The organism is Haloarcula salinisoli, from assembly GCF_019599405.1.
In the GTDB taxonomy this organism is placed as follows: Archaea; Halobacteriota; Halobacteria; order Halobacteriales; family Haloarculaceae; genus Haloarcula; species Haloarcula salinisoli.
The window spans coordinates 1,113,219-1,168,535 of sequence record NZ_RKLQ01000002.1 but is presented as its reverse complement, the minus strand read 5'-3'; the positions used below and the strand labels follow the sequence as shown (position 1 = coordinate 1,168,535).

Annotated in this window: 52 protein-coding genes, 2 tRNA genes and 2 pseudogenes (2 of these 56 running past the window's edge); 26 read left to right on the top strand and 30 right to left on the bottom strand. The window is 64.8% G+C overall.

Translation table 11 applies throughout. The annotated features are described in order from the left end of the window. Nucleotides 1–1,087, bottom strand: the 5' portion of a protein-coding gene (locus EGD98_RS15250; RefSeq protein ID WP_220589217.1) for a CapA family protein. 266 nt of this gene lie to the left of the window's left edge; only the first 1,087 of its 1,353 coding nucleotides appear in the window; the start codon lies at nucleotides 1,085–1,087; the stop codon falls past the left edge of the window. A gap of 264 nt (nucleotides 1,088–1,351) precedes the next feature. On the opposite strand from EGD98_RS15250, the gene EGD98_RS15245 reads away from it, so the two are divergent. The 3 genes from EGD98_RS15245 (at nucleotide 1,352) to EGD98_RS15235 (ending at nucleotide 5,759) form a co-directional block, all read left to right on the top strand. Beyond that, the gene (locus tag EGD98_RS15245; protein WP_220589216.1) at nucleotides 1,352–4,030 is read left to right on the top strand and encodes a valine--tRNA ligase; all 2,679 of its coding nucleotides are present in this window, start codon (nucleotides 1,352–1,354) and stop codon (nucleotides 4,028–4,030) included. A 67-nt stretch (nucleotides 4,031–4,097) separates the two neighbouring features. Next, nucleotides 4,098–4,910 carry a hypothetical protein gene (locus tag EGD98_RS15240; RefSeq protein WP_220589215.1) on the top strand — a complete coding sequence of 271 codons (813 nt, stop codon included), beginning with the start codon at nucleotides 4,098–4,100 and terminating at the stop codon, nucleotides 4,908–4,910. Nucleotides 4,911–4,967: 57 nt separating this feature from the next. Then, complete coding sequence (locus EGD98_RS15235; RefSeq protein WP_220589214.1) at nucleotides 4,968–5,759, top strand: hypothetical protein; 792 nt, start codon at nucleotides 4,968–4,970, stop codon at nucleotides 5,757–5,759. A gap of 3 nt (nucleotides 5,760–5,762) precedes the next feature. Here EGD98_RS15235 and EGD98_RS15230 read toward each other — a convergent pair whose 3' ends face one another. Beyond that, on the bottom strand, nucleotides 5,763–6,536 hold the full coding sequence (locus EGD98_RS15230; protein WP_220589213.1) for a DUF1405 domain-containing protein: 774 nt from the start codon (nucleotides 6,534–6,536) through the stop codon (nucleotides 5,763–5,765). A gap of 178 nt (nucleotides 6,537–6,714) precedes the next feature. Between EGD98_RS15230 and pdxS the strand changes: the two genes are divergently transcribed. Further along, nucleotides 6,715–7,623, top strand: coding sequence for a pyridoxal 5'-phosphate synthase lyase subunit PdxS (gene pdxS / locus EGD98_RS15225; RefSeq protein ID WP_220589212.1), 909 nt, complete (start codon nucleotides 6,715–6,717; stop codon nucleotides 7,621–7,623). A 64-nt stretch (nucleotides 7,624–7,687) separates the two neighbouring features. Beyond that, nucleotides 7,688–8,893 (top strand): mechanosensitive ion channel family protein, encoded by a 1,206-nt coding sequence (locus EGD98_RS15220; protein WP_328763100.1) that lies wholly within the window; start codon nucleotides 7,688–7,690, stop codon nucleotides 8,891–8,893. Here the strand turns inward: EGD98_RS15220 and EGD98_RS15215 are convergent. Next, the gene (locus EGD98_RS15215) at nucleotides 8,890–9,198 is read right to left on the bottom strand and encodes a hypothetical protein (protein ID WP_220589210.1); all 309 of its coding nucleotides are present in this window, start codon (nucleotides 9,196–9,198) and stop codon (nucleotides 8,890–8,892) included. The two genes, EGD98_RS15220 and EGD98_RS15215, sit on opposite strands and share 4 nt — an antisense overlap. Before the next feature lie 153 nt (nucleotides 9,199–9,351). Between EGD98_RS15215 and EGD98_RS15210 the strand changes: the two genes are divergently transcribed. The 3 genes from EGD98_RS15210 (at nucleotide 9,352) to hmgB (ending at nucleotide 13,723) form a co-directional block, all read left to right on the top strand. Further along, entirely contained in the window at nucleotides 9,352–9,933 is a 582-nt protein-coding gene (locus EGD98_RS15210; RefSeq protein ID WP_220589209.1) for a DUF2150 family protein, read from the top strand. Nucleotides 9,934–10,033: 100 nt separating this feature from the next. Beyond that, on the top strand, nucleotides 10,034–12,259 hold the full coding sequence (locus EGD98_RS20835) for a PKD domain-containing protein (RefSeq protein WP_236039489.1): 2,226 nt from the start codon (nucleotides 10,034–10,036) through the stop codon (nucleotides 12,257–12,259). Between the two features lie 126 nt (nucleotides 12,260–12,385). Then, nucleotides 12,386–13,723: a hydroxymethylglutaryl-CoA synthase gene (hmgB, locus tag EGD98_RS15200; protein WP_220589208.1), complete on the top strand. Its 1,338-nt coding sequence runs from the start codon at nucleotides 12,386–12,388 to the stop codon at nucleotides 13,721–13,723. 304 nt (nucleotides 13,724–14,027) lie between these two features. Here the strand turns inward: hmgB and EGD98_RS15195 are convergent, their stop codons facing one another. Continuing rightward, a complete protein-coding gene (locus EGD98_RS15195; RefSeq protein WP_220589207.1) occupies nucleotides 14,028–14,735 on the bottom strand; it encodes a helix-turn-helix domain-containing protein in 708 nt (235 codons plus the stop codon). Between the two features lie 60 nt (nucleotides 14,736–14,795). Further along, nucleotides 14,796–15,365 carry a type IV pilin domain-containing protein gene (locus EGD98_RS15190; RefSeq protein ID WP_220589206.1) on the bottom strand — a complete coding sequence of 190 codons (570 nt, stop codon included), beginning with the start codon at nucleotides 15,363–15,365 and terminating at the stop codon, nucleotides 14,796–14,798. Between the two features lie 158 nt (nucleotides 15,366–15,523). On the opposite strand from EGD98_RS15190, the gene EGD98_RS15185 reads away from it, so the two are divergent. From EGD98_RS15185 to EGD98_RS15175, 3 genes are read left to right on the top strand one after another with little or no spacing between them, the layout of a single operon-like run. Beyond that, entirely contained in the window at nucleotides 15,524–15,754 is a 231-nt protein-coding gene (locus EGD98_RS15185; RefSeq protein WP_220589205.1) for an AbrB/MazE/SpoVT family DNA-binding domain-containing protein, read from the top strand. Continuing rightward, nucleotides 15,755–16,126, top strand: a complete 372-nt coding sequence (locus EGD98_RS15180; RefSeq protein WP_220589204.1) for a PIN domain-containing protein — start codon at nucleotides 15,755–15,757, stop codon at nucleotides 16,124–16,126. A gap of 43 nt (nucleotides 16,127–16,169) precedes the next feature. Next, nucleotides 16,170–17,669: a replication factor C large subunit gene (locus EGD98_RS15175; RefSeq protein ID WP_220589203.1), complete on the top strand. Its 1,500-nt coding sequence runs from the start codon at nucleotides 16,170–16,172 to the stop codon at nucleotides 17,667–17,669. 97 nt (nucleotides 17,670–17,766) lie between these two features. Here EGD98_RS15175 and EGD98_RS15170 read toward each other — a convergent pair whose 3' ends face one another. Both EGD98_RS15170 and EGD98_RS15165 read right to left on the bottom strand, forming a co-directional pair. Further along, nucleotides 17,767–18,138, bottom strand: a complete 372-nt coding sequence (locus tag EGD98_RS15170; RefSeq protein ID WP_220589202.1) for a hypothetical protein — start codon at nucleotides 18,136–18,138, stop codon at nucleotides 17,767–17,769. A gap of 107 nt (nucleotides 18,139–18,245) precedes the next feature. After that, nucleotides 18,246–18,746, bottom strand: coding sequence for a COX15/CtaA family protein (locus EGD98_RS15165; RefSeq protein ID WP_220589201.1), 501 nt, complete (start codon nucleotides 18,744–18,746; stop codon nucleotides 18,246–18,248). A gap of 118 nt (nucleotides 18,747–18,864) precedes the next feature. Between EGD98_RS15165 and EGD98_RS15160 the strand changes: the two genes are divergently transcribed. Further along, nucleotides 18,865–21,120: an NADP-dependent malic enzyme gene (locus EGD98_RS15160; protein ID WP_220589200.1), complete on the top strand. Its 2,256-nt coding sequence runs from the start codon at nucleotides 18,865–18,867 to the stop codon at nucleotides 21,118–21,120. 287 nt (nucleotides 21,121–21,407) lie between these two features. On the opposite strand, the gene EGD98_RS15155 is transcribed toward EGD98_RS15160, so the two are convergent. From EGD98_RS15155 to EGD98_RS15135, 5 genes are all read right to left on the bottom strand, one after another. After that, nucleotides 21,408–21,659, bottom strand: a complete 252-nt coding sequence (locus EGD98_RS15155; RefSeq protein WP_220589199.1) for a DUF8015 family protein — start codon at nucleotides 21,657–21,659, stop codon at nucleotides 21,408–21,410. A 192-nt stretch (nucleotides 21,660–21,851) separates the two neighbouring features. After that, on the bottom strand, nucleotides 21,852–22,514 hold the full coding sequence (locus EGD98_RS15150; protein WP_220589198.1) for a ribonuclease H family protein: 663 nt from the start codon (nucleotides 22,512–22,514) through the stop codon (nucleotides 21,852–21,854). A 98-nt stretch (nucleotides 22,515–22,612) separates the two neighbouring features. Beyond that, nucleotides 22,613–22,855, bottom strand: a complete 243-nt coding sequence (locus tag EGD98_RS15145) for a DUF8028 family protein (protein WP_220589197.1) — start codon at nucleotides 22,853–22,855, stop codon at nucleotides 22,613–22,615. A gap of 203 nt (nucleotides 22,856–23,058) precedes the next feature. Then, nucleotides 23,059–23,472 (bottom strand): DUF8009 family protein, encoded by a 414-nt coding sequence (locus tag EGD98_RS15140; RefSeq protein ID WP_220589196.1) that lies wholly within the window; start codon nucleotides 23,470–23,472, stop codon nucleotides 23,059–23,061. A gap of 45 nt (nucleotides 23,473–23,517) precedes the next feature. Then, nucleotides 23,518–23,955 carry a pyridoxamine 5'-phosphate oxidase family protein gene (locus EGD98_RS15135; protein WP_220589195.1) on the bottom strand — a complete coding sequence of 146 codons (438 nt, stop codon included), beginning with the start codon at nucleotides 23,953–23,955 and terminating at the stop codon, nucleotides 23,518–23,520. A gap of 146 nt (nucleotides 23,956–24,101) precedes the next feature. Between EGD98_RS15135 and EGD98_RS15130 the strand changes: the two genes are divergently transcribed. After that, the gene (locus EGD98_RS15130; protein ID WP_220589194.1) at nucleotides 24,102–24,671 is read left to right on the top strand and encodes a response regulator transcription factor; all 570 of its coding nucleotides are present in this window, start codon (nucleotides 24,102–24,104) and stop codon (nucleotides 24,669–24,671) included. A gap of 74 nt (nucleotides 24,672–24,745) precedes the next feature. On the opposite strand, the gene EGD98_RS15125 is transcribed toward EGD98_RS15130, so the two are convergent. Both EGD98_RS15125 and EGD98_RS15120 read right to left on the bottom strand, forming a co-directional pair. Then, on the bottom strand, nucleotides 24,746–25,972 hold the full coding sequence (locus EGD98_RS15125) for an FAD-dependent oxidoreductase (RefSeq protein WP_220589193.1): 1,227 nt from the start codon (nucleotides 25,970–25,972) through the stop codon (nucleotides 24,746–24,748). Between the two features lie 42 nt (nucleotides 25,973–26,014). Then, nucleotides 26,015–27,055: a zinc-dependent alcohol dehydrogenase family protein gene (locus EGD98_RS15120; protein ID WP_220589192.1), complete on the bottom strand. Its 1,041-nt coding sequence runs from the start codon at nucleotides 27,053–27,055 to the stop codon at nucleotides 26,015–26,017. A 167-nt stretch (nucleotides 27,056–27,222) separates the two neighbouring features. Between EGD98_RS15120 and EGD98_RS15115 the strand changes: the two genes are divergently transcribed. The 3 genes and pseudogenes from EGD98_RS15115 to EGD98_RS21310 form a co-directional block, all read left to right on the top strand. Continuing rightward, complete coding sequence (locus tag EGD98_RS15115; RefSeq protein WP_220589191.1) at nucleotides 27,223–27,603, top strand: nuclear transport factor 2 family protein; 381 nt, start codon at nucleotides 27,223–27,225, stop codon at nucleotides 27,601–27,603. Nucleotides 27,604–27,827: 224 nt separating this feature from the next. After that, nucleotides 27,828–29,564: an FG-GAP repeat protein gene (locus EGD98_RS15110; protein WP_220589190.1), complete on the top strand. Its 1,737-nt coding sequence runs from the start codon at nucleotides 27,828–27,830 to the stop codon at nucleotides 29,562–29,564. Between the two features lie 457 nt (nucleotides 29,565–30,021). Continuing rightward, nucleotides 30,022–30,387, top strand: a pseudogene (locus EGD98_RS21310) (halocyanin domain-containing protein); the annotation flags it as partial. 27 nt (nucleotides 30,388–30,414) lie between these two features. Here EGD98_RS21310 and EGD98_RS15100 read toward each other — a convergent pair. Continuing rightward, nucleotides 30,415–30,559, bottom strand: a tRNA-Met gene (locus EGD98_RS15100). A gap of 109 nt (nucleotides 30,560–30,668) precedes the next feature. Here EGD98_RS15100 and EGD98_RS15095 point away from each other — a divergent pair. Continuing rightward, the gene (locus EGD98_RS15095) at nucleotides 30,669–31,616 is read left to right on the top strand and encodes a DUF7115 domain-containing protein (RefSeq protein WP_220589188.1); all 948 of its coding nucleotides are present in this window, start codon (nucleotides 30,669–30,671) and stop codon (nucleotides 31,614–31,616) included. Here EGD98_RS15095 and EGD98_RS15090 read toward each other — a convergent pair. Further along, the gene (locus EGD98_RS15090; RefSeq protein WP_220589187.1) at nucleotides 31,613–31,765 is read right to left on the bottom strand and encodes a hypothetical protein; all 153 of its coding nucleotides are present in this window, start codon (nucleotides 31,763–31,765) and stop codon (nucleotides 31,613–31,615) included. The genes EGD98_RS15095 and EGD98_RS15090 overlap by 4 nt on opposite strands. Before the next feature lie 32 nt (nucleotides 31,766–31,797). Then, the gene (locus tag EGD98_RS15085; RefSeq protein WP_413229588.1) at nucleotides 31,798–32,175 is read right to left on the bottom strand and encodes a DUF5830 family protein; all 378 of its coding nucleotides are present in this window, start codon (nucleotides 32,173–32,175) and stop codon (nucleotides 31,798–31,800) included. A 204-nt stretch (nucleotides 32,176–32,379) separates the two neighbouring features. Here EGD98_RS15085 and EGD98_RS15080 point away from each other — a divergent pair, with 204 nt between their 5' ends. Beyond that, nucleotides 32,380–32,559, top strand: a complete 180-nt coding sequence (locus EGD98_RS15080) for a DUF7317 family protein (RefSeq protein ID WP_220589185.1) — start codon at nucleotides 32,380–32,382, stop codon at nucleotides 32,557–32,559. 91 nt (nucleotides 32,560–32,650) lie between these two features. Beyond that, nucleotides 32,651–33,313, top strand: coding sequence for a TVP38/TMEM64 family protein (locus EGD98_RS15075; RefSeq protein ID WP_220589184.1), 663 nt, complete (start codon nucleotides 32,651–32,653; stop codon nucleotides 33,311–33,313). On the opposite strand, the gene EGD98_RS15070 is transcribed toward EGD98_RS15075, so the two are convergent. Together EGD98_RS15070 and EGD98_RS21195 are read right to left on the bottom strand one after the other, a co-directional pair. Further along, on the bottom strand, nucleotides 33,288–36,137 hold the full coding sequence (locus EGD98_RS15070; RefSeq protein ID WP_220589183.1) for a PAS domain S-box protein: 2,850 nt from the start codon (nucleotides 36,135–36,137) through the stop codon (nucleotides 33,288–33,290). The genes EGD98_RS15075 and EGD98_RS15070 overlap by 26 nt on opposite strands. Before the next feature lie 156 nt (nucleotides 36,138–36,293). After that, on the bottom strand, nucleotides 36,294–36,413 hold the full coding sequence (locus EGD98_RS21195) for an HVO_2523 family zinc finger protein (protein ID WP_328763090.1): 120 nt from the start codon (nucleotides 36,411–36,413) through the stop codon (nucleotides 36,294–36,296). A 96-nt stretch (nucleotides 36,414–36,509) separates the two neighbouring features. Here EGD98_RS21195 and EGD98_RS15065 point away from each other — a divergent pair, with 96 nt between their 5' ends. Beyond that, nucleotides 36,510–38,027 carry a molybdopterin-dependent oxidoreductase gene (locus EGD98_RS15065; RefSeq protein ID WP_220589182.1) on the top strand — a complete coding sequence of 506 codons (1,518 nt, stop codon included), beginning with the start codon at nucleotides 36,510–36,512 and terminating at the stop codon, nucleotides 38,025–38,027. Nucleotides 38,028–38,363: 336 nt separating this feature from the next. Continuing rightward, nucleotides 38,364–38,654 carry a DUF7526 family protein gene (locus tag EGD98_RS15060; protein WP_220589181.1) on the top strand — a complete coding sequence of 97 codons (291 nt, stop codon included), beginning with the start codon at nucleotides 38,364–38,366 and terminating at the stop codon, nucleotides 38,652–38,654. Between the two features lie 76 nt (nucleotides 38,655–38,730). Here EGD98_RS15060 and EGD98_RS15055 read toward each other — a convergent pair whose 3' ends face one another. Further along, nucleotides 38,731–41,874 (bottom strand): adenosylcobalamin-dependent ribonucleoside-diphosphate reductase, encoded by a 3,144-nt coding sequence (locus EGD98_RS15055; protein WP_220589180.1) that lies wholly within the window; start codon nucleotides 41,872–41,874, stop codon nucleotides 38,731–38,733. A gap of 589 nt (nucleotides 41,875–42,463) precedes the next feature. Here EGD98_RS15055 and EGD98_RS15050 point away from each other — a divergent pair. Continuing rightward, nucleotides 42,464–42,652 (top strand): DUF8029 family protein, encoded by a 189-nt coding sequence (locus EGD98_RS15050; RefSeq protein ID WP_220589179.1) that lies wholly within the window; start codon nucleotides 42,464–42,466, stop codon nucleotides 42,650–42,652. Here the strand turns inward: EGD98_RS15050 and trpG are convergent. From trpG to trpD, 4 genes are read right to left on the bottom strand one after another with little or no spacing between them, the layout of a single operon-like run. Beyond that, entirely contained in the window at nucleotides 42,649–43,266 is a 618-nt protein-coding gene (trpG, locus tag EGD98_RS15045) for an anthranilate synthase component II (RefSeq protein ID WP_220589178.1), read from the bottom strand. The two genes, EGD98_RS15050 and trpG, sit on opposite strands and share 4 nt — an antisense overlap. Continuing rightward, entirely contained in the window at nucleotides 43,263–44,897 is a 1,635-nt protein-coding gene (gene trpE / locus EGD98_RS15040; RefSeq protein WP_220589177.1) for an anthranilate synthase component I, read from the bottom strand. Before trpE ends, trpG begins: the two co-directional genes overlap by 4 nt. Further along, nucleotides 44,894–45,547 carry a phosphoribosylanthranilate isomerase gene (locus EGD98_RS15035; protein WP_220589176.1) on the bottom strand — a complete coding sequence of 218 codons (654 nt, stop codon included), beginning with the start codon at nucleotides 45,545–45,547 and terminating at the stop codon, nucleotides 44,894–44,896. The genes trpE and EGD98_RS15035 overlap by 4 nt, the downstream gene beginning before the upstream one ends. Beyond that, nucleotides 45,544–46,539: an anthranilate phosphoribosyltransferase gene (trpD, locus tag EGD98_RS15030; protein ID WP_220589175.1), complete on the bottom strand. Its 996-nt coding sequence runs from the start codon at nucleotides 46,537–46,539 to the stop codon at nucleotides 45,544–45,546. Before trpD ends, EGD98_RS15035 begins: the two co-directional genes overlap by 4 nt. Before the next feature lie 700 nt (nucleotides 46,540–47,239). On the opposite strand from trpD, the gene EGD98_RS15025 reads away from it, so the two are divergent. After that, a tRNA-Val gene (locus EGD98_RS15025) sits at nucleotides 47,240–47,314 on the top strand. A 177-nt stretch (nucleotides 47,315–47,491) separates the two neighbouring features. Here EGD98_RS15025 and EGD98_RS15020 read toward each other — a convergent pair. After that, nucleotides 47,492–49,120: an amidase gene (locus EGD98_RS15020; protein ID WP_220589174.1), complete on the bottom strand. Its 1,629-nt coding sequence runs from the start codon at nucleotides 49,118–49,120 to the stop codon at nucleotides 47,492–47,494. A gap of 770 nt (nucleotides 49,121–49,890) precedes the next feature. Between EGD98_RS15020 and EGD98_RS15015 the strand changes: the two genes are divergently transcribed. After that, the gene (locus EGD98_RS15015; protein ID WP_220589173.1) at nucleotides 49,891–50,241 is read left to right on the top strand and encodes a hypothetical protein; all 351 of its coding nucleotides are present in this window, start codon (nucleotides 49,891–49,893) and stop codon (nucleotides 50,239–50,241) included. Here the strand turns inward: EGD98_RS15015 and EGD98_RS15010 are convergent. From EGD98_RS15010 to EGD98_RS15000, 3 genes and pseudogenes are all read right to left on the bottom strand, one after another. Continuing rightward, nucleotides 50,238–50,726, bottom strand: a complete 489-nt coding sequence (locus EGD98_RS15010; protein WP_236039486.1) for a minor capsid protein — start codon at nucleotides 50,724–50,726, stop codon at nucleotides 50,238–50,240. The genes EGD98_RS15015 and EGD98_RS15010 overlap by 4 nt on opposite strands. Nucleotides 50,727–50,840: 114 nt before the next feature. Then, nucleotides 50,841–51,140 carry a lycopene cyclase domain-containing protein gene (locus tag EGD98_RS15005; protein ID WP_220589172.1) on the bottom strand — a complete coding sequence of 100 codons (300 nt, stop codon included), beginning with the start codon at nucleotides 51,138–51,140 and terminating at the stop codon, nucleotides 50,841–50,843. A gap of 119 nt (nucleotides 51,141–51,259) precedes the next feature. Beyond that, nucleotides 51,260–52,515 (bottom strand): annotated as a pseudogene (locus EGD98_RS15000) (RNA-guided endonuclease InsQ/TnpB family protein). 185 nt (nucleotides 52,516–52,700) lie between these two features. Here EGD98_RS15000 and EGD98_RS14995 point away from each other — a divergent pair. Continuing rightward, nucleotides 52,701–53,837, top strand: a complete 1,137-nt coding sequence (locus EGD98_RS14995) for a CBS domain-containing protein (RefSeq protein ID WP_220589171.1) — start codon at nucleotides 52,701–52,703, stop codon at nucleotides 53,835–53,837. Between the two features lie 20 nt (nucleotides 53,838–53,857). Here the strand turns inward: EGD98_RS14995 and EGD98_RS14990 are convergent, their stop codons facing one another. After that, a complete protein-coding gene (locus EGD98_RS14990) occupies nucleotides 53,858–54,130 on the bottom strand; it encodes a phage terminase large subunit family protein (RefSeq protein ID WP_220589170.1) in 273 nt (90 codons plus the stop codon). 295 nt (nucleotides 54,131–54,425) lie between these two features. On the opposite strand from EGD98_RS14990, the gene EGD98_RS14985 reads away from it, so the two are divergent. Further along, the gene (locus EGD98_RS14985; protein WP_220589169.1) at nucleotides 54,426–54,743 is read left to right on the top strand and encodes a hypothetical protein; all 318 of its coding nucleotides are present in this window, start codon (nucleotides 54,426–54,428) and stop codon (nucleotides 54,741–54,743) included. A gap of 46 nt (nucleotides 54,744–54,789) precedes the next feature. On the opposite strand, the gene EGD98_RS14980 is transcribed toward EGD98_RS14985, so the two are convergent. Continuing rightward, nucleotides 54,790–55,317, bottom strand: partial view of a twin-arginine translocation signal domain-containing protein gene (locus tag EGD98_RS14980; RefSeq protein WP_220589168.1) — the 3' portion only. The gene runs 60 nt beyond the window's last position; only the last 528 of its 588 coding nucleotides appear in the window; the start codon falls outside the window, past its right edge; it ends in the stop codon at nucleotides 54,790–54,792.

Genomic DNA, 55,317 nt, shown 5'->3' with positions numbered 1-55,317 from the left:
CGCTGTCGCCGCGGACGTCCGGCACACCGTCGTCGGTGACATCTTCTGGGGCGTCGGGTACGCGATAGACGGTCTCTTCGTGGAAACAGAAGTTCCCGAGGGAGTAGCAGATAGGACGCCCCTCGTGTATCTCGACGCCGCGGAGGGTGTGGGGGCCGGTGACGACGACGGCGTCGGCCCCGATGTCGACGGCCTTCCGGGCGAACCGTCTGAGAAACGGCGGCGGCGCGCTCGTGTTCCGGTTCCCGTCGGCCGACTGGTGGGCATGGAGCGCGAGGACGACCCGGTCGGCGTTCGCGGCCGCCTCGCGAACGCCCGCCAGCACCGCGTCCCGGTCGCGGCGGACGAGCGTCTGGTAGATGCCCGGCGGCTGCGCTTCAGTCGCGGGTGCAAAGCGCATCTGCATGAAGTAGTAGGCGTCGTCGTCGGCCCAGTCGGGGTTCGTCCGGCGGAGCCACTCCCCTTTGACCGCCTCGATTCCGGCCTCCGCAGCTATCTCGCGTAGCTGGGCCAGACGCGCCTCGGGGACGCGGTAGGTCCACTCGACGTGGAGCGGGTTGACGCCGGCCTGCCCGTCGAAAGCGGGCGTCGAGACACCGGCTTCGCCGCCGGGCGGGACGCTCGTCGTCGCGTCGACGAGCCCCACCCGACCGCCGGGCGTCTCCAGATACGACGGCGACCGCGCCACAGTCAGGTCTTCGCCGAGGCCCGCCACCGTCTGCTCGCGGTCCCGCATCGACGAGAGCGTACACCGGACCCCGCCCGGACCGAAGTCGTAGGCGTGGTTCGACGCGGCAGTGAAGAGATTGCACCCCATCGCCGAAAGTTCGTCCAGACAGGCCGGCGACGTGCCCATGATGGCCCCCGGAAACGGCGAGGGAGAGTGGTACTGGTCGGTGACCTGTGGCAGCGAGGCGTGGAGACAGTCGTCGTCGACCACGACGGGTTCGACCTGGGTGAGCGCCGCGTCGGCAGCCGAGAGCACCGAGCAAAGCTCGTCGAACCGCTCGTCACCGACTCGGTCGGTCACCGGGCGACCGATGATGGCGTCCCCTGTCGCCGCGAGCGTGAACGGCTCGGCTGTCATGCCCCCGCTTCCGGAGGGTAGTAATTAGTCGTTTCCCTGCCACGGGAACCAGCCACACGGTAGACGCCGGAGCGGCGAACCCCGGTGCCGAGCCCGGTGAAAACCGAAGTCGTTTAGCCCCCGGTTGGCCCATAGGCAGATAATGGCGCGTCGAGCAGACCGTCCGACCCTTCTCGTACCCGTCGTAGGGGTCCCCACGCCCCACTAACTCCACCCCTCGACGCCGGCACCGTTTTTCGACTACCCGCAGACTGCAGATTCGACATGAGTGACACACAGGACCCACCGACCGACGAACCGCCAGCCGACGACCAGCTAACCGGGGAGTACGACCCCGAAGACATCGAGTCCAAGTGGCAGGACCACTGGGTGACCGAAGACACGTACGCCTACGACGGCGACGCCGACACCCGATTCTCCATCGACACGCCCCCACCCACGGTGTCGGGCAACCTCCACATGGGCCACCTCTACCAGTTCACCCTCCAGGACTTCGTCGCCCGCTACCACCGGATGGCCGACGACACGGTCTACTTCCCCTTCGGCTACGACGACAACGGTATCGCCTCCGAGCGCCTGACCGAGCGGGAACTGGACATCCGCCACCAGGACTTCGAGCGACGGGCGTTCCAGGAGAAATGCCGCGAGGTCTGTGCGACCTACGAGGAGGAGTTCACCGAGGACGTCCAGTCCCTGGCCATCTCCGTGGACTGGGACAACACGTACAAGACCATCGCACCGGAGGTCCAGCGCACCTCGCAACTGTCCTTCCTCGACCTCTACGAGAAGGGCCGGGAGTACCGCCAGCGCGCGCCGACCATCTGGTGTCCCGACTGCGAGACCGCCATCTCACAGGTCGAACAGGAAGACGAGGACAAGGCGACGAAGTTCAACGACATCGCCTTCGACCTCGTGGCCGACGGCGACGGCCCCATCACGTGGGACGAGACCTTCACAATCTCGACGACCCGGCCCGAACTGCTCCCGGCGTGTGTCTCCGTCTTCGTCCACCCGGACGACGACGAGAACCAGCACCTCGTCGGCGGCACCGCTCGGGTCCCGCTGTTCGGCCAGGAGGTCCCCATCATCGCCGACGAGCGCGTCGACATGGAGACCGGCTCCGGGCTGGTGATGTGCTGTACCTTCGGCGACCAGAACGACATCGAGTGGTACCAGGCCCACGACCTCGACCTGCGGCTGGCCATCGACGAGTCCGCGACGATGACCGAGGTCGCCGGCGACTACGAGGGGATGAGTACCCACGAGGCCCGCGAGGCCATCGTCGAGGACTTAGACGAGGAAGGGTACCTGCTGGAATCGCGCGACCACGACCACACCGTCCAGGTCCACGAGCGCTGTGGCGTCGAGGTCGAGTATCTCGTCACCGAGCAGTGGTACATCCAGATGCTCGACAAGAAAGACGAGTACCTCGAAGCGGGCCGGGAGATGGACTGGTTCCCGGAGAAGATGCTCAGCCGCTACCAGCACTGGATAGAGGGGCTCGAATGGGACTGGTGTATCTCCCGCCAGCGCGATTCCGGTATCCCCATCCCAGTCTGGTACTGCGAGGACTGCGGCGAACCGGTCATGGCCGAGAAGGCCGACCTGCCGGTCGACCCGCTCTCGGACGACCCACCGGTGAGTAGCTGTCCGGAGTGTGGCCACGACGAGCTAACCCCCGAAGAGGACGTCTTCGACACGTGGGCGACCTCCTCGCTGACGCCGCTGGTCAACGCCGGCTGGGACTGGGATAGCGAGGCCGAGGACTTCGCCTGGGAGAACCCCGAACTCTACCCCTTCGACCTCCGCCCGCAGGGCCACGACATCATCTCGTTCTGGCTGTTCCACACCGTCGTGAAGTGTTACGAACACACCGGCGAGGTCCCCTTCGACAGCGTCATGATAAACGGGATGGTGCTGGACGAGAACCGCGAGGCGATGTCCAAATCCAAGGGCAACGTCATCCCGCCCAGCGAGGTGCTCGAGAACTTCCCCGTCGACGCCGCCCGCTACTGGGCCGCCGGCACCTCCATCGGCGACGACTTCCCGTACAAAGAGGGCGACCTCGAAGCCGGGGAGCGCCTGCTCCAGAAACTCTGGAACGCCTCCCGTCTGGTCGACCACCTCACTCCCGCGGAGCGCCCAGCCGAACCCGACGAGCTCTCGGCCGTCGACCGGTGGCTGCTTGCCGAGCTGGACGCGACCATCGACTCCATCACCGCGAAGTTCGAGGACTACGCCTTCTCGAAGGCCCGCAACGAACTGCGGTCGTTCTTCTGGAACACGTTCTGTGACGACTACCTCGAAATCGCGAAACAGCGCCTGAGCGACGGTGGCGATGCCAGTACCGAGTACACGCTGCTGACCGCTCACCGTACGTTCCTGAAGCTCTTTGCCCCGTTCCTCCCGCACATCACGGAGGAGCTGTGGGAGCGACTGGACTACAGCGCCCCGGACGCCGACGACTCCATCCACACCACCGACTGGCCGGTCGCGGGCGGCTACGAGGCCGACCTCGCGGCCGGCGAGACGGCCATGGAGGTCGTCTCCGCGCTGCGCCGATACAAGACCGAGAACGGCCTGCCGCTGAACGCCGACCTCGAACACGTCGAGGTGTACGGCCACGTCGACGGGTTCGAAGCCGCCGTCGCCGAGGCGATGCACGTCGAGACGCTCGACGTCTTCGAGGACGCCCCCGACATCACGACCGAGATAAGCGGCATCGACCTCGACTACTCCGTCGTCGGGCCGGAGTTCGGCAGCGACGTGGGCGCCATCGACGCCGGCATCGAGTCCGGAGACTACGAGATAGACGGCGAACGGCTGGTCGTCGCAGACGAGTTCGAACTCGGCCCCGACCTCTTCGAGGTCGAGGAGACCCGGACCTACTCCGGCGAGGGCGAGATGACCGAGACCGAAAGCGCCGTCGTCGTCGTTCGGTAGAGAGAGCCGAATTCGGGGCTGGCGCCGAACCTGACGTTTTTTTATCACGTGGCAACAGCAGCCGAACATGACCGATAGACGGATCGTTGTCCTGGGGAGTGCCGTCTTCGTCGGATCGACAGCGGCCGTCGTCGCCGTGCTCGCGGGTGCTGCCGCGGCGCCGGTGGCTGGGACGGCGGTCGTGGGCCTGGCGGCTGGCGCTGCAGTCGGATACAGGCTCCTGCCCGTCGAGCAAGTCGCCGGCCACCTCGAACACCGTCTCCGGACTGTCGGGACCATCCTGCCGATGTTCGTCCTCATCGCCTGGGCGGCGTGGACGTTTGTCGAAGGCAGTTCAGGAGGGCGCTTCTGGCCGGCTATGGCCGGGATATTCCTCGCACTCCTCGGCTGGGTTAGCGTCGTGCAGGTCGGCCAGAACGCACAGAGCGCCGCGGCCGACAGCCGAGGGGAGACACTAGCGGTGCTTCCAGAGACAGACAGCATCAGTATCTTCGGCCTTGAGCGGTATCGGCGGCCGCTGAAACTGTTCGGCGCTGTCAGCACACTGGCTGCGGTGGGCCTGTTCGGCTGGCTGGCCTACACCGGTTCGAACCCGTTCCTCGTCGTCTACGCCCTCCCGGTCTTGCTCCTGACGGTTACCGACACGACCTACAGAGTCCGCATCACCGAATCGGGACTGCTCTCCGAGAACTACATCAGTTCGCGCCAGGTCGGCACCAAGTTTACCGCCTGGGAGGAGGTTTCTGGCTACAGCGTGCGTGACGGAACCCTCACTATCGCCATCGACAAGGGCATCAACTTCAGCTACGACACCGGCGACATCGACGACCTGCCACGCGTCCGCAGCGCGCTGGAAGAGTACGTTCCCGAGCAACGATGAGACGCCGACGACCGCCGACCGCGCACCTTTATTTTCCGCCCCAGTGAGCCACCAGCCATGCAGGGTCGACCACCGGCCGCGCTCGGGGGTGGCGCATACGTCGCCGGAGCCGCCGCGGCCGTTACGTTGCTGGCCGCGGTCCCACTGGACGCGGCCGCTGCCGCCGCAGTCGGTGGGTTTTGTCTTGGTATCGTCGCGGGTGGGCTGTTGGTGACACGCACCCGGCTACTGGGCCGCGAGGGGACGGCAGGGGTCCTGGGGTTCCCAGTGGGGCTGCTCGTGGCCTGGGTGACCTGGACCGGGATACAGAGCGGGGCCGGCGGGCGCTACCAGTTCGCCATCGGCAGTGCGTTTCTCGCTATCGTCGGCTGGGCCGTGCTGATCCGGGGCGACCAGCCAGGCGAACCCACCGACAGCGATGAGACGCTGGCGGTGCTTCCTCGGACGACAGACAGCGGGCGCGTCGCCGACGGCCGCTGGCGGTGGCTCAAGCTGCTCGCCGACGTGGGCGTACTCGCGGTCACCGGCTACGCGTTTTACCGCGGCGCCGTCCAGTCTGACCCCTCCAGCTGGCTCTTCGGCGGCCTCTTTCTGGCCGTGTTCCTCCCCGGGACCCGGTCAGTGGTCCGACTGACAGCAGACGGGCTGGCTACCACACGGTACGTCTGCTGGGTGGTCCCGTTCGACCGCTCCCGGACGCCCTGGGTGGAGATATACGGCTACGAGGCGACCGACGAGCGGCTCAGAATCGCGACGGAGTTCGGCCGCGACCTCGTCTACGACGGGGGCCGAATCGACGACCGTGACCGCGTCGTCGGGGTGCTCGACGACCACGTCCCGCGGCTCTGACAGTCAGGCCCGCTTTGCCTTCTCGACCCGCGTCGCGAGCGCCAGAAACGTCGCCAGAATCGTCAGCGACACGGCCCACCCCGCCGCGAGGTCGTGAGCCAGGACGGTGTGGTCGAACTGGATACCTGGCCCCGGTAGCAACGGCTCACCTCGGAGCCACGTGTGGTGTGGGCCGCCCAGCACCGGCACGAAGTAGTCAACCACGTCGTTGAAGCCGTACCAGAAGGCGGCGACGGCGACCGCCGGGACGGAAAACCGTGCGTAGCGGTGGATGAGGAAGGCCTCGACGGCCATCGCCAGGTGCGAGAGAATCAGGAACCAGTAGAGCCACGGCGCGATGCCCTCGCTGCCGTTGATGACCAGCTGGACGTAGGGGGTCCAGAGTCCGAGCTTGATACAGCCGAAGAAAGCCAGCGCGTGGAGCCACTGGAGGTCCCAGTCGAGCTTCCACGCCGCGAACGAAAGGCCGATGAATAGCGTCGCGACCGGCGAGTCCGGGATGAGCGGATAGGCCAGTGGCGTGGCCGCACCCAGTTGCCCGCCCAGCAGCGGCGGCGAGAGATTCAGCGGCTGGCCGGCGTAGTACCAGAAGCCAAACAGCGTCCCGACGAGGTTGACGATGGCGATGGGCCAGGCGAGTCGCAGGCCGACGTTCTCGAGCCACTCGGGCAGCGGCGCGACGTAGCGGGGCAGCCCCTCAGGCTCGGGGAGCGGCGCGTCGAAGTACCGGGCGACGACCGACTCGATTCGCTCGCCAGTCCGGCGTACGACCGACATACCTCCCCGTGTGGGTTCCGATGATAAACGCCTAGCGGTTGTGGTGGTTGCAGTAGTGTGTACCGCAACAGCAATTGCTTCCGAGAGCCAGAAAGCCCCGGCTCGAAATTACAGCCAGAACCGACCGCAAGCGGTGGAAGGACACGCGTTAAGTAAATCCAGTCCTAAGCCCGGCGTAATGCCTGAAGCTACCGATTTGGAGGAACTCCGCCGCGGTACTGACCTGGTCAAGCGCGGCTTCGCGAAGATGCAGAAGGGCGGCGTCATCATGGACGTCGTCACGGCCGAACAGGCCCGTATCGCCGAGGACGTCGGCGCGGTGGCCGTGATGAACCTCGAAGCCGTCCCGGCGGACATCCGCAAGCGCGGTGGCGTCGCGCGGATGGCCGACCCCGCCTCGCTGCAGTCGGTCATCGACGAGGTCTCTATCCCGGTGATGGGCAAGGCCCGTATCGGCCACACGAAGGAGGCCGAGATTCTGGAGGCCGCGGGCGCGGACATGCTCGACGAGAGCGAGGTCCTGACGCCGGCGGACGACCGCTACCACATCGACAAGCGGGACTTCACTGCCCCGTTCGTCTGTGGCGCGCGCAACCTCCAGGAAGCCCTGCGTCGCATCGACGAGGGTGCGGCGATGATTCGAACCAAGGGCGAGGCCGGCACCGGCGACGTGAACCAGGCCGTCCACCACCAGCGCAACATCAAGGGGTCGATTCGCAAGCTCGAAGGGATGAGCCACGAGGAGCGAGAGAAGTGGGCCCGCGAGCACGAGGCGCCCGCTGACCTCGTCCACGAGACCGCCGAGATGGGCCGGCTGCCGGTCGTGAACTTCGCCGCCGGCGGCATCGCGACGCCGGCCGACGCGGCGCTGATGATGCACCACGGCTGTGACGGCATCTTCGTCGGCTCGGGTATCTTCGGTGCCGAGGACCCCGAGGCGATGGGCACGGCAATCGTCGAAGCGGTGAACAACTGGGACGACCCCGAGAAACTGACCGAAATCAGCAAGAACGTCGGCAAGGGGATGAAAGGCGACGCGAACGCCGACCTCCCCGAAGAAGAGAAGCTGCAGGGCCGCGGCGTCTGAGCCGGGTTTTCGACCGCCCTCTCGAAAGACGAAGAACCAAGTCCGTCGGTGAGTGACTGAGAGTGTGCAGCAGACGGAGACCGCGGCGACCGACGCGAACGAGGGGCTGCTGGACCTCATCAGAGCGTTTCAGGAGACACTCGAAGGGCTGGCCACAAGCCAGGGCCGGGTCGTCGCGACGGCGCTGCTTCTTGCCGTCCTGCTCGTCACCGTCGTCGTGATTCCGGCGGTGCTCTCGCGGCTTCGAACGGTTGCAATCGAGCGGATGGGAGCGGGGTCGGGCAGCTGGCTCCAGACGATGGCGGCGTACACGCCGACGACGTTCCGCGGACTCCTGCTCCGGATGGCGCAGTTCACGGTGGTGTCGGTCGTCGTCGTCTCGTTTCTGGTCGTCTGGGGAATCACGGACGTGGCAGCGGCGCTCCGGCCGTTTCTGGCCGATCGGGACCCGACGCTCGTCCCGACGATACAGACGATCGTACTCATCATGCTGGCCTTCGTCGCGTCGGACCAGCTCCAGCGGTGGATAGACCGCTTTAGCACCGCGCTCTCGGATTTCACCGAGCACCAGGAGGAAATTCTCCTGCGGGTCGGGCAGGTCACTATCTTCGTCGTCGTCGGCGCGACCATCTTCGCGGTCTGGAGCATCAATATCGGGGGCCTGCTGGTCGGGGCCGGCTTCCTCGGTATCGTCGTCGGCTTTGCCGCCCGCCAGACGTTGGGGTCGCTCATCGCCGGCTTCGTCCTGATGTTCTCGCGACCCTTCACCATCGGTGACTGGGTCGCCATCGGCGACGAGGAGGGTATCGTCACCGACATCACCATCTTCAACACGCGCCTGGAGAACTTCGACGGTGAGTTCGTCGTCCTCCCCAACGACCGGGTGAGCGACAGCGCCATCACCAACCGGAGCCGGAAGGGGCTGCTTCGCCTGACGCTGGATATCGGCGTCGACTACGACACCGACGTCGACGCGGCCAGGGAGCTGGCCCGCGAGACGATGGTCGGCGTCAGCGACGTCGTCGACTCACCGCCGCCACAGGTCGTCCCCAAATCCTTCGGCGACTCCGCAGTGGTGCTGGAGCTGCGGTTCTGGATCGACCACCCGACGCCGCCCAGGAAGTGGCGGGCCGTCTCCGCCGTGGTGCGAGCGGTGAAGTCGTCGTTCGACGAGGAGGACATCGATATCCCATTCCCACAGCGCACGCTCACCGTGCGCGACGAGTCGTCGGCGACCGAGCGACCTCGCGGCGTGCATTCGGAGGACTAGTCGTACAGTCCCGAAAGCAGGAGTCCGGCACCGAGCACCCAGCAACCACAGAGCCCCGCGAGGGTCGCGACGTGAAACAGCCAGGCCAGCCCGAAGCCACCGAGCAGCGAGCCGTCCATCGCTTGCAGCGCGAGCGCGACCCCGACCGCGGGCGAACCGGCGGTCAGGAGCACTCCGGCGAATGCTCCCGTAGCCACTGGCAGAGTGAGCGCGATGATGCCAGCGCCCAGCCGCGTCAGGACGAGACCGACGAACGCGGGGTCGAGCCGGCCGGCCTGGCGGGTGGTGGAACCGCTGTGTGCCATACACCACCATACTGTTTGTGGGCTGATAAATATCCGCATCGACCCCGGGGAGCCTGAACGGGAAAGCCCCAGTCCCGTCGTGCGGTTACGACCCTGATTGCGGGCGCAATTGGCTGTCGAAGCTATTATCCCCAGGCGCACGTACGGGGTGATATGAGCACGCCGCCGGGGGAGTACTACACAGACGAACGCTGGCAGAACTGGCTCGACCGCATCGAAAACGAGGGGATCGACCCCGAAGACGAGGACTCGGCTCGACTCCTGTTGAACCTGCAGGACGACGCCGCCATCGCGGTCGCGAAGATACTCACCGACTACGACGACGGTGAGCTCGACGAGGAGACCGCGCTGTCGGAGCTAGCGGGGGTTCGGGAGATTGTCCTCGACGAGATAGAGATAGACGACGAGGAGACGCTGATGCTCATCGACGGCGTCCAGACCTCGCTGGTCTGTGTCTTCTACGCCGCCGAGGAGTACACCGCCGAGGGCGTCGCGAGCGACGCGACGGTCACCGACTACGTCGGTGCGGCCGCCGACGCCGAGGCCGAGGAAGACCTCGATGCCGCCCTGGGCTACTGTGTCCAGGCGGGCACGCGAATCATCGACGGCGACGAACTGCCGATGGAGGTCGTCGAGGACCTCGAATACGGCCTCGTCTCGGAGTGGGTCAACGGACTGGACAGCCTCCAGACGGCGCTTTCGGACCCGGAAGTCGTCGAAGAAGACGAAGACTGACCGCGTTGTCGCTGCCAGCGCTGGTCGGACTGGCACCGGTCGTTTTCGCGTCCACTAGCTGGCGGGTAGGTTTTTACGTACCACCACGTAAGTAGTCGGCATGGATTTGGTCGGGGACCGGCGAGGGCAGTCTATCCAGATCGGTGCCGTGTTGCTGTTTGCCGTCCTCATCATCGCCTTCGCGAGCTATCAGGCCTTCGTCGTCCCCAACCAGAACCGCGGGGTGGAGTTCAACCACAACCAGCAGGTCCAATCGGATATGCAGGACCTCCGTAACGCCATCGTCTCGGCCGGCGAGGACCGGAGCGTCTCCGTCCAACTGGGCACTCGCTATCCCAGTCGGCTGGTGGCCCGCAATCCCAGCCCGCCGTCGGGGTCGCTGAACACCGTCGGGACGACGGATGAGAGTGTGGCGCTGCGGATAACGAACGCCCAGGCGGCAGGCGAGACGGGCGACTTCTGGAACGAGAGCCAGCGCTACAACACCGGCGCTATCAGGTACCGACCCAACTACAACGTCTACGCCAACTCGCCGACCACAACGTACGAACAGACCGTTCTCTACAACCAGTTCCCGACAGGCAACATCACGCTCGCGGACCAGTCCTTCATCGACGGGACCGACATCTCGCTCGTGGTCATCAACGGCAGTGTCTCGGCATCCTCGACGCAGTCCACGTCCGTCGATGTTCGGTCGGTGAGTAGCTCGACCGAGCGGGTCAGGCTGACCAACGATAGCACCGGGCCAGTCAACATAACCTTCAGTTCCCAGCGGTCGGCGGCGTACTGGGACGTCCTGGAGACCTCCCAGTCGACCGTCAGGAGCGTGACGAGCACCCCCGGTGGGAACGGGTTCTATAACGTCAACGTCGAACTCGAGCCAAAGCGGACCTACAGCCTCAAGCTGACGAAAGTCGGCGTCGGGGCGGGCGTCACCGGCGAAAACGCCGCCTACCTGACCGACGTCGACGGCGACGGGACAACCGTCACCCAGGGCGAGACCACCGAACTGACGCTCGAAGTGCGCGACCGGTTCAACAACCCGCCGGCCGACGCCGCCGAGTTGACCGTCAACGGGTCGGTCGCCGGGAGCGGGTCGCTCCGGTCGAACGCGAAGACGCCGGATCAGGACGGACAGGTGACGTTCGTCTACGAGGCGCCCACGAGTGCGACCGGCGCCCAGGAAATCGAGTTCAGCTACACCGACAGCGGGACCGGCCTGAACGGCTCGACGCCCCAGAACGTCTCGATGAACGTGACCGTCGAGGCGCCGGCAAGGGGCGGCGGTGGCGGTGGGGGCGGCGGCGCGTACACTCTGTCGTGGGCTGACCCGAGCGACTACACCACCAGCGAGGCCCTCGCGGACTGCTCGGCGGCCGGGTGTACCTGGGATGTCGGGGGAAGTAGCGACTCGACGCTGACGCTCCGGGCTGGAACGACGCCGGCTCTCAGCGGCTTCGACGTGGAGTTCGCTGTGAACGACACAGCTATCGGGAGCCTCTTGCCGACCGACACGTCGACTGACTCGAACGGGCAGGCGACGACCGACATCACTGCCAGCGAGAACGGTACCGTCGGCGTCTACACGGCCAGCGGTGGCGCGAGCGACGTGTTCAATCTGACTGTCCAGAACGTGAGTTCTGGTGGTGGCAACGGCGCTCCGACTGCCAGCTTCACCTACTCGCCGTCGAGTCCGAACCCGGGCGAATCGGCGACGTTCGACGCGAGCGGCTCCAGCGACCCCGACGGTGATTCGCTCACCTATAGCTGGGACTGGGACGATGGGAGCACCGACACCACGACATCCGAGACTATCAGTCACACCTACTCAGCCAGCGGGAGCTACACCGTCTCACTGACTGTCAGTGACGGGAACGGAGCATCAGACACGACGACGCAGACGGTGACGGTGGGATCACAGGCAAGTCAGGTGTCCGTCGCGCCGAACTCGAACGGAACGGCCGGACCCGATGGGGCAAAAATCCAGTTCAGTCTGACCAACTCCGGAAGCAGCAGTGTGAGTATTACTAACATTTCGGTAGACAGTACCACCGCCAACGCAGATTACGTCGAGGACCGCGACGATGGAACCGAATTCGAGGGTGCTGGCGGTTCACTTGATACTCGTCTCAATATCGGCGGAGCGACGGAACCCCTTGACACTGATGCGACAATCAGCGGAACCAGCACCGAACAGTTCAGCCTGGGACAGTTCAGACGTGACGCTGGCGTGAATAGCCAGACAGTCTCAATGAGCGGTGATCAGGTGACTATCACACTGACATTCGGTGATGGAAGTACAGCGCAGTTTGTGCTTAGTCCGTGATAATGTTCAGAATGGCTGAAAATTAAGGCTGGCAAGCGCCGAGGTGCGACTAGCTCGCAGTACGATACCACAATCGTCGAACTAGTGGTCGACAGCCATTTATACGTACACGCTGACCTTCCGGCAATGACTGCAGTCGGCATCGACGCGATGGAGATCTGGACAGGAAAGCTGAAACTGGACCTCGCGGAGACGTTCGCGCCCGCACAGGGCGACGACCCCGGTAAGTACACGAAAGGGCTGGGCCTGCACGCCTCGTCGTTCCCAGATGTCCACGAGGACATCGTGACGATGGCGGCCAACGCCGCCCACCGACTGATGGACCGCAAGGGCCTCGAACCCGAGGATATCGGCCGCATCGACGTGGCGACGGAGTCCTCTTTCGACAACTCCAAGCCCGTCTCCACCTACGTCGCGGGCTGTCTGGAGAAGGTGTACGACGGCGACTTCCACCACGCCAACAAGGGCGAGCGGAAGTTCGCCTGTATCTCGGGCACCCAGAGCTTAGACGACGCGTACAACTGGATTCGCGCCGACCGGCACCGTGGCCGCGCGGCCATCGTCATCGCCACCGACACGGCACTGTATGCCCGCGACGACCCCGGCGAGGCCACCCAGGGTGCCGGGGCCGTGGCGATGCTGGTCGCCGAGGACCCCGACCTCCTGGAACTCTCGCCCGAGCAGGGCTTTGGCAGCGCCGACGAGACGGACTTCCTCAAACCGAACCAGCAGTTCCCCTCCGTCGACGGGAAACGGTCGGTAAACGTCTACCTGGCGCGGATGCGCGAGGCGCTCGACGACTTCGCCTCGGTCTCCGGCGACATCCACCCCGAGGACTACCCGCTCATCCCGTTTCACACCCCGTTCCCAGGGATGGTCCGGAAGGCCGCCGCGCTGGGCTACCGGCACATCATCCGCGACACGGAAATCGAGGACGAACTCGCCGAGGAGATCGGCTACCAGCCGGTCCCCGAAGCCTTCGACAGCGACGACGAGTTCTACGAGGCCATCCGTGAGTACACCGACTCGCTGACCGAGACCGAACGCTACCAGGCGTGGTACGGCGAGACCATCGACCCGACACTCGAGATATCCCGACACGTCGGGAACTGGTACACCGGGTCGGTCCACATCGCCCGCGCCGCCGGGCTGAAACACGCCCGCGAGAACGGTCGCGACCTCGACGGCACGGAGCTGCTGGTGGCCTCCTACGGCTCCGGCGCCCAGGCCGAAGTCCACGCCGAGAAAGTGGTCGAGGGCTGGGAGGACGAAATCGCCCAGCTCAACATCGACGAACAGATTCGGACCCGCTACGAGATGTCTTTCGAAGAGTACGAGCAGATTCACGACGTCCACAACCACGACACCGAGGCCGACGCCGAGGCCTTCACCGACCCCAGCGAGGAGTTCGTCTTCGACGGCTGGGGGCGGATGGGCGAGCGGACGTACAAGTACGTGGAGTAGTCCGGTTTTGAGCTGTCTCTCGTGACGAGAACAGGACTCGTGACAGCCAAAAAGCTCCGCTAGCAACTGCACTAAACCACCTAGCGAACAGCCAGAAAGGGGCGGCTGCGTGGCGGCTACGCCGCCACGTTTAACGAGGTCGGCGGAGCCGACCTCGCTTGCTACACGAAGGCGGGCGAAGCAAGCACCGCAGGCCGAAGGCTGAGGAGCGCAGCGAGCCCCCCGAGTGTAGCCCGTCGGGGCTTTCTGGCTCTCAGAACAAACCGCTGCTAAACACTTCCAAACGCGCTCTCGCGACTGTTTTTCAGGGCAGCCCACGGAGCCCGGAAAGCACCGTCTCCAGGTCGGCGTCGGTGACGGCCAGCGAGACGTCGTCGATGCGGGCCAGATCCGGGGCGTGTTCCCAGATGTCGTCGCTGTCGAGGCCGTGCAGGACGACGGCGCTGGGCGTCGGCGAGAGGACCCGCATCGCCACCAACGGCGACTCGCCGCGGGTGACGCCTGTAAACACCAGGGCCCGGTTGGTCGACTGGCCGTAGAGCTGGTGGAACTGGTCCGAGGAGAGCCGGGTGATGGCGGCCAGGGAGTTGATGACGGTGTGGCCGGCGACGGTGTCGGCTCCGCCGCGGTGGAGTTCCTCGGCGTCGATGGCGTCGTACACCCGGTCGACGCCGACGGTCGCCGGATACTCCCTGAGGTCGTGGACAACGTCGCTGTCGAAGCCCGAGGAGAGGACGCGGGCGTACTGGCGGATGTGGTCGCCGCCGCGGTCCTCGTCGATGTCGAGTAAGGCGGCGACGAGCCGCCGGACGACGCCGATGCCGGGGTTGTCGCGGCGGCCGCTCTCGTAGTCCGAGACGACCGACGGCGAGACGTCCAGCCGCCCGGCGAGTTCGGTCTGGGCGACGTCGAAGTCCGTCCGCCACTTCCGGAGTGTCGCCCCCGGGTCGTCGCTGAGTGCGACCTCGCCGGCTATCTTCTCGGCGAGCTCGTCGCGGACACCCCGTACCATTAGCTGACGGGAGGGCAGTCGCGGACAAAAGCGTACCGGAGCAGGGGCGGAGCCAGCGGTTCACGCCCTGATGGGCTGGTCGACGACGACGGCGTCCGTGGGCGTGTGGACGATGCGGACGACGAGACGGTCGCCGTCGTCGACGCGACAGGCCCGTATCGCCAGGCGGAACTGGGCGGTCTCGCCAGCCGACCACTCGCCGTCGTCGGTGCCGATGGGGCCCTCCACCGAGTTCGCCGAGTTGTCGAAGATGTCGTCGCCGCGGACGTATTTGCTGGCGGGTCGCGGGTCGTCGCCCTCCGCCGGGAGGTTCACCAGCCGGCCGGTCTTCCCGCAGGCGTCGCTCGCGTCGACGACGATAGCGATGTCAGTCACGGTGAGCGTGTCCCCACCCTCGTGCGTGATACGGACGACCTGTTCAGTGTAGCGCCCGCCACCGCTGGCGTAACGGTCGTAGGTCCCGCTGGACTGGGAGACGGTCGGAGCGGTCCCGGTCAGTTCGTCGGTGAATCCGAGCGCGGTGACCGACACGGTGGCGGCGAGCAGGAGCGTGATGCCGACGAGCAGGACGACGCCGACGACGGGCGAGAGCGCGCGGTCGCTCGACTGGGGGACGCGGCGAGGTGTCACGGGCGGTCTGGGCGCGCTATCCGACAAGAACTCTTGCCGTCGCTCTGCAGCCCCCAGACAGCTACTCGACACGCGATTCCGAAAGTACGAGGTGTCACTGATGGGTAGAGTGAAGATTCCGGGGAAATCTTTTCAGGATACCCATCGTAGGAACGCGTATGTCCGATGCGACGCTCGACGACCGGGGACGGCTTACGCTTCCGAAGGAGATTCGAGAGCGGTACGGCGACAGCTATCACGTCGTCGACGTTCAGGACGGCATCAAGCTGATTCCGGTCGCCGACGACCCCCTCGAAGCACTCCGAGCGGAGTTCGCTGACGTGGACAAGACCGTGGACGAACTTCGAGACCAGGCCCGCGACGCGTCACTGGACGAGGCCGGGCGCTGAATGTACGCCGAAACGGATTTTCTCCTCGCGCTCATCAAGGACGAGGACTGGCTCGGCGAGGCGGCCGAAACGGTGTATCGGGACCACGAAGACGAACTCTGGACGTCCCAGTTTACCCTCATCGAACTCCTGATGGTCGCCTACCGGGAAGACCGCGATACCGAACGAGTCGTCACGAACGCCGCAAAACTCCTCGATGTTCGCGGCGACGTGGACACAGTGGTCGCAGCGGCGACGTACGTCGACGACCACGGGTTCACACCGTTCGACGCGCTCCACCTCGTCGAGTCCGACGGCGACACCATCGTCTCCAGCGACGGCACGTACAATGGATTCGCGAAGCGGCTGGATTTGCGCTCGGCCGACGAGTGACGCTCCGCAACCCCTAAACGACCCTCGCGCCAACCACGGACCAATGGACTGGACCGAGAAGTACCGCCCGAGCACGCTCTCGGAGGTACGGGGGAACAACAAGGCCCGCGACAGCCTGAAAGAGTGGGCCGACACGTGGGACGACCACCGCGAAGCCGTCATCCTCCATGGCACGCCCGGCGTGGGCAAGACCTCCGCGGCACACGCGCTCGCCGGCGACATGGGCTGGCCGACCATCGAACTCAACGCCAGTGACACCCGGACGAAAGACGTCATCAATCAGGTGGCCGGCGAGGCCGCCAAGTCGGGCACCCTCACTGCCGGCGGGGCGGGTCGCCGGCTGGTCATCATGGACGAGGCCGACAACATCCACGGCAACTCGGACCGCGGCGGCGCGCGTGCCATCGGGTCGCTGGTCAAGGAGGCCGGCCAGCCGATGATACTCATCGCCAACGAGTACTACGAGATGTCGAACAGCCTCCGGAACAGCTGTCAGGACATCGAGTTCTCCCCGGTCCAGAAACGCTCTATCGTGCCGGTCCTGCGTGACATCTGCCGGAAAGAGAGCATCGAGTACACCGACGCAGCCATCGAGGACATCGCCGAGCAGAACAGCGGCGACCTACGGGGAGCTATCAAGGACCTCCAGGCGACAGCCGAGGGCAGAGACCGCATCGAGGCCGACGACTACGTCTCGGGCGAACGGGACACCTCCTCGGGCATCTTCGAGTACCTCGATGTCGTGCTGAAGGAGGGCGACGCCGAGACGGCGCTGAAGGACAGTTACGACGTCGACGAGACGCCCGACGACCTCATCAACTGGATCGAGGACAACATGCCAAAGGATTACGAAGGCGCGGAGCTCGCGCGGGCCTACCGCTCGCTGTCGGACGCCGACCGCTGGCTCGGGCGGGTGCGTGCGACCCAGAACTACTCCTTCTGGCGCTACGCGGGCGACGCGATGACGGCCGGGGTGGCCGCCGCTCGCGACGGGGAGAAGGGCGGGTGGACCCGCTATGGCCCGCCCAGCTACTGGTCGAAACTCGGTCGCTCGAAAGGGACGCGCAACACCAGAGACTACGTCGCCCAGAAGATAGCGGCCACCGACGGCGTCTCCATGCGGACGGCCCGCCGCGAGATTATGCCGTTCCTCGCGACGATGACTCACCACTGCAAGAACCGCGAACTGACCGTGGCGATGGCCGCGACCTACGAGCTAGAGGCCGACCACGTCTCCTTCATCACGGGCTCGGGCGAGTCCACGAACAAGGTCCAGTCCGTCGTCGAGGACGCCGAGCGACTGCGGGAGGAAGCGGCCGTCGAACACTCCGGGGGCGCCTTCGAGGGCGCCGTCGCGAACGGGGCGGGTGACGAAGGCGACGAAGACGACGGTGACGCCGACTCCGGCGACGACGAGGCCGACGCCCAGGCGACGCTGGGCGGCGCAGAAACTGAAGAGACGGACGACGGGACAGCGGAGACGCCCGACAGCGACGACGCCGACGAGGACGACCAGCAGTCGGGCCTCTCCGATTTCATGTGAGGGCTCGGAACGCGAGAATTTGACCTCGTCGAAACCCTCAATCGACGATATCTTTCAGCAGTCGTGCTGAATACACAGCGCGAATCTTGCAAGGTGGTTAGCTGAGGATTACCCATGCGATATACAAAGCGAGTCCAAACAGTGCGATCAGGAAAGAAAGTAGGAATTGCTGGGCAATGATCAACCCGTAGAAGAGGACGAAAATGACGAAGACACCTGTGAGACCGAGAGCTATCGCGTGAACTATCCATTTATACGTCTCATCGGAGGGCATTTCCCGTGTATTTTCTGTAGAGCTGAGGGCTATCCATGCGATATACACAGCGATTCCAAACAGCGCGACCAAGAAAGAAAGTAGTAATTGCTGGGCAATGATCAACCCGTAGAGGATAACGAAAATGACGAAGACACCTGTGAGACCGGGAGCTATCGCGTGAACTACCCAGTTATACGTCTCATCGGAGGGCATTTCCTCTGTATTTTCTGTAGAAGGAAAAAGAAGTTTTGATACACACACCCTCTGTATTCAGCACGCGATTCCTTTCAGATGCTGTGAGTTTCAGCGGAGCCGCGTTCTCAGTCCGAACTCGGCGTCGCGTCGGTATCAGTTCCCGACTCGGCAGCCGTGTCGGCAGTGGCAGTGGTCGCGGGCGCGTCGAACGACCACGCGGTCGCGGCGACCATCGCGGTCAGGATTGCCAGCGCGGCGGTGTGGTGGAGCACCTGTGCGAGGGCGCCGAAGTTGACGATGGTGTTCGCACCGAGGAATATCTGGACCGGCAGCACCACGGTGGCGACCGCGGTGGCGTACTTGATGCGCGAGGAGTAGTCACCGCGCCAGGCGGCGACGGTCGAGCCGATGATGGCGAAGCCGGTAATCATCGCGACCAGTCGGTGGAACCACTCGACGAAGCTCGCCCAGTTGGCCGGGAACAGACCCATCCAGCCGTCACACAGCGGCCAGCGCGCGCCACAGGTCAGGCCGGCGCCGATGGCCCCGGTGTACACCCCGAGCAGGATGAGACCGAAGGTCAGCGCCGTCGTCGCCGTGAGCAACTGGCGGAAACGGGTGGTCATAGTTGCCACTGAGGACTCGACGTACTTAGGAATCGCTCTTTGCGCTCGCGGGGAGCCAGCCGACGACACCGCCCATGGCCCAGCGTACATTTATACCGTCGCCTGACTGGCATTCCCTATGGGACTCGACGAGGACGCACTGGAGTATCACAGCCAGGACCCGCCCGGGAAGATAGAGATAGCGACGACCAAACCGACCAACACCCAGCGGGACCTCTCGCTGGCGTACTCGCCCGGCGTGGCCGCCCCCTGCGAGGAGATCGCCACCGACAGCGAGAAGGCATTCCGGTACACCGCCAAGGGGAATCTCGTCGGCGTGGTCTCCGACGGGACGGCCGTGCTCGGGCTCGGTGACATCGGCCCGGAAGCGTCGAAGCCGGTGATGGAGGGCAAGGGCGTGCTGTTCAAGCGCTTCGCCGACATCGACGTCTTCGACATCGAACTCGACACCGACGAAGACGTGGACGTGATGGTCAACGCCATCAAGGCGATGGAGCCGACCTTCGGCGGCATCAATCTCGAAGATATCGCCGCGCCGGAGTGTTTCGAGGTGGAGCGCCGGCTCCGGGAGACGATGGACATCCCCGTGTTCCACGACGACCAGCACGGTACCGCCATCATCTCCGGGGCGGCCCTGGTCAACGCCGCCGACATCGCGGGCAAGGACCTTTCCGACCTCGATATCGTCTTCTCCGGCGCGGGCGCCAGCGCTATCGCGACGGCGGAGTTCTACGTCTCGCTGGGCGCAAAGCGGGAGAACATCACGATGTGTGACTCCTCGGGTGTCATCACGGCCGACCGGGCCGACCAAGAAGACCTCAACGAGTTCAAATCGGCCTTCGCCCGCGACGTCCCGGAGGGCGACCTGGCCGACGCGATGGACGGTGCGGACGTGTTCGTCGGGCTCTCCGTCGGCGGCATCGTCGACGAGGCGATGGTCCAGTCGATGGCCGCGGACCCCATCATCTTCGCGATGGCCAATCCGGACCCCGAAATCGACTACGAGACGGCCAAACACGCCCGCGACGATACGGTCATCATGGCGACTGGCCGGTCGGACTACCCGAACCAGGTCAACAACGTGCTCGGGTTCCCCTTCATCTTCCGCGGTGCGCTTGACGTGCGCGCGACGGAGATCAACGAGGCGATGAAAGTCGCCGCCGCCGAAGCGCTGGCCGAGCTGGCGCGCAAGGACGTGCCCGACGCTGTCGTCAAGGCCTACGGCGACCAGCCGCTGCAGTTCGGCCCCGAGTACATCATCCCGAAGCCGCTGGACCCGCGGGTCCTCTTCGAGGTGACCCCCGCCGTCGCACAGGCTGCGATGGACAGCGGCTGTGCACGCACGGAGCTCGACACCGACGCCTACGTCGAGCAGCTGGAGGCCCGGCTGGGGAAATCGCGCGAGATGATGCGCGTCGTCCTCAACAAGGCAAAGAGCGACCCCAAGCGCGTGGTGCTGGGCGAGGGCGACGACGAGAAGATGATCCGAGCCGCCTACCAGCTCGTCGAGCAGGGCATCGCCGAACCGGTCCTGCTGGGCGACGCAGAGAAGATTGAGGCGACCCGCCGTCGGTTCGGCCTGGAGTTCGACCCAGTCGTCGTGGACCCGGAGACGGCCGACATCGACGCCTACGCCGACCGGCTGTACGAACTGCGCCAGCGCAAGGGCGTCACCCGCCGCGAGGCCGCAGAGCTGTGTCGGAACGGGAACTACCTGGGCAGCGTCATGGTGGAGATGGGCGACGCCGACGCGATGCTGACGGGGCTGACCCACCACTACCCGCGGGCGCTGCGCCCGCCGCTGCAGGTCATCGGCACCGCCGAGGACGCCGACTACGCCGCCGGCGTCTACATGTTGACGTTCAAGAACCAGGTCGTCTTCTGTGCCGACACCACCGTCAACCAGAACCCCGACGCCGACGTGCTGGCGGAGGTGACCCGCCATACCGCCGACCTGGCCCGCCGGTTCAACGTCGAGCCCCGCGCCGCGATGCTCTCCTATTCGAACTTCGGCAGCGTCGACAACGCCGGCACCCAGAAGCCCCGGGATGCCGTCGCCGACTTGCAGGCCGACGACCGCGTCGACTTCCCCGTCGACGGGGAGATGCAGGCCGACACAGCCGTAGTCGAGGACATCCTCACGGGTACCTACGAGTTCTCCGAACTCGACGACCCCGCGAACGTGCTCGTCTTCCCGAACCTCGAAGCGGGCAACATCGGCTACAAACTCCTCCAGCGGCTGGGCGGCGCGGAGGCTATCGGCCCGATGCTCGTCGGAATGGACAAGCCGGTCCACGTCCTCCAGCGCGGCGACGAAGTGAAAGATATCGTCAATCTGGCAGGCGTCGCTGTCGTGGACGCACAGCAGGACTGACATCCTCCCACGGCTAAAGCCGTAGGGTTCCCGGTCACGGACCGGGCAGACCACGGCGGGAGGTTCCCCATTCGTAGGCGGTGGGGTTGTGGGCCGAGCCAGTTCGGCCCCCGACCGAGATAGCGGGCTTCATCTACCCCCGCGAAGGGTGCGTATCCTTACCTCGGACTCGATACCACGACCGTCTAATGCCGGCATGATCAACGTTTCGCCGGTTTTCGGCTGAAGTCGTGGGCTATCGCCTCGAAACTCTGTAAGCGCGCTGGGACGTGGCCGGAGAATCTCAGTCAGTTCGTCGGTCCGCCGCCCGTCGGCGGGTGCAAGAAGAGCGCGTCGGCCAGCACCAGAACGCCAAAGATGGAGCCGGCGGCGAGGGCGGTATGGAGCGACAGTCCGAGGAGGCCGCTCGCGACGGCCGGAAGCAAGATAGCCAGCGGCAGGAGCGCGAGCACGACGTCGTAGCGCGAGACCGGCGCCGGACGCGAGGAGTCCTTCCGGTACTGTTCATCGGAGCCGCGTGTTCGTCGTCCGATGCTCATTCGTGGAACACCTCTCACAATGACATATATTTCCCCCTCACTTAAAATTTGAGCTGTGTGACGTTGGGGGAACGTTCTACAAACGTCAGCCGAACTGGTGAGAAACCACAATTTTGCTTCTGCATAAGTTATGAGTGGCTACTGAGGGGTGGGCCGGAGTGAAGCGCTTCGTCAAGAAATTGTGAGAGACAGTCAGTCCGACGCCTCGCCGCGGTCGGCCCGCGAGGGCGGCGGGACCCGCTCCTCCGAACTGGTCGACTCCGGCCGGAGACAGCGGTCCGGTTCGGCGTTGACGTGGTCGTACTGGTCGGGGGCGTTTGCCAGCGGATGGGCCGGGTTGTGGTCGCTCGCGATGCGTGCGGCCCGGACCTCTTCGAAGCCGTTGATGCGGGCCTGGATGCCCCGCCAGTGCAGTCCCGTCGCCGGCGGAACGTTGATACCGTGTGGCGGGTCGTACGCCGAGCCGTGTGTCGCGAGCACCTCGGCGTTGACGTTCTCGGCCAGCTGGTCGTGGTCGATGAGCAGCCCGACGCGGGCGTCGTCGGGCGCCCGTGTGGCGAGGACGTCGAGCCCCAGGTGGAGCGCCCGATACTCCGCGACGTTGTTGTCGGGGGCACAGTCGGGCACCGACAGTCGGACGACGCGCTCGCCATCGAGCGTCTCGATGACGACGCCGAGTCCGCCGGACTCGGTCGGTGTCCGGTCGCCGTTTACCGGCCCACCGCTGTGGGGTCGGAACGAGCCATCGGTAGCGATGTAGAAGTCGCGGTGGTGGCTACGAGGCGGATGGGCGATATGCGGCGTCGGTGACTCATCGAACAGGTCTCGTAACGTCGGCCGGCCATAAGCGGCCATAGGATAGGTAGGACAAGCGGGATATTAAATATGTGGCCCGAAATTTCGGACAAACCGACGTACCGGGGGGTAGACGCCGCCGCCGTCCCGAGATCGGCTCACTCGCTGGCGTATGAGTGACCGACGAGGAGCGCCACGGCGTTGGCAAGTACCAGCACGCCGAAAGCCGTCCTGACGGACGAGGACTGGAGCCCGGTCGCGAGTAGCGGGAGGTAGAGGAACGGGAGGGCAATAGCCGTCCAGAACGCGACGCCACGGATGGGCGCCACGAGTGTCCGGCTGACGCTGGGGACCGCGTCGTCCACGAGGGCAAACAGTTCGTTTACTGACGAACTCGACATGATTTCACCTGTCACTACGTACTGAAGTCACCATCTTATAACCGAGAGAGAGTTCGGTATATTTCGTCCCGTTTCACGGTACTAGAAGGCCCCTTGTTAACCTTTCACGAGCGGTGGAGAGCGGGCGAGAGATTTTATATCGCAATCTAAGGCCGTTTGCTCTGATGATAGATATCACGTACTGCTCGGGAGGTCTCCAGAGACTATGGACCGAGCAGCGAGATGGTTACCTCGTCGTCAACTTCGGGGAGTCTGACGGCGTCGACGACGTGGTCGAGCAGCGCCGCCCGCCAGTCCTCGACCTGCTGTTCGTGGTACTCGCGGTGGCGGTCGACCGAGTATTCCAGGTCCTCGTGCGAACGGAGTTGGTCGGCCGTCTCGTCCGGCGTCGGATACGCCGGCGCGTCCTCGTCGAGGAGCGCCTGTGGCGGGATATGGACCGTCCCCTCGTCGTCAGCAGCCTGCACCACATGCAGTCGCGCTCGCATCCGGCCACTGTACGGTGGGGTGACACGCAGCACGGTCGCTGGCCCGCCACCAGCGTCGGCTTCCATCGCCGCGAGCAGGTCCTCGGCGCTGATGGCGAGGGACTGAAGCACCGACGGGTCGGGAGTCATCGGCGACACGTACGTGGGCGCGATACAAAGCGCCGACGAAACGAGTCACATCCGTTCGCTGTAGTCCCAGGAGTGGAGCCGATCCGGTTCGATACGGATGCGGACCTCCTCGCGGGACGGAGCGAGCAGTCGCTGTGCGAGGTCGCTGTCAGTCCCGCCGAGATAGCGCTCGATGAGCGCCCGCAGGACCGCTTTCTCCTCGTCGGTCGTGACCGTCGCCGTCCCGTTACCCCTGACGCCGCGATAGGGTGGGTCGTTCGTCGAGACCTCGAAGGAGACGTCGGTGTCGTGGTCCAGATACGAGACGACGTCGGCGTCGGCGGCCGTCGCACACTCGAAGGTGCCGTCCCGGTAGCGATACCACAGCGACAGCATCCAGAGGTCACCGCGGGGCCGTCGACAGCCAAGTCGCAGGGGAGCCGTCTGGTCCTCGAGGAACGCGGCGAGGTCCTCGCGTGACCACACACCAGTGACCGAAACCATCCCATAGTCCTAGCAGAGGCTGGGGTATCTATTCTGGGGTCGCACCGACCTGAAAAATCAGTGCTGATAATACCGAGCGTGGATTTATCATGGTGGCTACTGAAATCGCCGTAACGTGAACGCGGTTACTGACTGGAGGTGAAAGGGTGCAAACGACAGCAACAGAGGAAGTGACAGTTCTCGTCGTCGACGACGAACGGGACGTGGCCGAGCTTTACACGGCGTGGCTCGGTACCGAACACGACGTTCGGAGTGCCCACGAGGGGTCCGAGGCGCTTGAACTGGTCGACGGCGCCGACGTTGTGTTTCTGGACCGGCAGATGCCGGAGATGTCCGGGGACGAAGTGCTCGACGAAATCGAAACGCGCGGACTCGACTGCCGCGTGGTGATGGTCACGGCAGTCGACCCCGATTTCGATATCATCGAGATGCCCTTCGACGACTATCTGACGAAACCGGTGGGTCGGAGCGACCTGCTGGAGATGGTCGAAACGATGCAGACCCGGGACAGCTACGACGAGCAGCTACAGGAGTACTTCGCGATGGCCTCGAAGAAGGCCACCCTCGAGGCCGAGAAGAACCCAGTCGAACTCGACGCCCACGAGGAGTACCGCGAAGTAAGCGAACGGGTCGAAGCCCTCCGCGAGGAGGCCGACGCCGCCGCCACCGAAATCGACGACTTCGAATCGGCGTTCCGGGATTTCCCGAGCGAGTAGCGACCTAGTGGGTCGCGCCTTGCTCCACGGGTCGCTACGCTCACCGTTCCACTACGAGGGCTCGTTCGCGTTGCTCACTCCCCCTCGCCGACAACATCCTGGTCGGTCGGGCCCTGTCCGTCGTAGGACTGGACGAGTTCGTCCAGCCGAGCCGCGTCCTCGGCGCCGGGTAACTGCCGGTTCGCGGTCGCACAGTCGGCGTCGACGCCCAGTTTCGCACAGACCTGGTCGGTCGCCGCCTCGGCCATCTGCCGGTAGGTCGTCAGCTTCCCGCCGACGACGCTCGTCATGTTCTCGACGCCATCGTCGGCGTGGTCGAGCGTGAAGAATCCTCGTGAGATGCCCCGTCGATTACCCTCGCCCTCGTCGGGCGCGTACAGCGGTCTGACGCCCCACCACTTCCGGACGACCGGGGCGTCGGCGACCGGCGGCAGCATGTCGGCACACTCCGCGACGGATTTCTCGACTTCCCACTCGGCCTCCTCGAACTCGTCGGGGTCCGAGACGGAGACACTCGTCGTCCCAAGCACCGCCTCTTTCGCGTGCGGAACGACGATGTCGCCGTCGTCGGGGTCACGACAGCGGTTCAACACCGGCCCCAGCCGGTCGTACTCGACGGAGACCATCACGCCGCGAGAGGGGGCCATCTCCACGTCGAGGCCGGCCATGGCCGCCACCTTGCCCGCCCAGGCCCCGGCAGCGTTGACGACGTAGTCGGGTTCGATGGTATCCTCGACGTGGCCGCCAAGGTAGGCGCCCGTCACGTGACCGTCCTCGACGGTCAGCGATTCGAGTGGCCCATGTGGGTAGATGGTCCCACCGTGGGCCTCGGCGTCGGCAGCGTTGGCCGCACAGAGCCGCGACGGGTAGATGGCTCCGTCGGGGACCCACATCGCGCGTTCGGCGTCCGCAGACAGGTCGGGGACCCGCTCGCGGGCCTCGTCGCCGTCCAGCAGCTCGGTCTCGATACCGATCTCCTCGCAGGCGGCTCGTTTCTCGTCGAAGTAGTCGGCGTCGTCCTCGGCGAGCTGGACGAACAGCCCACCCGTATCGCGGATGCACTCGCCGGCTATCTCGCGGAGTATCCGGTTCTCCGCGATACACTCCTCGGCGCCAACACGGTCGGCCTCGGCGTAGCGGGCACCGCTGTGGAGCAGTCCGTGTGAGCGCCCGGAGGTCCCACTGGAGATGCCACCGCGCTCGGCGAGCGTTACGTCGACCCCGCGCAAGGCGAGGTCGCGTGCGATGCCAGTGCCCGTCGCACCGCCGCCGACGACCAGAACCGTGGTAGTGGTTGCCATCGTTGCATATTGGTCTGGGCACTTATCCCTTTGACGCCGAATTCACAGCGTTACGAGCACTTTGATGGCGTTTCGCTCGTCCATCGCTCTGTACCCCTCGGGCACGCCGTCGAGGTCGACGGTCTTCGTGAAGATAGGAGCCGGATCGAGCGTCCCCTGCAACACGTCGGCGAGCAACTCCTCGGCGTAGGCCCGCACCGGCGCGACGCCACCCCGGAGCGTCCGGTTCCCGCGGAAGAGCCCGAACACGTCGAGGCCGTCCTCGTCGACGCCGTGGGGGACGCCGACGTAGCCGACGGTTCCGCCGGGTCGACAGACCTCGATGGCGGTGTCCATCGCCGAGGCGGCGCCCACGCACTCGAGGACGTGGTTCGCGCCGCCGTACGTGAGTTCCGTCGCCCGCTCGACCGCTTCCTCGCCCCGGGCAGCGACGGTCTCCGTCGCACCGAACTGCTCGGCCACGGAGAGACGGTCCTCGTGGTGGCCCATCGCGACGATTCGCTCGGCGCCCAGTCGCCGGGCCGCCAGCACGCCACAGAGCCCGACGGCGCCGTCGCCGACGACGATACAGGTGTCGCCCTCGCCGACGCCCGCGCTCACGGCCGCGTGATGGCCCGTCGCCAGCACGTCGGTCAGGGGAAGTACCGACCGCAGCGTGTCCTCGTCGTCGGCGTGCCGGTCGGGCACCCTGACGAGCGTCCCGTCGGCGTGGGTCGCCCGGATGTACTCGCCCTGACAGCCGCCGTTCTCGCCGCCCCAGGAGTCACCGTTGACACAGGAGGTGTGCAGGCCTTTCCGGCAGAACTCGCAGTAGCCACAGCTGATGAGAAACGGGGCGAAGACGCGGTCGCCCGGCTCGACCGAGGTGACCGCCTCGCCCACCTCCTCGACGATACCCATCGGTTCGTGGCCGACCCGAGAGCCCGCCTCGCGGTCGCTCTCGCCGCGGTAGAACCACAGGTCCGAGCCACAGATGGCCGTGTGCGTGACGCGAACGATAGCGTCGGTCGGTGCGTCGATGGTGGGCCGGGGGACCTCCTCGACGGTGATGTCGCCGGGACCGTTGTAGATAGCTGCGCGCATGGGGCCGCTTTGGCCCGCCGTGTGAAATTCGTTCTCCCCTCGGCGCGCTCGTATCGTCGCCATCGAAACCGGCCGCTCGCTCGTGACGGTATTTCGTACGCGGGCTGACGACTCCGTCCGAGACGAGACGGCCGACGGTATAAGTTCCTCCAGCCGAATTCCCTGCTATGGACGCCCGGGCCACCATCCACGACTACTACGACTCGCTGCGACACGGGGCGCCACTGGACACCTTCTTCGCGGACGACCGGCCCGACGACGACGCCATCGTGAAGTGTGGCGTCTCCGAGCGGCTGGTCGGCTCCGACACCGTCCAGGAAGGACTGCGCGACCAGACCGCCTCGACGAGCGACTGGACCGTCGACAGCCGGGACCTGCGTGTCACCCAGCGCGACGCCGTCGCCTGGTTCAGCGACGACGTGGGCCTGGCCTGGACGGAAACAGACGAACGGTACGAGTTCGACACCCGGTGGAGTGGCACCCTCGAACACCGCAGCGGCGACTGGTCGTTCGTCGGGATGCACGTCAGCGTCGCGGCGGAACTGTAGAGGTTACGCCGACCGGGAGAGTTACGCCGACCCCGTAGTCGACGGTAGCCGCTGGGTTCCCGTCTCAGGACCACCGATACGGCACCGGACGTAGCGAACTGGACCGCAGCTGCTCCAGAAACCGTAGTAGGATGCATCTACCTGCATCGTATCGCTGTCTACATCTGTCGAACTGGTACGTACATCGTGCGTAACTAATCGGTAGCCGTGGCGAGGCCAGACACATGTCAGATGAGACGGGAGCGGACCAGATGAACCGGCGTGACGTTCTTCGCAGGGGGGCAGTCGTGGGTGGGGGATTGCTCGCGACCGCGTTTGCGGGCGGGAGCGTCACCGCGCAAGATAGCGACGACCACGAAGTCGGCTACATCAGCCACTCGTCGTATCGGAAACTCACGGGCGCCGAGGACGTCGACTGCGTCCCGAACGTCGAGGGGTGGGGTGACAGGTTCTACGTCACGCGAGTGGCCGAGGACGGCGACAGCGAGACCGGCGTCTCCGTCGAGCTACCCGACCAGTCGGCGGGCGGTGAGACGACCCAACAGTACGAGGCCTACACTGCTACTGCGGACGAACACGTCGAACTCGCCGGGGGCCCCAGCGACCACGGTCCCTGGAAAGAGCCCTGTGGGAGCTGGGTGTTCGTCGAGGACGACGAGACGCTGGAGACGGACACCGTCTACCGCGTGTCGACAGAATCCAGCAGCGAGCCACCGGATGCCGACTACGAGGGCGTCACCGCGACCGACAGCGACGGCGACGAGATCGGCTCGCCGATGGACCTCGTGCAGGTCTCCCTCGAGCAGGTCCCCCCAGCGGAACGGTGGTCACAGGTCGGGACGCTCACCAGAGGTGGGCTGGACGCCGGCTTCGGCGCGGCCACGGCACTGGACGGCGACAGGGCGGTCGTGGGCGCCGACGGGGAGGCCGCTGCGTACGTCTACACCCTCACCGACCACGGCTGGGTCATGGATGCGAAACTCGGTGACGAAGTGGACGTCATCGGGAACGACGTGGCCATCAGCGGCGAGACTGTGCTCGTCGACGCGCCCGACGACGCGGTCGAACAGAACGACTCGGTGTGTGTCTTCACCCGTTCGGACGGGCGCTGGGAGAAACAGGCGACGCTTGGCCCCGACGACCTCGAGGCCGACGACGGGTTCGCCAGCGCGTTCGATATCGACGGCGATACGGTCGTCGTGGGTGCGCCGGAGGCCGACGGGACCAGCGAGGACAGCGATGGCAATGTCTACGTCTTCACCCGCTCGGACGATAGCTGGAGCCAGCAGTCGAAACTCGAAGACGACAGAACCGGCCTGGAGGACACCGCCGGCGGACTGGGCTATGACGTGGCGATAGACGGCGATACCGTCGTCGCCGGCGCCCCGTACACCATCGACTACGACCGCGGCTACAGCGACGTCGGCGGCGCGTTCGTCTTCACCCGCTCGGACGAGACCTGGAGCCAGCAGGCGTTCCTCCGGAGTGACGACGGTATCGACGGTGACCGGCAGGGCCAGTCGGTGGCTATCGAAGCCGACACCGCCGTCGTCGCGAGCCACGACGCACACAAAGACGACGCCTTCGGTGACGACGCCGGCGCCGCGTGGGCCTACAGCCGTGACGACTCGAACTGGAGCCAGCAGACGAAACTCACCCCGGACGACTGGGCGCCCCGCAGCTGGTTCGGCTACGCGATATCGCTCGACGGGGACCGTCTACTCGTCGGCGCGGACGTCTACGACGGGCTGGGCAACGACGCTCAGGGCGCGGCCTACGTCTTCACCCGCTCGGGGACCGACTGGAGCCAGCTGGTGAAACTCACCGCCGACGACGGTGAACCCTACGACAAGTTCGGCTCCGACGTCGCGCTTTCCGGCGACGCCGCGTTCATCTGTGCCGAGGACGAACGGGGCGGAAGCGCCGCCCGATCGGGGACGGCGTATCTCTTCCAGCGGTGATTCACGGCACGGCCTCCCCGACGTTCGTGTGACTCCTCGCTGGCTCCCCGTCGGCCACAGCGCAGACAGCGAGCGGTCACTCGCCGGTGTGGCCGTCCTGGTCGGGACCAACAGGTGTGACCGATACCCTCGCTTTAATTCGGCCATTTAGCACCGATTTTATATCTCCGCGCTATCACGCCACGGTATGGCAGACCGACAGACACGACGACAGGTCGTTGCACTTCTGGCTGGGGCGGCGTCGGCGGGACTGGCCGGCTGTTCCGACGGCGCCGAGTCCGAACCGACCGTGTCGGCCGGCGACCCGACGCCGACCGCCACTGGGACGGGCACGGAGTCGACACCGACCGCTACGGAGACCGACACGGAGTCGACACCGACACCAGAGCAGACGCCGTCCCCGGAGGAGACGCCGACCCAGACCGAGGAACCGGGTACGCCCACTACCAACCCACGCCCGGCAGTCGATTCGTATCTGGCACCGGCGGACAACTACGACGGGACCATCGTGGACGCCCGCAGGCGTTCACAAATCACAGTCGGCGTCGGCGTCGAAGCCAACGGCGGCCCCTTCGGATTCGGGCCGCCCGCAGTCCACGTCGACAACGGCGCCACGGTGCTGTGGGAGTGGACCGGCGCCGGTGGGGCCCACACCGTCGAATCCACCGGCGACGGTCCGCTGGACTCCGGTGACGCAATCGGGGAGCCTGGCGTCAACTACTCGTACACGTTCGAGGAAGACGGCATCTACAACTACTTTTGTGCACCCCACCAGAGTCTCGGCATGAAGGGGTCGATAATCGTCGGCGACGACTATCCGACGAGCGAGTAGTCCGTGACGGTTTAGAAATGCCCGGGGAGGGCTCCGAACCCTCGATCTCCGCATAACCCAGGTCCGGGGTGTGACGAGCACCCCACGGGTCATGCCGGTGTGGTACCGCATGAGTCGTGTGACCCTATGAGTGCGGCGCTATGTCCAGCTAAGCCACCCGGGCGCACTCGGTGCTTTGCCACTCGCCGTATTGAAGGTTCTCATCTCCCCGGAGACTGTGGCGCCCTCACACGGTCGGGGGATTTAAGCCACCGCGCTGGTATCCACCCTGCATGGATATTCCAGACCTCGTCAAACAGGAGCTTGGAGACGAGGAGATCCAGGCCGGTGTCACCCTCGGTGACGAGGACGCGGTCTGTTTCACGTCGACACGAACGCTCGTCTACCGTGGCGAAGGCCTGCTGAGCGACGAGAAGGTAGCGGCCTACCCCTTCGACTTCGAACGACTGACTATCTCGGAAGGACGTCGGAAGACGAAGTTCACGCTCGTCTACACCGACGGGAAACGGGACTTTGGCGTCCCCGGGAGCCGCGCCGACGCCGTCCTCGAACGGCTCATCGAGGGCACGTTGCGAGCCTCGAACGCCATCGACGCCGAAGAGCAGGTCACGGGCGTCTTCCGGTTCAGTGAGCTCACGCTCGTGATTACGGAGGGGCGCCTGCTCAAACACATCGGCAGCGTCACCTGGGACAACGACTTCGAGTCCTACCCGTTCGACGCCGTCACGGGCCTTGACTTCGAGAAGGGGTCGGTCGCGACGGCCATCGTGCTCGTCGTCGACGACCGCCCCGAGCGAATCAAGGCGCCCAGTGACCAGGCCGCCGCGGTCCGGAAGACGCTCCAGGAGGCGCTGTTTGCGTTCCACGAGGTGGCGTCGCTTTCCGACCTCAACGCGAAGGTAGCGACCGACGCCGAGGACGAACCCGACGACAGCAGCGGGCTGGGACTGGAGAGCGGCATCGACCCGCTGGTGAGCGACGACGATGACGAGGGTGACGGTGACGAGACGGCGGCGCCGACCCAGACGACGGCGCCGTCGGAGCCCAGCACCCAGACCGTCGCCCCCGCAACCGACAGCGCCGACGACGGCGGCGACATCGCCGCCCTCGAACAGCAGGTCGCCGACCTCACGACAGCCATCGAGCGCCAGAACGAACGCATCGAGGCCCAGGAAGAGACCATCCAGACGCTCATCGAGGAACTGCGACAGGGTCGCTAGACAGTCAGGATACCGGTCGCCGGTTCGCTTTCGAGGTATCTCGCTGCGCTCGATTCCTCGCTATGCTCGCGGCTCCGCCGCTCGCTTTGTCCCAGGCGCTTCACTTCGTTCAGCGCCTCGCTACTGCTCTCCGGCTCCGCCGCTCGCACGTTCGGAGGACTCTCCCGTCGGTCGAGTCCTCCTACTCTCTCCCCAGCACTTTTCGAATACACGTCGAGCCGAAGGGCCCGAGTTCGCCGCCGTCGAACTGGACGAAGTGGCCGGTGCTGATGGCGGCCCCACAGCGCTCACACGAAAAGTCGCCCTCCCGGACCACCACGTCGGCGTCGAAGCTGACGTAGGTCCCGCCCGAGGTGGGCCGGACGAGCCCGTCCTCGCGGTCGATGACGCCGCGCATCGCCGCGGTGTCGAGAATCTCGCGCTGGACGCCGGGGTTCGTGGTGACCGTCTCGATGCGGTCCATCGCCTCGGCGACCGACAGCGACTCCTGTTCCAGGTGGGCGAGCAGTTCCACCCCGAGTTCCACGGGGTCGGGCGCGTCGTCGGACACACCAGCCACGAGGAGTGCGACCGGATTAATCCTTACCGCTGGCGGTGTCGAGTTCGTGGGAACGGCTTGCAATCCGAACGCAACTGATTATGACGTTTGTCCATCTATAGAACTATATATGCTGATAGTCCGTTATTCTGTCTGACTATCTATGACATATGTATCGTTTTTTGGACAAGAGTTATAACAATCGAGTCGTATTATTCGAGTGCAATGACTTACACACCACTCAGCGAGTCGGTCGAAATGTACCAGACGACGGAGCTGAGCCTCTCTCAGATAGCGGCACGAGCAGGCGTTGACGAAAGCGAACTCGCGTCGGAACTCCGCTCCCGCGGCATCACCCTCCGGTCCGAAGACCAGGGCGCCGTCGGAACGACGACACGCAACTAACACCGGAGGCTCCCCTCCGGCTTTTTTATATAGTATCCCCGCTGACGCCCACCACAAGAGGTTTGACGGCCCGCCCCAGTCACACGTGTAGATGGACAGTCTCGCGAAGCGACAGCTGCTTGGCTCGGCCGCCCTCGTCGCCGCCGTCGCCGCCGTCGCCGTCGTCTTCTCCCCGGCTCGACTCATCGGGGAGGCCATGCATCTCGCCGACCACCCGGTGTATCTCGCGGGCGTCATCGTCACGCTGTATCTCGTCCGCCCGTTCTTCGCGTGGCCGACGATGCCGCTCTCGGCCTTCGTCGGCTTCGTGCTGGGCATCGGATACGGGATTCCAGTGGCGCTGATGGGCGCGCTGGTGACCTGTCTCATCCCCTACCGCTTTGCCGAGCGGGCCGGCGAGCAAGGCGGGATGTTCGGCTGGCTGGGCGAGTCCGGCCAGCGAATCATCGAAGTGACCGGCGAGACACGCGGTGTCCTGGCGGCCCGGCTCTCGCCGGTGCCGGCCGACCCCGTCTCCTACGGCGCCGGCTTCGCGGGCGTCTCGACGCGGGCGTTCGTCGTCGGCACCTTCGTCGGTGAGATTCCGTGGGTCGTCGTCGAGGTCGTCGCGGGCGCGTCGATGCGGTCGCTGACGCTGCAGGGCGTCTCTATCGAGGCGCTGCCACAGCTGTTGCTCCTGCTGGGTTCGCTCTCGCTTCTCGTACTGGCCGGCCCGACGTACCGACACTTCAGCGGTCGGCCCGACTCGTCGTGAACTCGAAGCGGGCGCCCCCAGACTCGCTCTCGGTCGCCCGCACCGACCAGCCGTGGGCCGTCGCGATATCCTCGACGATGGCGAGACCGAAGCCGGTCCCACCTTTGGCCGTGGTGTAGCCCCGTTCGAACACTTTCTCGCGGTGCTCCGGCGGGATTCCGGGGCCGTCGTCGGCCACGTAGAACCCGATCAAGCCATCGCTATCTGCCGACATCGTCCCCACAGTCACCGTCAGGTCCACCGTGAGAGCGTCCTCGGGCGGCCGCCTGGAGATGGAGTCGTACGTCGGCCTGTGGGGGGTCGTCTCCTGTTCCGCGCTGTCCTGCGGAGCCTGCGAGGCAGGGCCCGTCGAGTGGTTCGAAAATTCCCCTTGGGAATTTTCGTCATCACGAGAGACGGCTTTGCCGTCTCTCGAACGACCATGCTCGACGGCGTCGTCGGCCCCCGGCCGACTGCCCGTGGAACCGTGTTCCACGGCGTCCTGCCGAGCCTGCGAGGCAGGGCTCGTCGAGCCGTGCTCGACGGCGTTGCGAAACAGGTTCTCCAGAAGCTCCTGCAGCCGGTCCGGGTCGGCGTCGACGGTCGCGGTATCGACCAGTTCCAGCGTCGCCCCTCGAGTGTCGACGCTCGCCCACGCCTCCTCGGCAGCCGTCGCGACGTCTATCCGCTCGACGCTCCCGACGGCATCGCCCTGGCGGGCGAGGGTCAGCAGGTCCTCGATGAGCTGTTCCATCCGGTCGGCTGCCCCGGCAGCGGCGTCGAGGTGACCCACGTCACCGGTCTCCAGGGCCAGCGAGAGCCGCCCCTGGACGACGTTGAGCGGGTTCCGGAGGTCGTGGCTGACGACGGAGGCGAACTCCGAGAGACGCTTCTCACGGGCCTTGCGCTCGTGGATGTCACGGATGATGCCGGCGGTACCCGCAAAGCCGTCGTCGCTCGGGAGCAAGGCGAGGTTGTTCTCCGACGGGATATGCTCGTCCCACTTCGTCACTACGTCCATCTCCAGCGTGCCGCTGTCGGTGTCGGGGTCAGCGAGCAGCTCCTGGATGAGCTGGTCGCCCCGCGCGAGGTCCTCGTCGGTCATGATGGTCCCGATGTGCTCGCCGACGAGTTCCGCGGGACTGTACCCGGTCATCGGCTCGATGGCCTCGTTGACGAACGTGAAGGTGCCGTCCTCGTCGAGGGCGTATACGGGGTCGCCGACGGCCTCCACGATAGTCTCGTAGCGCCCCAGCTCCCGGTCGCGCTGCTTCCGGTCGGTGACGTCGCGCATCACTCCCACCGAGCCGGCGAACTCGCCGTCGGCGTCGACCAGCGGTGCGACCTTGTTCTCGGTGACAGTCCGGTTCCCGTCGGCGTCGATAGTTCGCATCTCGACTGTCTCCCACGTCCGCTCGGGCGAGCCCAGCAGGTCGGTGAGCACGTCGGTCGCTCGCTCGACGTCCTCGGGCGGCATGAACCGCTCGGGGTCGCTGCCGACGATATCGGTGCGCTCGTACCCCAGATGGGCGACCATGGCGTCGTTGGCCATCTGTATCCGCCCGTCAGCGTCGAGGACGTACATCGGGTCGCCGACGTTCTCGACGAGGGTCCGGTACTGTTCGAGCGTCCGTTCGCGCTCGCGCTGTTCGGTGATGTCGCGAGCGATACCGGCGACGCCGAGCAGGTCGCCGCTCCCGTCCTCGATGAGCGACCCCCGGAACTCGTGACGGATGCGCTCGCCGTCGGCCGTCACCAGCGGCGCCTCGAAGGTGGCCTGCCCTGTCTGGACGGTCCGCTCGATGGTCTCGCCGACCTTCTCGTGGAACTCCGACGGGATGAGGTCGAAGGCCGTCATCGTCGAGAGTTCCTCGTCGCTGTAGCCCAGCACCGCCGTCGTGGTGTCGTTCCAGCGCAGCAACTCCCCGTCGAGGTTGATCAGATAGAACACGTCATCGAGCGTGTCGACGAGGGTCTCCGTGAACTCCCGCTCGCGTTCCAGTTCGCGTTCGCGTTCCTTGCGGGCGGTGATGTCGGTGATGAACCCCTCCAGCAGCTCGACGCCGTCGTCGCTGTCGACGGAGCCGGCGGGTCCGTCTTCCCTCGAGGTCGAAGCCCTCGCCCTCCCGACGACCCGTCCCCGTTCCCACAGCCATCGGTGTTCGCCACCTGCCGTCGTGACCCGATAGCTCACCTCGAACGGTTCCTCGGCTCTGATGCTCGCCTCGACCAGGGGGTCGATCCGGTCGGCGTCCGCCTCGTCGATGAGCGAGCCCCACATCACGTCGCCGGACTCGATGGTCTCGGGCGAATAGCCGACCAGGTCGGCGACGCCGTCGCTGACGAACTCCATCGGCCAGCCGGGCTCGTTGCGCGCCCGATACACCATCCCCGGCAGGTTCGAGATGAGCGTCGAGAGCTGTCGTTCCGACTCCTGGAGCGCCGACTTGGCCCGGGTCTCGCCGACCGCCCGTCTGATACGGTTCGCCAGCACGGTGTACTGGTCGGTGCCGACGTCCTTCTGGAGGTACTCCGTGACCCCCGCGCTGATGGCGTCGCTCGCTATCTCCTCGTTGCCCTTCCCGGTAAAGAGGATGAAGGGCAGTTCCTGGAACTCCTCGCGGACGGCCTTCAGGAACTCCAGTCCGTCCATCGCCGGCATATCGTGGTCGCTGACGACACAATCGATGCGGTCGGTGCGGAGTCGGTCCAGCCCGTCCCGGGCCGAGAACTCGTTGACCACCTCCAGGCCCTCGTCAGTCCGTTCGAGGTGCATGGCAGCGACCTCCGCGAACTCCCGTTCGTCGTCGACGTGGAGCACGCGGATGTCGCCCTCACTACTCATTGGCTCATACTACGTGTCCATCCCTATAAATCCGCCAGCAGCCCGGCGGGGCGGCTGTCACAGGGCCCTGACCGGTCGTACGGGTGCTCGTAGATTAGTTCCGCTATCTGCCGTTCGGGGCCGGCATACTCCGGAAACGCACGACGACAGTCCGTCTCAGTAGAACGTGTCGGCACAGTCGTAGACGACGCCGTGTTCCGGGCAGACGTACTTGCAGTGTCGGTGGTACATCGACCGGTCACACAGCGGGCAGGGCCGGCCGGCGTCGTCGCTCATACCACCGCGAACGGGACAGTGCCATATCGCTCTTTGGGACGAAATTGGAACAGTGTTGGAAAAACACCTTTTGTGGCGGTTTGCCAAGCCGTAGCCATGAAAGACGCCTTGCTCGACAGTCGCGGCGGGCAACTGCTGGTCGGTCTCGCCGCCGGGGCCGCCGGCGTCGCCGGCTCCTACGCCGCGACCGGCTACACGCCGACGTTCGTCGCCTCGCCTATCGAGCGAACGCTCTCGCGGACGATGCCGGGAGAGATCGTCACGTTCGCCATCACCTATCTGGGCAGCCTCGGCCAGCAGCTGAACCTGGCCACGGCTGTCGCCCTGACCTGGCTCCTGTTTGGCGCAGGCATCACCGCCGCCGTCCTCGCCGGACGCGAGACCAACAACCGCCTGCTCCCGACCGTCGGGACGGCGGTGTTCACCTGGCTCGTCACCGCCGCCATCACCCGGACGCTCGTCCTCGCGCTGGGGCCGGTCGTCCCGGCAGTCGCCGTCGTCGCGCTCGCCCAGGCGTTCGACGCCTATCGAGGCAGTACGGACCCCATATCCTCGAAACGCCGACGGGCCCTCTCGACGGTCGGGGTCGCGCTGGGCGCCACCGCGGTCGGTGTCAGTGTCGGCCAGCGAGGGAGTTCGATGGGCGAGAAGGCCCCACCGCTGGACGCCGAGGGCGTCGACAACGAGGACCTTCAGGCGAAACTCGACACTGCCGAGCGCAACTCTTTCGACATCGACGGTATCGAGCCGCTGGTGAGCGAGAACTTCTTCGAGGTCGATATCAACTCAATCGATCCGAACGCGAAGGCCGAAGACTACACGCTCTCGATAACCGGCGCCGTCGAGTCGGAGGAGACCTTCAGCTACGACGAACTGCAGGAGATGGAGGCTGTGAACCAGTTCTCGACGCTTCGCTGTGTCGGCGACCAGCTAAACGGCGACAAGATAGACACCGCCCTCTGGACCGGCGTCCCGCTCCAGCGCCTCGTCGAGGAGGCCGGCCCCCAGAGCGACTGTGACTGTGTGCTGCTCAAGGCCAAGGACGGTTACGAGGTGGAGTTCCCCATGGAGGCGTTCAACCGCGGGGTGGCCGTCTACGGCATGAACGGCAATCTGTTGCCCCGGGGCCACGGCTACCCCGTCCGCGCCGTGATTCCGGGCCACTGGGGCGAGGTCAACACGAAGTGGCTCACGGAAATCGAGCTCCTGAACCGCGAGGTCGACGGCTACTGGGAACAGCGCGGCTGGGAAGGGACCGGCCCGGTCAAACCCACCGCGACGCTCAAACACGACACGATGCTCGACGACGGCCAGCGCCAGCTGGCCGGCCACGCATACGCGGGGCTTCGCGGCGTCTCGAAAGTCGAGGTCTCGACCGATGGCGGCTCCTCGTGGTCCGAGGCGACCCTTTCAGACCCCCTGCCCGCCGCCGAGGGCGACGGCCCTGCCGAGGACGCCTGGCGCCAGTGGCAGTACAGCTACGACCCGCCCGGCTCCTCACACACCGCCGTCGTCCGGATGGTCGACCGCGACGGGAACGTCCAGACGAGCGAGGAGACCGACCCCGCGCCGACCGGTCCCTCCGGGTGGGTCTCGAAGGAGTTCAATTCGTAGGAATCGTTGCTTCTGGCTCTGTCCTGATTGTCTCGAACACCGAAAGCAGCCAGAAAGCCCCGAGTGGCTACGGTCCCGCGACTCGCTGTCGTTCGAAAGACGCGGAACGTCTTTCGTGATGAGCGTGGGACTCTGCGAGTCCCACGAACCTGCGAACGGGCGGCTCCGCCGCCCGTGAGCAGATGACAAGAGAGCCTTGCTCTCTCGAACCACGAAGGAAGCGCACAGCGAGGCCCCCGAGTTTAGCTGGCCGGGGCTTTCTGGCTGTTCACACAATCAAATCCAACGACGACCCAAACAGGAAACACCCATCCGCCTCGACGCCGACGATAGCGTATGCCCAGAGAGATAACCGGCGAGGTCATCCACGTCGTCCCGCCGGAGGAGCAAAGCGACTACGAACTCGACGGGACCGTCGCGGAGCTGGCCGACTCGCGCTATCTCCTCGTCTGCCGGGAGGGCGGCGTGCCGTCCTTTTTCGAGCGGGTAGTCGCCTTTTTCAAACGCGACCCCATCACGCCGGTGACCCTCGTCTCGGACGAGGGGGCCGAAGAAGGCGCCGAAATCGAGGCGACTGTCGATTTCACCACTGTCGACGGCGTCTACGAAGTCCTCGAAATAGAATAACGGGCGGGCAGTACGGCGAAACCCGGCTCCGGTGTCACACGCTCCAGTTGGCCGCGGCGGTAGTTAGTTCAGCAGCTCAGCACTCGGACCAGCCACAGGACTCGCAGGTCTTGCAGCCTTCCGAGTAGTACAGCGACATCGAGCTACACTCGGGACACTCCGGGCTCTCGCCGGCGTCGATGAGGTCCTGCTGGGCGCTGTCGGTGCCCGCGTCGGCCTGCGGGCCAGCGTCGGTCTGTGCGCCCGAGTCAGCGGCCTGTGGCCCGCCGTCCGTCTGGTGAGAGGCGGACTGCTCGCGGGCCTGCTCCTCCTCGGCGGTCTCCTCCAAGGTGACCTGCTGCGGGTAGGCCTTGTCGACGTCGCCGTCGAGGTAGCGACGCAGGGCCGTGCCGATGGCGTCCGGGATGGACTGAATCTGCTCGCCCTTGTCCCAGGCGACCTTCGGCGACCGGATACCCTGCAGTTCGTCGGCGATCTCCTCGGGGTCGACACCCGAACGGAGCGCCGTCGAGATGGTCTTGGCCAGCGCCTCGGTGAAGGAGGCGGTGAAGCCACCGGAGTTCCCGATGTTGGCAAAGAGCTCGAACGGTCGCTCGGCCTCGGGGTCCTCGTTGATGTTGACGTACAGTTTCCCGTAGCCGGTGTCGATGCGCTGGGTGACACCATGCAGGACGTCGGGTCGGGAGCGCTTGCGGGCGAACTCGCTTTGCTCGCCGTCGGCGGCCGACAGCATCCCCTGGACGGAGTCGTCGAGTGCGGCCTGGACGGCCTCGTCCTCGAGGAAGCCCTCGATACCGCCGAACATCTCTTCGAGCTGGGCGACCAGTTCCTCGGTGTCCATATCCGAGAACTCGGTGTTCTGGGCCCGCGTGGTCAGCACCTGCTTGCTTCGGGTGCCGTCGCGGTAGTAGGTGACGCCCTTGCCGCCGTGGTCGTAGATGTACTGGAACACCTCGGCGGCGTCCTCGATGGTGGAGTCGTTGGGGGCGTTGACCGTCTTCGAGATGGCAGAGTCGACGCCCTCCTGGCAGGCGACCTGGATGCCGGCGTGGTCACGCGCCGAGAGGTCGCCGGTGGTGACGAACAGCTCGCCGATGGCGTCCGGGACGGTGGTGAGCCCGTCGACGCCGTCGAACTCGTTGTTGGCCATCTGCTCTTCGGCCTCCTCCTTGACGGCCTCGACGTCGATGTCGTTGTCCTCTAAGGCCCGGAGGAAGTAGTCGTCGAACTCGACGAGCATCTCGTCGCCCTGGACGTCGTCGGAGACGTTCTTGTAGTAGGCGACGTTGTAGATTGGCTCACAGCCACCCGTCGTGTTACCGATCATCGACGTGGTGCCGGTGGGCGCGATGGTCGTCGTGTTGTGGTTGCGGATGGGGAAGCCCTCGGCCCAGTCGTCGGCGTCCTCGCCGGTCTGTTTCTCGAACCACTCGCGGTACTCCGTGGGGTTCGCGTACTTGGAGTTGTCCCACTCCTCGAAGGTGCCACGGTCCTCTGCGAGTTCGCGGCTGGCCTTCTTCGAGCCGTGGTTGATGTGACGCATCACCTGGCGGGCGATCTCGTTGGCCTCGGGCGAGCCGTACTCGACGCCGAGCTGGATGTACAGCTGGGCGAGTCCCATGATGCCCAGGCCGATCTTGCGCATCTCGCGGACCTTCTGCTCTATCTTCTCGACCGGGAAGTCCGACATCGTGACGACGTTCTCGAGGAAGCGCGTCCCGAGCTCGATGCGGTGGTCGAGCTCCGCCATGTCCAGCGCTTCGTCGAGGAAGGCGTCGATGGCCGCCTCCTGGGAGTCGTACTGGTCTGCGTGCTCGTCGGCCCAGACGCGGTAGTCGGGGGCGTCGAGCGCGGCGAGCGTCGAGAGGTTGATGTGGCCGAGGTTACAGGCCTCGTACTCCTCGAGGGGCTGCTCGCCACACGGGTTCGTGGCGAGAATCTGGTGGTCGGGGTGTTCCTCGACGTCGAAGGAGTGCTCCTTGTTGACGCGTTCGAGGTAGATGACGCCCGGTTCGCCGTTCTCGTGGGCGCCCTGGACGATGCGCTCGAAGAGCTTCTCGGCGGGGATGGAGAGCTCCTCGCCGACCTCGACGTACTCGCCGAGATCGAACATCGAGTACAGCTCCTTGGTCTCGGCGGTGGCGATGTGGGGCTCTTCGGTGCGCGGGTTGGTGAAGGTAAAGTCCTCGCCGTTCTTGTAGGCCTCCATGAAGTCGTCGGTGATACCGACGGAGATGTTGAAATTCGAGAGGTGGCCCTCGACGGCGTTGCGGAGGTGCTTGGGAACTTTGCCGTCCTCGTCGATGAGTTCGCGGGCCTCTTCGAGGGCTTCGGCAAAGGAGTTGTGCGTGAAGTCGTCGGGGTCGTTCAGGCGCAGGGTCTCGGCCAGGGAGACGTCCTTGTTCTTGGCGTGGATGAACTGGATGACGTCCGGGTGCGAGACGCGCATGACACCCATCTGGGCGCCACGGCGGGCGCCACCCTGAGCGATGGTCTCACACATCTGGTCGTAGGTCCGCATGAACGTGATGGGGCCCGAGGCGATGCCGCCGGTGGAACCGACGGGGTCGCCATAGGGGCGCAGTTTCCAGAACGCGTAGCCCATACCGCCGCCGGACTGGAACACCTGTGCTGCTTCCTTGGCGGTCTGGTGGATGTCGTCGATGTCGTCGGCCGGCGAGTCGACGAAACACGCCGACAGCTGCTGGAGCTCGTCGCCGGCGTTCATCAGGGTCGGCGAGTTCGGCATGAAGGAGAGCGACTCCATCTGGTCCTGGAAGGAGTCGGCGGTCTCCTCGACGTGGTCCCGAACGGCGTCGGGCAGCTCCGGGACGACGGTGTCGTAGGCGAACTTGTTGACGTTGTACACCGAGAGCGTGGTCTCGACGTCGTCTGTCGCTGTGGTCCCCTTGCCGAAGACCTCGGCGGCGAGCTCGTCCCGGCGCGGGTGGTCGGGCTTCAGCTGGTCTGGCGTGACCGTGATGTCGAGGTCCTGCTTGTCAGCCTCGAAAACGGCCTCGGCGAGTGCGATGTTCTTCGCGACGCGCTCGAAGAGGTCCTCCGGGTCCTCGACGAGGTCCCCGTTCGAGTCCTTGCGCAGATATCGTGCGGGCAGGATATTGTGGTAGGCGTTACCTGTCAGCCGGTCTTCGAGGGTGTCCCCCTCGGTGCGCTTGATAGGCAGTGTGAGGTCGTCGGCGGTGAGCTCCGCGTCACTCATCCGTCGTCCTCCCCACTGTTGCGACCCGCTGGCAGCCGATGTCCCGTTTTGGTGTGTTCCGAGTTCCGGTCATTTCTGGCGGCGAATAGGTATTCATGGATGGGGTATAACGCTTGCTTTCTCAGTTTCGTGTCAGGTCCCGTAGCTATCAAATAGATGATACTACGGTGGTTGTGAGCGATGCCGACGGCACGGTACGGACTGGTCGTGTACGACCACTAGCAACGGCGATAACTTCTTAATGGTGAGTAGACCGTAGTGAAAGTGGAATCGGAACCCCACTAACCGCCCGATGGGAGCGAGAAATCCAGTGGAAACTAGCGGGGGTTTCAGGTGGAGATTGTCGGTGACTGGGCCCCGATATAGAAGGTTATAGCCCGCGTCAGACGTGACGCCGTCCGGCGATTATCGGACTACACCACCGCTGTCTTGCGATGCGCCCCAGCAGCGGCCGGACGGCGGCTCGTTTCGCGGCGTGAGCGCGGGGAGTCGAAGCACGCTCTCTCAGGTTCGTTTCAGTTGGCTGAAATTTGATACTACCGCTGTCGAAGCCACGAAGTATTTGTGTCCGCTATGTGTCATAGGCAGTATGCTCGGCCTGTTGCAACTCGGTGGGATTGGCACCGTTCCGGCAGTCCTCGCCGGCCTCATCCTCATAGCTATCGTCCTCCTGGTCGGCCGCCTGGTGATGAAGGTCGCGTGGCGGCTCGTCATCATCGGCATCATCGTTGTCGGGACGATATGGCTGCTGGGCCTGCTCGGCTTCGGTGTGCTCTAGAGCCCAGCGAGAAAGTTCTCGATGACATCGTGACCGACGGCCGTCAACACCGACTCCGGATGGAACTGGACGGCCTCGATGGGGTAGTCGCGGTGACGGACACCCATCACCAGCTCGGTCCCGTCCTCGGTCGTGGTGGTCGCCGAAATCTCGAACTCCTCGGGTACCTCGGTCGCCACCAGCGAGTGGTAGCGCCCGCCCTGTAACCCCTGTTCCAGCCCGGCGAAGACGCCCTCGCCGTCGTGGTCGATAGGGAACGCTTTCCCGTGGATTGGCTCGGGCGCGCGGCCGACGGTGCCGCCGTAGGCGTAGACGGCCGCTTCCAGGCCCAGACAGACGCCCAGCGTCGGCGTGTCGGGACTGAGCTCACGGAGGACGTCCATCGTCACGCCCACGTCACGGTCGTTCCTGGGGTGGCCCGGCCCCGGCGAGATGACGATGGCGTCGGGGTCAAAGGCCCGCACGTCCTCGAGCGTGGCCGTGTTCCGGACGACCTCGGTCTCGGCGTGTTCGGAGACGTACTCGACGAGATTGTAGGTAAAGGAGTCGAAGTTGTCGACGAAGAGGACGCGGGGCTGGTCCCCCGCCGTCTCGCTGGCGGCGTCTGCGCTCATCGGCTCACCTCCGGTTCGTCGGCGACGGTCGAGTCGGCCGCCCCGCCCTCGCGCTCGATACGCTCGACGGCCGCCAGCACGCCGTCCATCTTCTGTTCGGTCTCGATGTACTCGCTCTCGGGGTCCGAATCGGCGACGATACCGGCACCGGCCTGGACCGTCACTCGGTCGTGGACCGGCTCGTCGTCGTCGGGCAGCGGGACCCCTTCCTCGACGGTCGCCGAGCGGATGACGATGGCGAAGTCGGTGTCCCCGCCCCAGTCGAAGTAGCCGACGCCGCCGCCGTAGGGCCCTCTGGGCGAGCGCTCCAGTTCGTCGATTATCTCCATCGAGCGAATCTTGGGCGCCCCGGAGAGGGTCCCGGCCGGGAACGTCGCCCGGGCAGCGTCGAAGGCGTCTTGCTCCGGCGCGAGCGTCCCCGTCACCGTGGACTCGATGTGCTGGACGTGGCTGTACTTCAGGACGTTCATGAACTCCTCGACCCGAACGGAGCCGGCCTCGGAGACCCGTCGGACGTCGTTTCGCGCCAGGTCGACAAGCATCGTGTGTTCGGCCCGCTCTTTCCCGTCGGCGAGCATCTCGCCGGCCAGCCGGCGGTCCTCGACGGGTGAGTTCCCTCGTGGGCACGTCCCGGCGATGGGGTTCGAGACGACGCGGTCGCCGGCCACGGAGACCAGCGTCTCCGGGCTCGCGCCGACGATGCTCAGGTCGTCGTGGCCGAGCAGATACATGTACGGCGAGGGGTTGACCTCCCGCAGCGCCGCGTACAGCCCCAGCGGGTCGATGTCGCCGTACAGCTCCCGGGTCCTGGAGATGACGCCCTGGTAGATGTCCCCCGAGAGGACGTACTCCTTGGCCGTCCTGACGGCGTCCTCGTACTCGTCTTTCGGTCCGGCCACCTCGGCCTCGCGGCTGAAGCCGCCGGTCGACAGCGTCTCGGCCGTCGAGAGGGCCGTCTCGACACGCTCGGCCTCCGCGACGAGCTCGTCGTAGCGGGCCCCGGCGTCCTCGTCGGCGCGGACGACCGGCGTGAACACGAGTTCGACGGCGCCCTCGGCGTGGTCGAAGCGCAGCGTCGAGGTGGTCAGGACGAACTGCGCGTCCGGGAACCGGGAGTCGGGTCGCTCCATCCCGACCTCGTCGAGCCAGAGGTCGTAGACGGCGTCGTAGGCCAGAAAGCCCACGAGCCCGCCGTCCAGATGCTGGCGGTCCATCTCGGGGAACCCGCGCAGTTCGACGTCGGGCATCGCCGCCCGGAGGTCGTCGACGACGTCGCCGCCGTCGGTGGTCACGAGGTCCGCGTAACGGTCGTCGAAGACCTCGACCTCGCTTTCATCGCCGGTGACGGTGACGACCGCTCGCGGGTCGTAGCCGACGAAGGAAAACCGGGCGTGGCGGTCGTCCGTCTCGGGGGCGAAAGCCCCGTCCGGGTCGCTGGAGGCGACCTTCTCGGCGCTCTCCAGCAGGAAGGTGTAGTCGCTCTCGGTGGCGTCGCTCGTCCGCCCTGAGAGCGCGGCGTAGGCCGCGAGCGGTTCGAGGTCGACGTCGAGGTCGGCCGCGGCCCGGACCACGACCGGCCGGTCGGCCTCGGCGTGCTCGATGAACTCCTCGCGGGAGATATCGATGTTCACGCCGATACCCCCGTGTCAGCGTTCGCCGCGGTGGCGTTCGAGACGAACCGACGGACCGCGTCGTGGTCCTTCTGGCCCCCGCTGGATTCGACCCCACTGGCCGTATCTACCGCGAACGGCCCGACGGTACGGACGGCCTCGTCGACGTTTTCAGGAGTGAGGCCGCCGGCCAGAATCACGGGGACGTCGAGCGAGGCCACAACCTCACGCGTGCGCTCCCAGTCGTGGGTCTCGCCGGTGCCACCCGCACCCTCGTCGTCGACCGAGTCCACCAGCAGGGCGTCGGCGTGGTTGGCGTACTCGGCGATATCGTCGGCCTCGGCATCGACCACGGCGACTATCTGCTGGGTGACGCGCCGAGCAAGCGCGCCCAGCTCCGCGGGTTCCAGCCCATCGTGAATCTGCACGGCGTCGGGCTCGATTTCGTCGACGCGCTTGACCGCCTGCTGGACGGTCCGTGGCATGGTCACCAGCACGCTCGTCACGAGTGGCGCCACGCCGGCGACGAGCGACGCGGCGGTGTCCGCGTCGACCTCTCGGGGCGTCTCGACCGGGACCCCGTGGATGACACCGACGGCGTCGGCGCCCGCCGCGACGATGGCGTCGCGGTCCGCCTCGTTCGTCACGCCGCAAATCTTCACGCGCGTCATTCCCCGATCAGGTCCTCCAGCTTCGCGGCGGCGTCGCCCGACTCGATGGCCGCTCGGGCGTGCTCGACCCCCGCCTCGTGGCTCTCGGCGACGCCCGCGACGTAGATGGCCGCGCCCGCGTTCGCGAGGATGATGTCACGCTTCGCGCCGGTGACCTCGCCGGAGACGATACCCCGGAGGTCCTCGGCGTTTGCCTCCGGCGAGCCGCCGGCGACGGCGTCGATGTCGTGTTGTTCGAGCCCCATGTCAGCGGGCGTGATGGTGTACTCCGAGATGGAGTCACCGGTGACCTCCGCGACGGTGGTCTCGTCGTGGATGGCTATCTCGTCCAGCCCGCTCCCGTGGACGACGAGCGCTCGCTCGGTCTCCAGACGAGCCAGCGCCTCGGCGAGCACCGGGACGAGGTCGGGGTCGTACACCCCGAGCACCTGTGCCTCGGCGCCGGCGGGGTTCGTCAGCGGCCCGAGGATGTTGAAGACGGTGCGCATCCCCAGTTCCTTGCGCGGGCCGATGACGGCCTTCATCGCCGGGTGGAAGACGGGCGCGAGCATGAACCCGATACCGTCCCGCTCGATGCGCGCCTCGACGGCCGGCGGCTCCGCGTCGACGTCGACCCCGGCGACCTCCAGCACGTCGGCGCTGCCCGACGACGAGGAGACCGAGTAGTTGCCGTGTTTCGCGATGGGGACGCCCGCCCCCGCCGCGACGATAGCGCTCGTCGTCGAGACGTTGATCGTGTTGTAGTCGTCCCCGCCCGTCCCACAGGTGTCGACCAGCCCCTCGCGGTCTGGCTGGATGGTCCGGGCCGCGTCACGCATCCCCTGGGCGAAGCCCGCTATCTCGGCCTCTGTCTCCCCCTTGGCCCGCAGCGCCGACAGCAGCGCTCCAATCTGGGCCTCGGTGGCGTCTTCGAAGACGAGCGTCGCGACCTCGCGTGCCTCGTCCTGTGTCAGGTCCTCGCCGTCAGTAACGCGCTCGATGTATGCCTGCATAGTGGTCACCAATGGTCTTTTTCGTGTTGTGATGTACAAATCTGCACACTGACTTAAGCCTATCGGGGTCCCACCAGTGGTGTTCACCTGAGCGAATTGTAGCTCTAACAGCCAGAAAGCCCCGCTAGCAACGATTGACAACGGCACAGCGAACAGTCAGAAAGCCCCCGAGCTATCGGCTTTGGTTCGCGGGCCGTAGGCCCGCTCACCAAGACGAGGGACCTCCGGTCCCTCGCGACCCGCGACTCGCTGCGCGCGCTTCGCGTGCTTGCGTCACGGGGAGAGCGAAGCTCTCCCGAGCCACGCGGCGAAGCCGCGGACGCCGGGGTTCGTCGATAGCTCGGCCCCTTTCAGTCCCACCCTGCCAGTTGGTCAAACAGCGTTGGGCGGGACTGAAAGGGGCGGCTGGCTCCGGGAAGGCGGCCGCCGCAAGGACCGCAACGCAGTGAGGACCGTCGTTCGAAAGACGCGAAGCGTCTTTCGTGATCACGAGAGGGCTTCGCCCTCTCGGACGACAGCGAGGCCCCCGACCGGAGCCAGCCGGGGCTTTCTGGCTCTTTGGCTCCCCAGCAGTCGGAGTAGCCACGACTACGACATTACGATCACGAAGTGTGTGCCGAATCAACAGACGCCGTGCGGGTCCGGAATTCGAAACCTTCAATTATACCCCCCGGCAAGGATTGGTTGCACGAGGCAGCGAGGGTTCGTGGTCTAGGTCGGTTATGACACCTCCTTGACATGGAGGAGGCCGGCGGTTCAAATCCGCCCGAACCCATTTCTCGAATTATCGCCGCTGGGGAATCACCGGGCAGTGACAGTCACAGAGTGAGCAAATACTGGGTCTGTTCCGGTATCGTACTCCGGGCCGGCGTGTGGGACTGTGAGACTGAGTAGAGCGCTCGTGTCGGCACCGTGGAGCGAGCACTAACCGTTACTACCCCACACCATCGCGTTAGTCGTCACTCTGGGTCGTCTCCTCGCTTTGGCTCTCGGCGGTTTGACGTTTGTGCTGACTCTCGTTCCAGGATTCGATCTTGTCACTGGTCCACTCGTCAGGGGACGACTCGAGGCGACCAAAACTGTCCGGTAGGCGACGTGCCTGACTTTGCTGTTCGTATGCGTAGCCCAGTTCAATGAGCCTCTCCTCCTCGAACTCGGGGACAGCGAACTCGATACCGACTGGCATCTCACTCTCGTCCGTGAATCCTGCGGGGACCGTCATTGACGGGAACTCCAGCGCAGGGGTCAACTGTGCGTTCGATCCCCATGGCTCATCGCTGTCAATATGCGGTGCGGTGTGTCTGGTCGCCGGATAGACGATCGCATCAAGATCGTTCTCGGCGAAGGTGCTCAACACCGACTGCTGGAGATCGTCGCGTCGACTGAGCGTCTGTAAATACTCGACGTTCTCGTTGACTGCATCCTCGTCGACTTCCTCGCGTTCCTTGATATAGCTAATCGCCGGGGAATATTCACCGGATTCGACAATCTCCGCGAGATTTTCGGGAGCGTCAGAATCCTCTACCTCTGAGAGGTACGAGTTGATATCACGATTGAACTCGTCCCCGGAACTAACGTTGGCACTGTAAACGAAGTCCCAGGATGGGGCATCGACCGGGTCAACAACCGTTGCGCCTGCTTCTTCGAGTTCGGTAAGCGCATCGTCGAAGACGTCCGCCACCGCGTTGGCGTCGGCAACGATGTCGGAATCCGATTCCTCTTTTTCTTCTTCCGTGGGCCCTACCCAATCCCGATAAACCCCGATACGGGCGGACTCCAGCCCGTCGAGTCGCAAGTAGTCGGTGTAGCTGCGACCATCAGCATGTGGGGTCTCACCGATGCTCTCACTGGTTTCGGGATCCGCTGAATCGTAACCGACGACAACGTCCAGGAGCATGGCTGTGTCAGCGACCGTTCGAGTCATCGGTCCGGACGTGTCTTCCGTCAATGCGAGCGGGATAATTCCGTCCCGGCTGATGAGTCCAGTCGAGGGACGAAGGCCGACGAGCGAGCATGCCGCTGATGGGACACGGACGGAGCCGCCGGTGTCGGAACCAGTGCTGAGAACTCCGAGATTCGCTGCCATCGCAGCTGCACTTCCGCCGCTGGACCCCCCGGCGTGTCTCTCGGTATCATACGGGTTGGTAGTGGTCCCACCGAACGAGCTGATCGTCTCATAACTAAACGCGAACTCGCTGAGATTCGCTTTCGCAAGCACAAGTCCACCTGCATCCCGTATCTCGGAGACGATGGTCGCGTCGTCAGTCGGGTTCGATTCGGCCATCGAAACAGAACCAGCGGTCGTCGGGATGTCTGCCGTATCGTGATTGTCTTTCAGTATTATCGGGACGCCGTGAAGTGGACCCACGTCTTCACCCGCTTCAAGTGCCGCGTCCAGTTCCCCAGCCCGATCCAGGACATGTGGATTGATCCGTATAATCGCGTTCAGTTCGTCCTCGAACTCTTCTATGCGTTCGAGATACCGAACGACGACCTCTTGGACGGTTAGCTGTCCCGTCCGATATTTTTTCACGACATCTCGGGCAGTGACCTCCAGAGGATCGAAGTCGTCGTCCGGCACATCGGAGGATTGGGAACCAAAAAGTCCACTCCCTGGCACGACGGCAGCAGCGCCCAGAACACCCAATGATCCGAGGAAGCCCCTCCGTTTGAGATGCTCGTTACTTTCTGCGGGCTCGCTACCAGAATTGCCATCATGTTTTCTATTTTGCATGCAATATTGACAATTTTGAGAAGATGTATCAAATTTTTGTATAATGATAGCTATGCAGTTAGCAAAAGTTGCAGTTCTTTAAGATTCATATTAGAACTAGTATATTGTAGCCCGTTCGTCACTTCTGGCAAGCACAGGTACAGTGTTGAATCATCATCACGCCAGCCGGCTTCCGGCCGATTACCAATACGCAGCGACAAGAATCTGTCTGACCAGCTATGGGAATCAGGCCCTCTTGATAATATCGTGGTCTGGTGTCAGTAACTTCAGAAAGGAACTCTGAGATATTCTCGCGAGACGTTACTGTGTAAAATGGTACTATATACCCGTGCGAGAAGGTCCGCGAGCAAGGCGTGAAATCACGGATTACTCGTCGTGAATTCCGGGCCATCTGTCACGCCCACAGCGCGTGGGTCGGTAGACTTCACTGCGTTCGGCCTCGTGACACCACACGCTTCGGCGATGTCGCTCGCTGACTGCCCCGCCTCGACGTCCCGTCCCCTGTGAAAGTCGGCGTCCCTGTTCTCCGGGGCGGTCTGGGACCGCATTCCCGTATCAAGTCCCGCAATTCCGGTCAGTTTCAGTAGCTTCTTACACCGGCCAGCGGACTTATATGTATGAACGATGCACTCGGTTCGGTCCAGTCGTTCGAACAGTTCGTCCTGCTGTCCGTCGCCGAGCTGTCGGAAGACGGGGAGACGCCGGCCCACTCCTACGACGTGACCGAGACGGCCAAGGCGCGCATGGACGAGCTCGAACGCCCGCCCTTCGGTGGCATCGAGCGCCGGGAGGTCATCACGGCACTGGGGAACCTGACCGAGGCGAACCTGCTCGCGAAGGCGGAGACGGAGGACGCGGTCGGGAAGGGTCGCCCGGCCTACGAACTCGCCGTCGCGGCCGACGACGTGGTTGCGTTGCTGTCCGAGGACGAAGACATCGGCGCCTACGCCCGGTCGCTAGACGCCTAGTCGGACGATATCGGGGTCTGGGCCTGCTGGTCGAGCGCCGACGGCTCGCCGGCGTCCAGCCGCTCCAGTCGGTCAGTGATAGTGTGGACGGTCTCGCCGGCGGTGCAGGGGGCGACGTGTGCGAGTTCGTTCCCGTCGTACTCGGCCAGCCCCATCACCGGGAGCACCATCGCATCGTACGCCGACTCGGTCGCCTCGGAGTCGACGGTGGTCCGCTGGTAGAACGACTCCAGAGAGACGTTGTTCGAGAGCGCCCACTGCTTGAACTCGGCGACGCGGTTGAGGATGTACCGGCCCTCTTCCGTGTTGGCGGCCGCCGACTCGGGGGCGATTTGCTTGCCCCAGACGACGACGTTGTAGCCCGCTATCTCCTCGCGACGCTCCAGTTTCTCGAGTTTGTCGATGACGGTCTCCTGGCGCGACCCGGCACCGTCGGGCAGCATCGAGCGGACGTACAGTTCGACGTAGGGTTCGGTCTGGTTCATGGTATCCGAGATATGAAGATAGGACTACATATACGTTCGGTGGCGTGTGTATGAACCTCTCGGGAGGATATAATCACCTAGAACCTGGCCCGGTAGGCCCCTCGTCATGGACCCTTAGTCGCCGTGGAGCGTCTCGTGCAGACCGATGACCAGGGCGGGGACGACGACCATGAAGATATGTTCCTCGATGGGAATACCCAGCAGGTCGACGCCGGTTCGCAGCTGGATAGCGAAGACGCCCACTTCGAGGGTGTACCAGTCCCAGACGTACGCGATGGGGTAGAGCGCGACGATGGTCTTGCCGGCCATCCGAAGCGCGTCGGCCCGCCACAGGAGCGCCAGCGCGACGGTCCCCCAGACGACTTCCGTCACGAGATAGGTGTAGGGACCGAACACGCCGATGTCGGGGAGCATATCCCACAGACGGCTCGACCATCCTAAACGTTGTCCCCGACTCCACGCGACGGGAACTAAACCAACCTTGTTGACATCCTCCTCCGCCTGAATTCGGAGGAATCCCCAGCGTTGGGATATTAGGGTTTGCAGACGCCCTGTTCTCTCGGTGTGAACCGTCCGCTTTCGCGGTTGAACAGGAAGACTCCGGGCTGTGCCACGCAGCCGTTACTCATATCCCCCGATGAGGGACTCTGAGTTATCTTTCGGCGGATATTCACCGCACCGTTCACATCTGCATTCATTGTCGTCTCACACGATTCACAGACGTACAGCCCACGCTCCACACGGTTCGCGTCTCGAATCTGTTCACAATATGAACACATCCTGCTCGTATTTTCCTCGTCTACACGGTCAACGAGTATCCCGTGTTCTTCGGCCTTGTATTCGAGTAGACGAGTGAATCGGTCGAACTCCCATCCGTGGACCTCTTGTTCCCCGAAGAACCCCAATCTCGAGGGCCACCGTTGTCACCTTCTCGAATATCACTGAGGTCACCAACTGCTATCTTCTCCACCCCTTCTTCGACACACCGTTGCACAATGCATTTCGAGAGAGTGTGGAGGAAGTGGTCTTTGCGTCGGGAGAGTTTCCGCCGAGCTTTCAACGCACGCTTCGACGGCCCATTCTCTCCCTCGGTCTGGTACTCCTCGCGGGTAAAATAGTGCTTATCCTCTTTCAGCACGTTCCCCGGATATAGCTCGCTTGTACCATCTTCGTAGTCGATGGCGAGGTAGTTGCTGATGCCGAGGTCGATGCCCGCCGTCTTGTCGCCGGGCGCGTCCTCGACTGGGATTTCCTTCTTGCAGACGAGGTGGAGTTCCCACTGGTCACCGTTCCAGACAGCACGTACCTGTTGAATGCTCTCGACCTGTACGTCAGGACGGGTTTCGTACTCGGCGAGGATGAAGTCAGACTGCCCGTCCTTCAGGTTCCAGCCTTTTGAGAGACGGAGTTGACCGTGTTTGTCATCGTGTTTGATGCCTTTCTGCTTCCACGTCACAGTGGAGCGTGGGTGTCGGTCACCACGTTTTCGGTAGCCCGGCGGGTTGTTGTCGTCATCGGAGTTGTACCAGGCGGTAAACGCCTCAGCAAGTTCTTCGAGAACTCGCTGACTTGACTGAGAATGCAGGTCACTGTAGCGTTCGTGGGCTTTCAACTCCGATTTCATATCTTTCTCGTCGGGTATCTCACCGTCTTCTTCCCACCGTTCTTGGATAAAGTAGCGTCCGACGTTCCACAGTTTGGATGCCGAGAACCCGCACTGGTCAAGGACGTCACGAACTTCACTGTGGTTAGTAATTTGTGCGATGTAAGTACGGGTTGTCTCCAACATCCATTTGTTTCGTATTAATATACAGGCAAATAAGTGTTAAATTCGACAGGTCGGTGTGCAATATCCGCTCCCACTATCGACGGTAGTTCGTGAAACTGGTTGTCGGATTCATCCTGTGCCCGACGGGTGGAAATCCTCCTTGTTCTTTATAATCCTTCACGTACTACCTCCGCCTGGGAAGCACGATGGATATTTCTGACATTGCCACGAGAGAGTTTGTCGAGGTCGACGCTAACAAGCGGCTCGGGAAGGTCCGCGCTATCTTCGAGCGGGAGAACCCGAAAGGCATCATCGTCACCGAGGACGGTGAGTACGTCGGCATCATCACGCAGAAGCAGTTGGTGCAGTCCCACGTCGAGGACGACGCGAAGGCGGGGGCGATGGTCCGCTCGGCGCCCAAGGTCGAACGCACCGCGGACGTGCGCAAGGTCGCCCGCGTCCTCGTGGAAGGCGGGACCAAGGTAGCGCCGGTGTTCCAGGGGGAGGAGCTCTGGGGTATCATCACCGAGGACGCTATCCTGGAGGCGGTCATCGAGAACCTCGACGCCCTGACCATCGAGCAAATCTACACGGAAGACGTCATCACCGTCCGAGAGGATACCAACGTCGGCCAGATCGTCAACCTGCTGCGGAAACACAGCATCTCCCGGCTCCCGGTGTTAGACGAAACCGAGGGGCTAACCGGGATGGTCACCCGCCACGACATTGTCGACGTCGTGGTCCGGGACATGAACAAGGCCACCCGCGGCGACCGCTCGGGCGAAATCGAGCGGGTGCTCGATATGCCCGTCTACGACATCATGAACAGCCCGGTCGAGACGGCCGACCCGAGCGACTCGGTGCGCGATGCCGTGTCCCGGATGCTGGAGCACGACTTCGCCGGCCTCGTGGTGACCGACGACGTGAACCACGTCATCGGTATCGTCACGAAGACCGACGTGCTCCGGGCGCTGACCTACACCGAGGAGGACCACATGGACGTCCAGATCACGAACATCTCCCTGCTGGACACCATCTCCCGGGCGGACATCCGTGAGGACATCAGCAGCGTGGCCGACAAGTACCAGGCGATGCAGGTCCAGCACGCCCACGTCCGCTTCCACGAACACAAGGAGAAGCTCCGTGGCACCCCACTCATCCAGTGCCAGATTCGGCTCCGGACCAACAAGGGCCAGGCCGCCGGCTCCGGCGAGGGGTACGGCGCAGAGATGGCCTTCAACGTCGCGCTGGACAAACTAGAGCGGAACGTCCTCGAACGCAAGGGCGTCCAGGCAGACGAAGAGTACCGCGGACAGCTGCTGCGGAAGCTGGGCGAGCTGTAGTCGCCCGTTGACCGGCCGTTTCAGGCCCGGAAAAACGTTTTCAGCCAGGCGCTCTGGAGCGTCTGGACGGTGTCGGTCCAGCGGGTAAAGAACTCGGTGACAGGGGCCGCCGTCGGTTCGGCCGACGCCGGACGGGTCGTAATCTCCGTGTGACAGTCCGGACAGCTGTAGTGGACGGTCTGGCCGCTTCTGGCTCGCGTCCAGTCACCGTCGTACCGACTGCTGTGGCTACACTCCGGACAGAAGAGCGTGGCTTTCGGCGGACTATCGGCTGTTGGGGTATCAGGAGTCATTGGAGTGGGTAGGGCGTCGCCGCGTTCACGATGCGGTGGCGGCCGGGTCGACGGCGACCGGCGCCACGGGGGCGAGAGGGACCGACTGGTCGGCGGCGACGGCGCCACCGACTGCGAACGAGTCGAGTTGCATACTGTATCGACCGTTTCGTTTCCACCGCTAAAAATGTTTTTCGAGATAAAAACCGGTCTAGTTCAGGAACGTTCAGTCAGTATATAGGGCTATATATGGACGGTGCCGTCATGATACAACAGGGACACGACGTCTATACGTCGTCGGTTCCAACGGGCAGTCATGTTGGTCACAGAACACGACGGCCGACTGCTCGCCCGTATCGAGGACGACCAGATGGTGTTCGAGGTCAGCTTCGACGAACTAGACGCGACGGACGTGACGCTGCGGTTCTTGCGGGACGGCGAGAAGGTTGGAAGCATCTACAACGACGACGGGACCGAACGGACGATGGCCCGCCTGACCGTCCCCGGCGAGTCGGATTTCATCAGCGTCGAGGTCCCGAAGGCGTTCGTCGCGGACATCGTCGACACCGCGGTCGAAACCGGGCGCGTGGCCGACGAGACGGCTATCGAGGGCTACCGGCTGCGGGTGCTCTAGCCGAGACCGCCCAGGCCAGTCGTCGTCGGTCGGGACGGCGTGAGCGTCACGTGCCGTTCGTGGTGTTGTCGTCGGTCGGCGTGCCGTTCGTCGCGTCGTCGGATTCCTGCCACCAGTCCTGTGTATCGAGGAGCGCGTCCTCGTCGTCTTCGTCGAGGGGGCTGACGTCGAGCGTGACGAGCCGTTCGTTGTCGCCGAAGGGCGACCACTCCTGGTCGACCTCGTACACCTGTGGCTGGTTCTGGTCGTCGTCCGGAATGAACCCGAGGTCCTCGTCGTACGACCCGATGGGAGCGTCCTCGGCCACGAACAGCGGGACGACCTCGTCGGTGTCGAGCCACCGAATCTGGTAGGTGTTGTAGTCGGTGAAGAAGCTGTCCTGGACGTCACCGTAGTTCGGGGTGAACTCGACCACATCCGAGACGAAGACGAATCGGCCGTTCGGGTGGAAGTTCGAGATGAAGATGAGCGCCTGCCAGTCCTCTTCGAGGAGGCCGTCGTCGTCCTCCTGTGCAGCGGCAGTGCCGGACGCCCCGAGCGCGAGGGCCCCCGTGGCGAGCGCGCCTTTCTTCAT

What these genes read in the sequence shown, in the direction of transcription:
- EGD98_RS15245 (WP_220589216.1), top strand. Translation starts at nt 1,352, where the DNA reads ATGAGTGACACACAGGACCCACCGACCGACGAACCGCCAGCCGACGAC.
- EGD98_RS15240 (WP_220589215.1), top strand. Translation starts at nt 4,098, where the DNA reads ATGACCGATAGACGGATCGTTGTCCTGGGGAGTGCCGTCTTCGTCGGA.
- EGD98_RS15235 (WP_220589214.1), top strand. Translation starts at nt 4,968, where the DNA reads ATGCAGGGTCGACCACCGGCCGCGCTCGGGGGTGGCGCATACGTCGCC.
- EGD98_RS15230 (WP_220589213.1), bottom strand. Translation starts at nt 6,536, where the DNA reads ATGTCGGTCGTACGCCGGACTGGCGAGCGAATCGAGTCGGTCGTCGCC.
- pdxS (WP_220589212.1), top strand. Translation starts at nt 6,715, where the DNA reads ATGCCTGAAGCTACCGATTTGGAGGAACTCCGCCGCGGTACTGACCTG.
- EGD98_RS15215 (WP_220589210.1), bottom strand. Translation starts at nt 9,198, where the DNA reads ATGGCACACAGCGGTTCCACCACCCGCCAGGCCGGCCGGCTCGACCCC.
- EGD98_RS15210 (WP_220589209.1), top strand. Translation starts at nt 9,352, where the DNA reads ATGAGCACGCCGCCGGGGGAGTACTACACAGACGAACGCTGGCAGAAC.
- EGD98_RS20835 (WP_236039489.1), top strand. Translation starts at nt 10,034, where the DNA reads ATGGATTTGGTCGGGGACCGGCGAGGGCAGTCTATCCAGATCGGTGCC.
- hmgB (WP_220589208.1), top strand. Translation starts at nt 12,386, where the DNA reads ATGACTGCAGTCGGCATCGACGCGATGGAGATCTGGACAGGAAAGCTG.
- EGD98_RS15195 (WP_220589207.1), bottom strand. Translation starts at nt 14,735, where the DNA reads ATGGTACGGGGTGTCCGCGACGAGCTCGCCGAGAAGATAGCCGGCGAG.
- EGD98_RS15185 (WP_220589205.1), top strand. Translation starts at nt 15,524, where the DNA reads ATGTCCGATGCGACGCTCGACGACCGGGGACGGCTTACGCTTCCGAAG.
- EGD98_RS15180 (WP_220589204.1), top strand. Translation starts at nt 15,755, where the DNA reads ATGTACGCCGAAACGGATTTTCTCCTCGCGCTCATCAAGGACGAGGAC.
- EGD98_RS15175 (WP_220589203.1), top strand. Translation starts at nt 16,170, where the DNA reads ATGGACTGGACCGAGAAGTACCGCCCGAGCACGCTCTCGGAGGTACGG.
- EGD98_RS15170 (WP_220589202.1), bottom strand. Translation starts at nt 18,138, where the DNA reads ATGCCCTCCGATGAGACGTATAACTGGGTAGTTCACGCGATAGCTCCC.
- EGD98_RS15165 (WP_220589201.1), bottom strand. Translation starts at nt 18,746, where the DNA reads ATGACCACCCGTTTCCGCCAGTTGCTCACGGCGACGACGGCGCTGACC.
- EGD98_RS15160 (WP_220589200.1), top strand. Translation starts at nt 18,865, where the DNA reads ATGGGACTCGACGAGGACGCACTGGAGTATCACAGCCAGGACCCGCCC.
- EGD98_RS15155 (WP_220589199.1), bottom strand. Translation starts at nt 21,659, where the DNA reads ATGAGCATCGGACGACGAACACGCGGCTCCGATGAACAGTACCGGAAG.
- EGD98_RS15150 (WP_220589198.1), bottom strand. Translation starts at nt 22,514, where the DNA reads ATGGCCGCTTATGGCCGGCCGACGTTACGAGACCTGTTCGATGAGTCA.
- EGD98_RS15145 (WP_220589197.1), bottom strand. Translation starts at nt 22,855, where the DNA reads ATGTCGAGTTCGTCAGTAAACGAACTGTTTGCCCTCGTGGACGACGCG.
- EGD98_RS15140 (WP_220589196.1), bottom strand. Translation starts at nt 23,472, where the DNA reads ATGACTCCCGACCCGTCGGTGCTTCAGTCCCTCGCCATCAGCGCCGAG.
- EGD98_RS15135 (WP_220589195.1), bottom strand. Translation starts at nt 23,955, where the DNA reads ATGGTTTCGGTCACTGGTGTGTGGTCACGCGAGGACCTCGCCGCGTTC.
- EGD98_RS15125 (WP_220589193.1), bottom strand. Translation starts at nt 25,972, where the DNA reads ATGGCAACCACTACCACGGTTCTGGTCGTCGGCGGCGGTGCGACGGGC.
- EGD98_RS15120 (WP_220589192.1), bottom strand. Translation starts at nt 27,055, where the DNA reads ATGCGCGCAGCTATCTACAACGGTCCCGGCGACATCACCGTCGAGGAG.
- EGD98_RS15115 (WP_220589191.1), top strand. Translation starts at nt 27,223, where the DNA reads ATGGACGCCCGGGCCACCATCCACGACTACTACGACTCGCTGCGACAC.
- EGD98_RS15110 (WP_220589190.1), top strand. Translation starts at nt 27,828, where the DNA reads ATGTCAGATGAGACGGGAGCGGACCAGATGAACCGGCGTGACGTTCTT.
- EGD98_RS15095 (WP_220589188.1), top strand. Translation starts at nt 30,669, where the DNA reads ATGGATATTCCAGACCTCGTCAAACAGGAGCTTGGAGACGAGGAGATC.
- EGD98_RS15080 (WP_220589185.1), top strand. Translation starts at nt 32,380, where the DNA reads ATGACTTACACACCACTCAGCGAGTCGGTCGAAATGTACCAGACGACG.
- EGD98_RS15075 (WP_220589184.1), top strand. Translation starts at nt 32,651, where the DNA reads ATGGACAGTCTCGCGAAGCGACAGCTGCTTGGCTCGGCCGCCCTCGTC.
- EGD98_RS15070 (WP_220589183.1), bottom strand. Translation starts at nt 36,137, where the DNA reads ATGAGTAGTGAGGGCGACATCCGCGTGCTCCACGTCGACGACGAACGG.
- EGD98_RS21195 (WP_328763090.1), bottom strand. Translation starts at nt 36,413, where the DNA reads ATGAGCGACGACGCCGGCCGGCCCTGCCCGCTGTGTGACCGGTCGATG.
- EGD98_RS15065 (WP_220589182.1), top strand. Translation starts at nt 36,510, where the DNA reads ATGAAAGACGCCTTGCTCGACAGTCGCGGCGGGCAACTGCTGGTCGGT.
- EGD98_RS15060 (WP_220589181.1), top strand. Translation starts at nt 38,364, where the DNA reads ATGCCCAGAGAGATAACCGGCGAGGTCATCCACGTCGTCCCGCCGGAG.
- EGD98_RS15055 (WP_220589180.1), bottom strand. Translation starts at nt 41,874, where the DNA reads ATGAGTGACGCGGAGCTCACCGCCGACGACCTCACACTGCCTATCAAG.
- EGD98_RS15050 (WP_220589179.1), top strand. Translation starts at nt 42,464, where the DNA reads ATGCTCGGCCTGTTGCAACTCGGTGGGATTGGCACCGTTCCGGCAGTC.
- trpG (WP_220589178.1), bottom strand. Translation starts at nt 43,266, where the DNA reads ATGAGCGCAGACGCCGCCAGCGAGACGGCGGGGGACCAGCCCCGCGTC.
- EGD98_RS15035 (WP_220589176.1), bottom strand. Translation starts at nt 45,547, where the DNA reads ATGACGCGCGTGAAGATTTGCGGCGTGACGAACGAGGCGGACCGCGAC.
- trpD (WP_220589175.1), bottom strand. Translation starts at nt 46,539, where the DNA reads ATGCAGGCATACATCGAGCGCGTTACTGACGGCGAGGACCTGACACAG.
- EGD98_RS15015 (WP_220589173.1), top strand. Translation starts at nt 49,891, where the DNA reads ATGAACGATGCACTCGGTTCGGTCCAGTCGTTCGAACAGTTCGTCCTG.
- EGD98_RS15010 (WP_236039486.1), bottom strand. Translation starts at nt 50,726, where the DNA reads ATGAACCAGACCGAACCCTACGTCGAACTGTACGTCCGCTCGATGCTG.
- EGD98_RS15005 (WP_220589172.1), bottom strand. Translation starts at nt 51,140, where the DNA reads ATGCTCCCCGACATCGGCGTGTTCGGTCCCTACACCTATCTCGTGACG.
- EGD98_RS14995 (WP_220589171.1), top strand. Translation starts at nt 52,701, where the DNA reads ATGGATATTTCTGACATTGCCACGAGAGAGTTTGTCGAGGTCGACGCT.
- EGD98_RS14990 (WP_220589170.1), bottom strand. Translation starts at nt 54,130, where the DNA reads ATGACTCCTGATACCCCAACAGCCGATAGTCCGCCGAAAGCCACGCTC.
- EGD98_RS14985 (WP_220589169.1), top strand. Translation starts at nt 54,426, where the DNA reads ATGTTGGTCACAGAACACGACGGCCGACTGCTCGCCCGTATCGAGGAC.